The 57,126-nt window shown below is 58.0% G+C and carries 55 protein-coding genes (2 of these 55 only partly in view); 40 read left to right on the plus strand and 15 right to left on the minus strand.

The features are described 5' to 3' along the window. The 6 genes from AC2FJZ_RS04865 to AC2FJZ_RS04890 form a co-directional block, all read right to left on the minus strand. Positions 1-886, minus strand: partial view of a cytochrome-c peroxidase gene (locus AC2FJZ_RS04865; RefSeq protein WP_496668252.1) — the 5' portion only. Its footprint begins 302 nt before the window's first position; 886 of the gene's 1,188 nt are visible here — the first part of the coding sequence; the start codon lies at positions 884-886; its stop codon lies off the left edge, out of view. Positions 887-897: 11 nt separating this feature from the next. Further along, entirely contained in the window at positions 898-2,004 is a 1,107-nt protein-coding gene (locus tag AC2FJZ_RS04870) for a cytochrome-c peroxidase (RefSeq protein WP_496668254.1), read from the minus strand. A gap of 135 nt (positions 2,005-2,139) precedes the next feature. After that, positions 2,140-4,377 carry a hybrid sensor histidine kinase/response regulator gene (locus AC2FJZ_RS04875; protein WP_496776262.1) on the minus strand — a complete coding sequence of 746 codons (2,238 nt, stop codon included), beginning with the start codon at positions 4,375-4,377 and terminating at the stop codon, positions 2,140-2,142. 115 nt (positions 4,378-4,492) lie between these two features. Further along, positions 4,493-5,923, minus strand: coding sequence for an NAD-dependent succinate-semialdehyde dehydrogenase (locus AC2FJZ_RS04880; protein ID WP_496776263.1), 1,431 nt, complete (start codon positions 5,921-5,923; stop codon positions 4,493-4,495). An 81-nt stretch (positions 5,924-6,004) separates the two neighbouring features. After that, a complete protein-coding gene (locus AC2FJZ_RS04885; RefSeq protein WP_496776264.1) occupies positions 6,005-6,934 on the minus strand; it encodes a LysR substrate-binding domain-containing protein in 930 nt (309 codons plus the stop codon). A gap of 38 nt (positions 6,935-6,972) precedes the next feature. Then, positions 6,973-7,746 carry an aspartate dehydrogenase gene (locus tag AC2FJZ_RS04890; RefSeq protein ID WP_496776265.1) on the minus strand — a complete coding sequence of 258 codons (774 nt, stop codon included), beginning with the start codon at positions 7,744-7,746 and terminating at the stop codon, positions 6,973-6,975. 147 nt (positions 7,747-7,893) lie between these two features. Here AC2FJZ_RS04890 and AC2FJZ_RS04895 point away from each other — a divergent pair, with 147 nt between their 5' ends. From AC2FJZ_RS04895 to AC2FJZ_RS04925, 7 genes are all read left to right on the plus strand, one after another. Next, the gene (locus AC2FJZ_RS04895) at positions 7,894-8,847 is read left to right on the plus strand and encodes a dihydrodipicolinate synthase family protein (RefSeq protein ID WP_496668264.1); all 954 of its coding nucleotides are present in this window, start codon (positions 7,894-7,896) and stop codon (positions 8,845-8,847) included. A gap of 106 nt (positions 8,848-8,953) precedes the next feature. Next, the gene (locus tag AC2FJZ_RS04900; protein WP_050603752.1) at positions 8,954-9,496 is read left to right on the plus strand and encodes a 3-hydroxyanthranilate 3,4-dioxygenase; all 543 of its coding nucleotides are present in this window, start codon (positions 8,954-8,956) and stop codon (positions 9,494-9,496) included. A 23-nt stretch (positions 9,497-9,519) separates the two neighbouring features. Continuing rightward, positions 9,520-10,494 carry a TRAP transporter substrate-binding protein gene (locus AC2FJZ_RS04905; RefSeq protein ID WP_496776266.1) on the plus strand — a complete coding sequence of 325 codons (975 nt, stop codon included), beginning with the start codon at positions 9,520-9,522 and terminating at the stop codon, positions 10,492-10,494. Positions 10,495-10,557: 63 nt separating this feature from the next. Beyond that, entirely contained in the window at positions 10,558-11,091 is a 534-nt protein-coding gene (locus tag AC2FJZ_RS04910) for a TRAP transporter small permease (RefSeq protein WP_496668268.1), read from the plus strand. Further along, positions 11,088-12,347: a TRAP transporter large permease gene (locus AC2FJZ_RS04915; protein WP_050603749.1), complete on the plus strand. Its 1,260-nt coding sequence runs from the start codon at positions 11,088-11,090 to the stop codon at positions 12,345-12,347. The genes AC2FJZ_RS04910 and AC2FJZ_RS04915 overlap by 4 nt, the downstream gene beginning before the upstream one ends. A gap of 119 nt (positions 12,348-12,466) precedes the next feature. Continuing rightward, a complete protein-coding gene (locus AC2FJZ_RS04920) occupies positions 12,467-13,021 on the plus strand; it encodes a thioredoxin family protein (RefSeq protein WP_496776267.1) in 555 nt (184 codons plus the stop codon). 172 nt (positions 13,022-13,193) lie between these two features. After that, the gene (locus AC2FJZ_RS04925) at positions 13,194-16,499 is read left to right on the plus strand and encodes an ATP-binding protein (protein WP_496776268.1); all 3,306 of its coding nucleotides are present in this window, start codon (positions 13,194-13,196) and stop codon (positions 16,497-16,499) included. Positions 16,500-16,576: 77 nt separating this feature from the next. Here the strand turns inward: AC2FJZ_RS04925 and AC2FJZ_RS04930 are convergent, their stop codons facing one another. Then, positions 16,577-17,587, minus strand: a complete 1,011-nt coding sequence (locus AC2FJZ_RS04930; protein WP_496776269.1) for a D-cysteine desulfhydrase family protein — start codon at positions 17,585-17,587, stop codon at positions 16,577-16,579. Between the two features lie 225 nt (positions 17,588-17,812). On the opposite strand from AC2FJZ_RS04930, the gene queC reads away from it, so the two are divergent. From queC to queF, 4 genes are read left to right on the plus strand one after another with little or no spacing between them, the layout of a single operon-like run. Beyond that, a complete protein-coding gene (queC, locus tag AC2FJZ_RS04935; RefSeq protein ID WP_496776270.1) occupies positions 17,813-18,511 on the plus strand; it encodes a 7-cyano-7-deazaguanine synthase QueC in 699 nt (232 codons plus the stop codon). Next, positions 18,511-18,864, plus strand: a complete 354-nt coding sequence (gene queD / locus AC2FJZ_RS04940; RefSeq protein ID WP_496776271.1) for a 6-carboxytetrahydropterin synthase QueD — start codon at positions 18,511-18,513, stop codon at positions 18,862-18,864. The genes queC and queD overlap by 1 nt, the downstream gene beginning before the upstream one ends. Continuing rightward, entirely contained in the window at positions 18,861-19,562 is a 702-nt protein-coding gene (gene queE / locus AC2FJZ_RS04945; protein WP_496668278.1) for a 7-carboxy-7-deazaguanine synthase QueE, read from the plus strand. Before queD ends, queE begins: the two co-directional genes overlap by 4 nt. A gap of 16 nt (positions 19,563-19,578) precedes the next feature. Next, the gene (gene queF, locus AC2FJZ_RS04950; protein WP_496668280.1) at positions 19,579-20,040 is read left to right on the plus strand and encodes a preQ(1) synthase; all 462 of its coding nucleotides are present in this window, start codon (positions 19,579-19,581) and stop codon (positions 20,038-20,040) included. Positions 20,041-20,064: 24 nt separating this feature from the next. Here queF and AC2FJZ_RS04955 read toward each other — a convergent pair whose 3' ends face one another. Further along, entirely contained in the window at positions 20,065-20,757 is a 693-nt protein-coding gene (locus AC2FJZ_RS04955; RefSeq protein ID WP_496668282.1) for a Crp/Fnr family transcriptional regulator, read from the minus strand. 185 nt (positions 20,758-20,942) lie between these two features. On the opposite strand from AC2FJZ_RS04955, the gene hemA reads away from it, so the two are divergent. Next, on the plus strand, positions 20,943-22,166 hold the full coding sequence (gene hemA, locus AC2FJZ_RS04960; RefSeq protein WP_496776272.1) for a 5-aminolevulinate synthase: 1,224 nt from the start codon (positions 20,943-20,945) through the stop codon (positions 22,164-22,166). 53 nt (positions 22,167-22,219) lie between these two features. Here the strand turns inward: hemA and AC2FJZ_RS04965 are convergent, their stop codons facing one another. The 6 genes from AC2FJZ_RS04965 to AC2FJZ_RS04990 all read right to left on the minus strand — a co-directional run bounded on the left by AC2FJZ_RS04965 (position 22,220) and on the right by AC2FJZ_RS04990 (position 27,640). Continuing rightward, positions 22,220-22,417 (minus strand): nitric oxide reductase F protein, encoded by a 198-nt coding sequence (locus tag AC2FJZ_RS04965; protein ID WP_496776273.1) that lies wholly within the window; start codon positions 22,415-22,417, stop codon positions 22,220-22,222. Positions 22,418-22,511: 94 nt separating this feature from the next. Then, on the minus strand, positions 22,512-23,060 hold the full coding sequence (locus tag AC2FJZ_RS04970) for a cytochrome c oxidase subunit 3 (RefSeq protein ID WP_496668288.1): 549 nt from the start codon (positions 23,058-23,060) through the stop codon (positions 22,512-22,514). Continuing rightward, positions 23,057-24,982, minus strand: coding sequence for a nitric oxide reductase activation protein NorD (locus tag AC2FJZ_RS04975; RefSeq protein WP_496776274.1), 1,926 nt, complete (start codon positions 24,980-24,982; stop codon positions 23,057-23,059). The genes AC2FJZ_RS04970 and AC2FJZ_RS04975 overlap by 4 nt, the downstream gene beginning before the upstream one ends. A gap of 9 nt (positions 24,983-24,991) precedes the next feature. Continuing rightward, the gene (locus AC2FJZ_RS04980; RefSeq protein ID WP_050603739.1) at positions 24,992-25,807 is read right to left on the minus strand and encodes a CbbQ/NirQ/NorQ/GpvN family protein; all 816 of its coding nucleotides are present in this window, start codon (positions 25,805-25,807) and stop codon (positions 24,992-24,994) included. Next, positions 25,807-27,174: a cbb3-type cytochrome c oxidase subunit I gene (locus AC2FJZ_RS04985; protein ID WP_050603738.1), complete on the minus strand. Its 1,368-nt coding sequence runs from the start codon at positions 27,172-27,174 to the stop codon at positions 25,807-25,809. The genes AC2FJZ_RS04980 and AC2FJZ_RS04985 overlap by 1 nt, the downstream gene beginning before the upstream one ends. Positions 27,175-27,190: 16 nt before the next feature. Beyond that, positions 27,191-27,640, minus strand: coding sequence for a c-type cytochrome (locus AC2FJZ_RS04990; protein ID WP_050603737.1), 450 nt, complete (start codon positions 27,638-27,640; stop codon positions 27,191-27,193). Between the two features lie 242 nt (positions 27,641-27,882). Here AC2FJZ_RS04990 and AC2FJZ_RS04995 point away from each other — a divergent pair, with 242 nt between their 5' ends. Continuing rightward, positions 27,883-28,986: a Hint domain-containing protein gene (locus tag AC2FJZ_RS04995; protein WP_496776275.1), complete on the plus strand. Its 1,104-nt coding sequence runs from the start codon at positions 27,883-27,885 to the stop codon at positions 28,984-28,986. A 24-nt stretch (positions 28,987-29,010) separates the two neighbouring features. Here AC2FJZ_RS04995 and AC2FJZ_RS05000 read toward each other — a convergent pair whose 3' ends face one another. Further along, positions 29,011-30,207 (minus strand): NnrS family protein, encoded by a 1,197-nt coding sequence (locus AC2FJZ_RS05000; protein ID WP_496776276.1) that lies wholly within the window; start codon positions 30,205-30,207, stop codon positions 29,011-29,013. A gap of 245 nt (positions 30,208-30,452) precedes the next feature. Here AC2FJZ_RS05000 and AC2FJZ_RS05005 point away from each other — a divergent pair, with 245 nt between their 5' ends. The 27 genes from AC2FJZ_RS05005 to AC2FJZ_RS05135 all read left to right on the plus strand — a co-directional run. Beyond that, on the plus strand, positions 30,453-32,129 hold the full coding sequence (locus tag AC2FJZ_RS05005; protein WP_496776277.1) for a cytochrome D1 domain-containing protein: 1,677 nt from the start codon (positions 30,453-30,455) through the stop codon (positions 32,127-32,129). 124 nt (positions 32,130-32,253) lie between these two features. Continuing rightward, positions 32,254-34,038 (plus strand): NapC/NirT family cytochrome c, encoded by a 1,785-nt coding sequence (locus AC2FJZ_RS05010; RefSeq protein WP_496776278.1) that lies wholly within the window; start codon positions 32,254-32,256, stop codon positions 34,036-34,038. A gap of 54 nt (positions 34,039-34,092) precedes the next feature. Further along, complete coding sequence (locus tag AC2FJZ_RS05015; protein ID WP_496776279.1) at positions 34,093-34,494, plus strand: cupredoxin domain-containing protein; 402 nt, start codon at positions 34,093-34,095, stop codon at positions 34,492-34,494. Positions 34,495-34,683: 189 nt separating this feature from the next. Beyond that, positions 34,684-35,445: a uroporphyrinogen-III C-methyltransferase gene (gene cobA, locus AC2FJZ_RS05020; protein ID WP_496776280.1), complete on the plus strand. Its 762-nt coding sequence runs from the start codon at positions 34,684-34,686 to the stop codon at positions 35,443-35,445. Continuing rightward, the gene (locus tag AC2FJZ_RS05025) at positions 35,438-35,821 is read left to right on the plus strand and encodes a c-type cytochrome (RefSeq protein WP_496776281.1); all 384 of its coding nucleotides are present in this window, start codon (positions 35,438-35,440) and stop codon (positions 35,819-35,821) included. Before cobA ends, AC2FJZ_RS05025 begins: the two co-directional genes overlap by 8 nt. Continuing rightward, entirely contained in the window at positions 35,818-36,963 is a 1,146-nt protein-coding gene (locus AC2FJZ_RS05030; protein ID WP_496776282.1) for a cytochrome D1 domain-containing protein, read from the plus strand. Before AC2FJZ_RS05025 ends, AC2FJZ_RS05030 begins: the two co-directional genes overlap by 4 nt. A gap of 3 nt (positions 36,964-36,966) precedes the next feature. Beyond that, positions 36,967-37,956 carry a siroheme decarboxylase subunit beta gene (ahbB, locus tag AC2FJZ_RS05035; protein WP_496776283.1) on the plus strand — a complete coding sequence of 330 codons (990 nt, stop codon included), beginning with the start codon at positions 36,967-36,969 and terminating at the stop codon, positions 37,954-37,956. Beyond that, complete coding sequence (locus AC2FJZ_RS05040) at positions 37,953-38,402, plus strand: Lrp/AsnC family transcriptional regulator (protein WP_496776284.1); 450 nt, start codon at positions 37,953-37,955, stop codon at positions 38,400-38,402. The genes ahbB (AC2FJZ_RS05035) and AC2FJZ_RS05040 overlap by 4 nt, the downstream gene beginning before the upstream one ends. Beyond that, a complete protein-coding gene (ahbB, locus tag AC2FJZ_RS05045) occupies positions 38,399-38,881 on the plus strand; it encodes a siroheme decarboxylase subunit beta (RefSeq protein WP_496776285.1) in 483 nt (160 codons plus the stop codon). Before AC2FJZ_RS05040 ends, ahbB (AC2FJZ_RS05045) begins: the two co-directional genes overlap by 4 nt. A 3-nt stretch (positions 38,882-38,884) precedes the next feature. Beyond that, a complete protein-coding gene (gene nirJ, locus AC2FJZ_RS05050) occupies positions 38,885-40,099 on the plus strand; it encodes a heme d1 biosynthesis radical SAM protein NirJ (RefSeq protein WP_050603727.1) in 1,215 nt (404 codons plus the stop codon). Further along, positions 40,074-41,699, plus strand: coding sequence for a cytochrome D1 domain-containing protein (locus AC2FJZ_RS05055; RefSeq protein ID WP_496776286.1), 1,626 nt, complete (start codon positions 40,074-40,076; stop codon positions 41,697-41,699). The genes nirJ and AC2FJZ_RS05055 overlap by 26 nt, the downstream gene beginning before the upstream one ends. After that, positions 41,656-41,919, plus strand: coding sequence for a hypothetical protein (locus tag AC2FJZ_RS05060; protein WP_496776287.1), 264 nt, complete (start codon positions 41,656-41,658; stop codon positions 41,917-41,919). Before AC2FJZ_RS05055 ends, AC2FJZ_RS05060 begins: the two co-directional genes overlap by 44 nt. A 130-nt stretch (positions 41,920-42,049) precedes the next feature. Continuing rightward, positions 42,050-42,472: a DUF2946 family protein gene (locus AC2FJZ_RS05065; RefSeq protein ID WP_496776303.1), complete on the plus strand. Its 423-nt coding sequence runs from the start codon at positions 42,050-42,052 to the stop codon at positions 42,470-42,472. Next, positions 42,463-44,640, plus strand: a complete 2,178-nt coding sequence (locus tag AC2FJZ_RS05070) for a 4Fe-4S binding protein (RefSeq protein WP_496776288.1) — start codon at positions 42,463-42,465, stop codon at positions 44,638-44,640. Before AC2FJZ_RS05065 ends, AC2FJZ_RS05070 begins: the two co-directional genes overlap by 10 nt. A 13-nt stretch (positions 44,641-44,653) precedes the next feature. Next, entirely contained in the window at positions 44,654-46,561 is a 1,908-nt protein-coding gene (nosZ, locus tag AC2FJZ_RS05075; RefSeq protein ID WP_496776289.1) for a TAT-dependent nitrous-oxide reductase, read from the plus strand. 3 nt (positions 46,562-46,564) lie between these two features. Then, on the plus strand, positions 46,565-47,821 hold the full coding sequence (locus AC2FJZ_RS05080) for a nitrous oxide reductase family maturation protein NosD (RefSeq protein WP_496776290.1): 1,257 nt from the start codon (positions 46,565-46,567) through the stop codon (positions 47,819-47,821). Continuing rightward, positions 47,811-48,704, plus strand: a complete 894-nt coding sequence (locus AC2FJZ_RS05085; RefSeq protein ID WP_496776291.1) for an ABC transporter ATP-binding protein — start codon at positions 47,811-47,813, stop codon at positions 48,702-48,704. The genes AC2FJZ_RS05080 and AC2FJZ_RS05085 overlap by 11 nt, the downstream gene beginning before the upstream one ends. Continuing rightward, positions 48,701-49,522, plus strand: a complete 822-nt coding sequence (locus AC2FJZ_RS05090) for an ABC transporter permease (RefSeq protein ID WP_050603721.1) — start codon at positions 48,701-48,703, stop codon at positions 49,520-49,522. Before AC2FJZ_RS05085 ends, AC2FJZ_RS05090 begins: the two co-directional genes overlap by 4 nt. Next, entirely contained in the window at positions 49,519-50,034 is a 516-nt protein-coding gene (locus AC2FJZ_RS05095; RefSeq protein ID WP_496776292.1) for a nitrous oxide reductase accessory protein NosL, read from the plus strand. The genes AC2FJZ_RS05090 and AC2FJZ_RS05095 overlap by 4 nt, the downstream gene beginning before the upstream one ends. Next, on the plus strand, positions 50,031-50,927 hold the full coding sequence (locus AC2FJZ_RS05100) for an FAD:protein FMN transferase (RefSeq protein WP_496776293.1): 897 nt from the start codon (positions 50,031-50,033) through the stop codon (positions 50,925-50,927). The genes AC2FJZ_RS05095 and AC2FJZ_RS05100 overlap by 4 nt, the downstream gene beginning before the upstream one ends. A gap of 130 nt (positions 50,928-51,057) precedes the next feature. Beyond that, the gene (napF, locus tag AC2FJZ_RS05105) at positions 51,058-51,573 is read left to right on the plus strand and encodes a ferredoxin-type protein NapF (RefSeq protein WP_496776294.1); all 516 of its coding nucleotides are present in this window, start codon (positions 51,058-51,060) and stop codon (positions 51,571-51,573) included. Continuing rightward, a complete protein-coding gene (locus AC2FJZ_RS05110) occupies positions 51,570-51,863 on the plus strand; it encodes a chaperone NapD (protein ID WP_050603717.1) in 294 nt (97 codons plus the stop codon). The genes napF and AC2FJZ_RS05110 overlap by 4 nt, the downstream gene beginning before the upstream one ends. Further along, positions 51,860-54,352: a nitrate reductase catalytic subunit NapA gene (gene napA / locus AC2FJZ_RS05115; protein ID WP_496776295.1), complete on the plus strand. Its 2,493-nt coding sequence runs from the start codon at positions 51,860-51,862 to the stop codon at positions 54,350-54,352. The genes AC2FJZ_RS05110 and napA overlap by 4 nt, the downstream gene beginning before the upstream one ends. A 27-nt stretch (positions 54,353-54,379) precedes the next feature. Continuing rightward, complete coding sequence (napG, locus tag AC2FJZ_RS05120) at positions 54,380-55,198, plus strand: ferredoxin-type protein NapG (RefSeq protein ID WP_496776296.1); 819 nt, start codon at positions 54,380-54,382, stop codon at positions 55,196-55,198. After that, complete coding sequence (gene napH, locus AC2FJZ_RS05125; protein ID WP_496776297.1) at positions 55,195-56,112, plus strand: quinol dehydrogenase ferredoxin subunit NapH; 918 nt, start codon at positions 55,195-55,197, stop codon at positions 56,110-56,112. The genes napG and napH overlap by 4 nt, the downstream gene beginning before the upstream one ends. A 12-nt stretch (positions 56,113-56,124) precedes the next feature. Next, positions 56,125-56,562 (plus strand): nitrate reductase cytochrome c-type subunit, encoded by a 438-nt coding sequence (locus tag AC2FJZ_RS05130; protein ID WP_050603713.1) that lies wholly within the window; start codon positions 56,125-56,127, stop codon positions 56,560-56,562. A 29-nt stretch (positions 56,563-56,591) separates the two neighbouring features. Further along, positions 56,592-57,126 carry the 5' portion of a NapC/NirT family cytochrome c gene (locus AC2FJZ_RS05135; RefSeq protein WP_496776298.1) on the plus strand. It continues 158 nt past the right edge of the window, so 535 of the gene's 693 nt are visible here — the first part of the coding sequence; its start codon is at positions 56,592-56,594; its stop codon lies off the right edge, out of view.

The raw sequence follows: 57,126 nt of genomic DNA on the forward strand, positions 1-57,126 counted from the left end.
CCTTGGTGCGGAAATAGAAACCGGGGTCGTCCTTGGTGTGGCGATACATCTCTTCGGTCGAGCCTTTGGCATAAAGTTCGTACCGGAAGGTAACTTGCGCCAGACCATCATCCTGCCAACCGTCATAGGCGGGCACGCCGGTGTTGTAGTATTTCTCATCCGACAGCAACGCACCGTTGTGGCATTCGGAACACTGCGCCTTGCCGGTGAACAACTCCAGCCCGCGTTTCTGTTCCTCGGTCAGTGCCGCATCGTCCCCGCGCAGATAGTTGTCGAAGGGCGTGTCGGTCTGAACGATGGTCCGTTCAAACGCTGCAATAGCCCGCCATGCGTTGCCGATGCGCGGCCAATGATCCCCAAAGACGTCGTTGAACCGTTCGACATATTCGGGAACGAAGGCCAGACGGGCTTCCATCATGTCGGCCTCGCCGTTCCCGGCAACTGCACCGCCCGCAGCGGATTTGGCCTGGCTTTCAAGGCTCTTGGATGAGCCCGCCCAGAACAGTTTGCCGTAATAGGCTGAATTCACGATGGTCTGGCTGTTGCGCCAGTGGGTCGTACCGGGATAGCCGAACGAGATCGGGGCCTCGACGTCCCAGCCGACATCCGGCAGGTGGCAGGCGGAACAAGGCGTCGATGGGTTGCCACCCAGACGCGGATCGAAGAACAGCATCTTGCCAAGCTCAATCTTGGCTTCGGTTTGCGGGTTGTCCAGCGGAATTGGAGGCTCGCCCAGAGCCACCAGTGGCGCATCAGGATCGGGATCTGACCCGCCGATACCGGCCTCAATCTCCATACTGGTTTCCGCAGCGGCCTGCGAGCCAAGAACGGCAAACAGGGCAGCGGTGGCGATTGTGCCTTTGAGATAAGACGAAAGGTCTTTCATGGGTCCACTCCTCAGTTTGTCGCGTCTTGCCAGTTTTCGATCGGCTCGTAGAAGGTATCGACCTCCTCGGCGACGAATTCGGGGCCGTTCAGCGGATCGCCGGACAGCGCCTTAAGGAAAGCCACCAATTGCGCTTGCTCGGTCTCGTTCAGGTTCAGCGGCTTGATGCGCGGATCCTTGTTTTCATCGTCACCACCACCGGCATTGTAGAAGGCCACCACATCTTCAAGCGCTTCCAGCGTACCGTTGTGCATATACGGCGCAGTAAAGGTCAGCTCGCGCAACGTAGGGGTCATGAACGTTCCGAACGTATCGGCGGTGTGGTTGCGGATATACGCCCCGGGATCGGCGCGTAGGTTCATGTAGTTTTCGACACCGAGAAATTTCATCATGGTCACGAAGGTGATGTGACGTTCCGGGGTCGCCCAGATTTCGGGGTTGTCGCCGACACCGATATTATGCGGCAAGTCATCCGTGAACCGCTCACCCGAGTGGCAGGAATTACACCCGCTGGCATTGAATAGCTCATAGCCCGCTTTGGCCTCATCCGACATCTCGCCAGTGTCGAAGGGTGCTCCGCGCGAGATCAGCGTTTTCAGATATTCCGGGATCGCGTTTCGCACGCCGCCGTTCGAGGGCTCGCCGAATCCGGCGGCTTCGAACATCTCGACATAGACCGGGTCCTGCTTGATACGTTCCTGCATCAGGCGCATGTCCATGTTCATGGAATACGTCTCGGTGATGCTTTCGCGTGTAACATCGTTGAGGTTGGTGCCAATGCGCCCGTCATGAAACCACGCCGCACGCTTGGCGCTGTTGATCAGCGTGGGCACGTTGCGGAAATGCAAGCTACCGGCATAGGCGTCCGACAAGGCCTGTCCATCAGTAAAGCCGTTTTCCGGCTGGTGGCAACTGGCGCAGGACAACTCGGTGTCGCCGGACAGTCGCGGATCAAAAAACAAACGTTTGCCAAGGGCCGCCTTGGCGGGATCGAACTCTATCGCTTCTACCGGTCCCGGCTCTTCCGCCTGGGCCTGGTGAACCGGGAACGCAGCGCCCATCGTCAGCAGCGAAACTGTCGATAGCGCCGAGAACCATGTTCTGGCTTTGGTCATCATCTAAAAGCCCCTTTTCGCTAATCCGATCTCTCCGGGTGACCGTGGATCGGTATGGCGAATCCTATAGGGCAGTTGTTTCGTGAGGATTTGACCAGTGTTAAGTTTTAAGAAGAGATGTTAAATTATGTTACAAGCTCAGGTCATCTGAGACCGTATGATCCGGGCAAGTGACTGAACCTCCAACGGTTTTTGAACCATGATGGGAGAAGGTCCGGTCACTGGCACCTCGGCGTCGTCGAAATAGCTGCTGATCAGAATTACGGGCAAATCCGACCGGATCGAACGCACAGACTCGATCAGGTCCGTGCCCCGCAAACCGGGCATCATCAGGTCGCTGATCAGGATGTCAAAGCTTTCGGGGCTTTCACAAAACGCCTCGCGCGCTTTCAGCGGATTGGAATACGCCTCGACCCTGTAACCGTATCGCGTCAGCAGCCGCCGGGTCACGTAAAGGATGTTCTCGTCATCATCCACCAAAAGGACATGTTCGTCCCCGGCCACAGCCTCGACCTCGGCCTGATCTTCCGGGCTGAGTGCGGGCATCAGCGGATAGAACAGGCTGAAACAGGTGCCCTGACCCGGTTCCGATTGCAGCGCGACACGGCCATGACATTCCTCGACGCTGTTATGCACGATGGTCAGACCCAAACCGGTGCCTTTGCCAACAGGTTTGGTTGAAAAGAAGGGTTGGAACACCTGCTGACGCAGGTCCTGGGCAATACCGGGGCCAGTATCACTGACGTCCAGACGGATCACGCCGATGGCCCCGTCCGGCAAATCGTCAAGTGCGTCCTTGTCGGCCAAGCCGATACGCAACACAACCTCACCCGGCTGATCGCCCATGGCTTCAAACGCGTTGTGACACAGATTCAAGAGGGTCTGAAAGAACAGCGTGCCGTCAAAGTCGGAAAAGGCTGTTTCGACCTCTCTATCAAAACGCGTCTGGACGCTGGGCGGGGCAGATACCCGGATCAGATCCAACGCTTCCTGCGTGGCTTTGACCATGTCGCCACGACGCGGGTTGCGTGGCCTTTGACGCGCGAAGGTCAGCATCTTGCGCACCAAAGCTTGCGCGCGGCGGGCCGCGATACGGATATGATTGACCGAGGTCTGGATGTCATCGTTCCCGTCCGCATCCAGCTCGATCAAGTCGGCATTGCCGATGATGCTCATCAATACGTTATTAAAGTCGTGCGCGACCGAGCCTGCCAGAATCCCCACAGCTTCCATTTTTTGCACTTGGGCAAATTGCTCATGTGTGCGCCGGGTTTCGGTGATATCTTCGCCGATCCCAATGTAATGCGTGACCTCGCCGTACTGATCCACCAGCGGGAAAATCGCAGTTGAAACCCAATAATGGCTGCCGTCTTTGCTGAGATTCCGAAACACGCCGTACCAGTTCTGCCCAAGTTGCAATTTCTGCCTTATATCAGCGTAAACCCCCTGCCCCGAATGCCCCGATTGCAGCATTCTGGGGGTGTGCCCATAGACCTCTTCCGCCTCATATCCGCTGAGATCAAAGAACTTGCGATTGGCGTATTCTATTTTCAGTTCGGTGTCCGTGATGATGATCGAGGCTGGGCTTTGTTCGACGGCCCGCGCAAGTTTGCGCTCGGCCAGTTCCACCTGCTCGCGCAGTTCCAACTCAGCCTTCAAGCGACGATTGGAACCCAAAATGTTTGAAATCAGCAACGTGGTCAGGATCGCAATCACGCCAACCACGAAAATCAAGCCAACCAGCAAAACCGAGAAGCGGCGCACCAGCTGTTCCCCTTCCGAAAACGCCTGAACCATGTCCGACAAGCTTTGATCCCGCTCGGTAATCCAAAGCGTCTCGAGCGTGGAAAGCGCCGCAAGTGCGTCGCTGTCATCCACCCGCACCAGCGCATCAATCTCTTCCGCGCGCAGACCTGCTGCTATGCCCGCTTCGATCCTGGGGATATTGCCGATGTATTCCCGCGCCACCCGCTCGATCCGCTGCAATGCATCCAGTTCCGTCAGCGACGGCGCGGCGTTCCGGTAGGTTTCGATCGTTGTCAGAAGGTTCTGCGACTGGGTTTTTAAGGTCGGCGAGTATTCTGCGTCATGCCTCAGGACGTAGTTCTTGAAGTTGTGGATCAAACCGCCATAGCCGAAATATCCCCGGATTTCAGATATCCAGTAGCCGCGCGGGGTGGTCTCGACCGAATAGCCCTGCCAGACCTTTCGCATTTCTCCGATCCGGTCCGTGGTTTCCCGCGACATGTACAGGAATACCGACAGGATGAAGACCAGCGCGATACCCATAGCGAATGCTACACCAAGCGGCGCAGCCATTGATTTCTCGGAAGGGGTGCCCTCTGCCGTCGCGGGATGGCTTTGCCTGAAGACCATGATACCTCCGACCTGATCCTTGCCGTGTGGCTTTACCTTTGGTACCCGCTCATGGCGTATATTGCGAAGAGACTATGGCGCGGCAAATCGCGCCGAAGTCGGATTGCGGATCTCCTCAGACGATCCGGGTCGAATGCCAGACGTTTTTGACGGTCATGTAATTCTCAAGCCCTTCGGTGCCGCCCTCACGACCCGACCCGCTGGATTTCACGCCCCCGAAAGGCGTTTCCGGCATCGATGCTTCAAGCGTGTTGACAGACAGATTGCCTACTTCAACCTCATCGACCAAACGGTCGATGTAATCCGCCCTATTGGTAAATGCATATCCTGCCAATCCGTAAGGGACGGAATTTGCCTGATCGATTGCCTCGTCCAACGAGGCAACGGGGTTGATGACGGCAACGGGGCCAAATGGTTCTTCCTGCATGATCCGCGCGGTCTGAGGAACGTTCAACAAGACTGTCGGCTGATAGAAATAGCCCCGGTTGCCCAGGGGCGCGCCTCCCGTAGCGACAATCGCCCCTTTGGCCCGTGCATCCTCGACCAGTTCGGTCAGGGCAGGCACCCGGCGATCATTGGCCAGCGGGCCCATCTCGACCTCAGAATCCAAGCCGTTGCCGACAACTGTGGCCGCTGCCCGTTGCACAAAGTCTTTGGCGTAGGACTCAAAGATGCTCTGGTGCACAAAGAAGCGGGTTGGCGATGTGCACACCTGCCCGGCATTGCGCATCTTGCGCATGGCGCCAGAAATTGCCGCCGCCTGAACATCCGTATCTTCACAGACAATGACCGGAGCGTGCCCACCCAGTTCCATCAACACACGCGTGTCATGCTGGGCCGCAAGTTTGGTTAGATGCCGCCCAACATTTGTCGACCCGGTAAAGGCCACCAGACGCACGGGGTCTTGCGGGATCAGATACCCGGAAATTTCGGCTGGCTCCCCAAATACCAAATTCAGGACACCCGGCGGCAATCCCGCATCTTCGAACGCTTTTGCAATGTGCATTGCCCCAGCTGGAGTTTCCTCTGCGGCCTTAAGGATCACCGAACAACCCGAAGCCAATGCACCGGCGATTTTCCGTGCCGGTTGGCTCATGGGGAAGTTCCACGGCGAAAATGCGGCGACAACTCCGATAGGCTGGTGATGTACCGCGAATTTGTGACCCTGAGCAGCCGGGATGATCCGTCCATAGGTCCGCATGGCCTCACCCGCATCCCATTCAAAAAACTCAGCCCCGCGGATCACTTCAAGGCGGGCTTGCTTCAAGGGTTTGCCATGTTCAAGGGTCATCGAATGCGCAATCTGGTCTATGCGTTCCCGCATCAAGGCTGCAGCGCGCAGGATCGTATCCGCGCGTTCACGCGGAGAGGTACGGCTCCAGACGCGGAAACCTTTGACAGCGGCTTCCAGCGCATCGTCCAGGTCTTTGATCGATGCACAGGGCAACCGCCCAAGCTCTTCTTCAGTTGCCGGGTTGATCACCGGGATATCGCGGTCGGTCTTTCGCCACGTGCCATCTATGAACAATTTGAGCTCTGGATACATGAAGCTGACACCTCTTCTTGCCTTGTTTTCAAATCGCGCGACGCCTCGTATTACATCAAGTGAATTGAACAAATACGGGTATCACTTTGGCGAATAGCTGGCCTGTTTATCCTGCGCCGCCTTGTGCAATGCCGTCTTGAAAGCCCGCCCGGCAGGCGACAGATCATCGTCAGCGCGGAAAGACACCCCGATCGGTCCCTGACCAAAGGGAACGCTCCAATTGACTTGGACAAGGTGCCCGTGCTGGATGTCCTGCGAAACGACCTCGGCAGGCATAAGGCCAATCAGGTCACGCGATTGCAGCAACGCGCGGTTCGTCAGATAAGACACAGACTCGATCATGACCGGCGGCACATATTGCTGCTGGCCAACAAAGAAATGATCGACCTGACGCCGCAACGTGGTCTCTTGCGGAGGAAGAATCCAGCCAAAGGGTTTGGTTTGGGCAAACGTCACGTCCTGGCGACTGGCCAGCGGGTGTTGAGGGCCAACAACGGCTAATATCTGATCCTCGAACAGTTTTTCCTGACGGATCTTGTCGCGGTGCCGATGCGAGGGCAGACGGCCCACAACCATGTCGATCTCTCCTGACAGCAGCCGAGGCATCAGCACTTCATTGGTGCCTTCGCTGATCTTGACCGCCACATTTGGGCGGTCTTCCAACAGCAGTTCAATGGCTGCAGGCAGAAGGCTGGTCGACGCCGCAAGCAATGTACCCACCACGACGCGACCCGAGTTACCCTCGTTCAGGTCGTCCAGTTCCTGAGCCGCGTTCGACACCTGCGCAAAGATCAGTTTGCCATGACGGATGAGGGTCTCGCCAAAAATGGTTGGTACGACTCCGCGATTGGTGCGCGTGAACAGTTTAACTTCGAAGTCCAGCTCAAGATCCTGAATCATCTTGGTGGCAGCGGGTTGAGAGACACCCAACTCGCGCGCGGCATTCTGGATGTTTCCATGCACGCCCACGGCAACCAGCAGACGCAGTTGGCGCAGTTTCAGGCGCGTCAAGGCACGATCAACGATGCGAGAGTGACGCCCAACCATGGCTAAAGCACAATCGGTTTGCAAAGCTGGTCCAGTTTGGACAGAACGCTCATGGCGGCCAATGCCGAGCTGCGCGGATTGTCGGGCAGGGCTGTGCCGCTGATCCGAAACTGAAAAGTTCCAAAATCGCCTTCGGCCTCGACCTCGTGAATGTTCTTGTGAATCGTCGGGTCGGCGATCAGACGAACCTGAGTGTCGTCAAACCCCACACCCGCCAAAGCGACAGCGGCCGCAACGTTGGCGTTCTTTGGGTAAGCCAGCGCCGCCTCTCGGGCAGAACCCTGGAAATGGGTTTCAGCGTCACTAATCTTGTCGAGATCCAGACTGTGTTCGGCAAGCGATCCCTTCCACCCCGCAGGTGGTTTGCGCCCCACGTAGGTAACGGACTTGAGCGGGCCGACTGCAGCAGCGCTCAAGCAATCCAACCCGCCGATGGCACCGCTTGCCAGATGCAAACGTCCCCCACCCTGTCGCGCTGCGCTTTCCAACCGATCCGCTATTTTCTGGTCCGCCAGCGCGCCGACTGAAACGCTGATGATGTCCATACCATTTGCCAGTATGTCCGGCCCCAGACCGGCCAAAGCCTCGTGCCCTGCGCAATCAAGAACCATGTCGATCCCGTTCGGCAGGTCGTCAATTGAACCGACTGACAGGGGCACTTTGGAAGCGACGCGGTGCGGCCTGACCACAATGGCCGCCAATTCATGCCCATGTTCTGGCAGTGCGCGCTGCACATATTGCGCAATTGCGCCGGTTCCAATGACTGCGATTTTCATGCCTGAACCCTAGACCAGCGTTGAAAAAACCTGAATTGATAAGTTGATGGTATAATTTTTTCAGATAGCCATTTCCCTGAAATCGCGCTGGATCGACCGTCTCAATGTGCTTTTCATTGGATCAGAGCCACAGGGACCGCGCAAAAAATGAAATACACAAAAGACGACGCAAAAAATTATGCCCGCGAAAACATGACGGGGATCTGGGCCGCAGCGTTGAATCCGTTCAACGAAGATCTGTCGCTGGATAAGACCGGGCTGCGCGCCAACATCCGCCATTGGATCGACGATCTGGGCATTCAGGGCCTGTTCGTCGCCGGCAAACAGGGCGAGTTCTTTTCGATGAGCATTGAGGAGCGCAAGCGGAATTTCGAAATTGCCGTCGACGAATGCGCGGGCAAGGCCGGGGTGATTGTCTCGGTCTCGGATCAGAACATGAATACGGCGTTGGAGCTGGCGCATCATGCCCAGAATTGCGGTGCGGATTACATCGTGGTCCATGCACCGGTTCTTAGCTTCGTGCAGGATCGAGGCGAGGTTCTATACCAATACTACAAGCGGTTCTGCGATGAGCTAGACATTGGCATCGCCATGTGGAGCCATCCTGACAGCGGCTATCTGATGCAGCCCGAAGAATGCGCGCGCATTGCGGAATTGCCGAATATCGTTGCAATCAAATATTCGGTCCCACGCGAGATGTATGTGAAGCTGACCCACATGGTAGGCGACAAGATTCATGTCTCAACCTCGGCCGAGTTTGAATGGCTGGATAATATCCTGGAACTCGACTGGAAGCTCTATCTTTGCTCCTCTCCACCATATCAATTGCAAAGCAAGGTCGATCAGCGGATGAACGAATACACGCGCCTAGCGTTTGCCGGAAAGGCGGATGAGGCGCGACGTGTGTTTGACAGCCTCAATCCTGTCCGGGATGCCATGAAACGCGCGCGTCCAGCGGGTAAGCCTACGGCCTTTGGAAAGTACTGGCAGGAATTGCTGGGTCAGGTTGGTGGCCATGTGCGCCCGCCGATGCTGGAACTGTCTGAAGCCGAAAAAACGATCATTCACAAAGCGTTCGACGAATGCGGCCTGCGCGTCTGAAATGGCTGCGCGTAGAGCTTTATAAAGAAATCTGATAGCTAGATGCTGATAATTTCTTTGCTGTTATGGAAAAACGCGCCAAACTTTCGGCGGTAGGGAGTGGGACATGTCAAAACTGAAAGCATTCAACTTCAAGGCCTGGATCGACGAACACCGCCATCTGCTCAAGCCGCCAGTAGGCAATCGTCAGGTCTGGGAAGATGCCGATCTGATGGTCACGGTTGTTGGCGGGCCGAACAAGCGAACCGATTATCATGACGACCCTGTGGAAGAATTTTTCTATCAGCTAGAAGGCGACATGGTGCTGAAAATCTTTGACGGAGAGGAGTTCTACGACGTTCCAATCCGCGAAGGTGAGGTGTTCCTGCTGCCACCGCATGTCCGCCATTCGCCGCAACGCCCACAGGAAGGCTCGATTGGGCTTGTGATCGAACCCAAACGCCAGACGGGCGAGTTGGACGCCATCGAATGGTACTGTTTCGAATGCGGATCACTGGTGCATCGTGCGGAAATGCAGCTAAAGTCCATCGTTGATGACCTGCCTCCGGTTTATCAGAAGTTCTATGCCTCGGAAAAAGACCGCACCTGCCCAAACTGTCAGGCGATGCATCCAGGCAAAGAACCGCCCGAGGGCTGGGTTAAACTGTAAAACAAGATCAAACAGGGGAAGTCATGAAACACTTTGTAAAATTCGCCGCCTCTGCGGCTGTTCTGGCAATGTCATCCGTGGCAGTTCAGGCTGAAGAGTTCCGGTTAGGCCTGATCACGCCACCGCCGCATATCTGGACCAAAGCCGCCGAGTCGTTTGGGGCTGAGCTGAACGAGGCCAGTGGTGGCGCGCATTTAGTTTCGGTTTTCCCGGCGCGTCAGCTGGGGAACGAAGCAGAGATGCTGCAGCAATTGCAGACGGGTGCTTTGGACATGGCCTTCATGACGGTGGCCGAAGTGTCGAACCGTGCGCCTGAGCTGGGGGCGTTTTATGCACCCTATCTGGCGGATGACATTGGGCACGCGGGGCGCATCCTGCGGTCTGACACCGCCAAATCCATGCTGGAGCCATTACCAGGGCAAGTTGGCATTGTGGGTCTGGGCTATGGGATGGCCGGGTTGCGCCAGATCGTCAGTCGGGGAGATGTTTCATCCGCAGAAGATCTGTCTGGCCTGAAGCTTCGGATCACGCCCTTCACGCCGATCCTCGATTTCTACAATGCGGTTGGGGCAGCACCTACACCGATGCCCTTGCCTGCGGTCTATGATGCGCTGGCTAATGGTCAGGTTGATGCAATCGATATGGATGCCGAGCTGATCTGGGTGCTTAAATATTACGAGCACGCCGACACAATCGTGCAGTCGGATCACATGATGTTCCCGATGGTCGGGCTGGTTTCGGCAAAAGTCTGGGCTGGCTTGTCGGAAGAAGACCGGGCGATGATTGCTGAACTGATGGCCAAGCATGTCGACAGCACCATCGACGCGTATGTTGAAAACGATGCCAAATGGTTGGAACTGATCGAGGGCACGGGAAAAGCTTACAAGAAGGTCGATGCCTCGTTCTTTGGCGACGCGATTGAAGAGTGGAACGGGATCTGGTCCGAGAAGACCTCTTCCCTTGACGCTTTGCGGCAGACTGCGGCAGAAACAAAATAACGAAAACGGCATGACGAAAAGGGCGCAGGTCGATCCTGCGCCCTTTCTCACGGGAGAACAGCGATGTTGTATCGGCTGTCGGCTGGCTTGGCGCGGGTCGAATTGTGGTGCGCCGCCTTTCTGGCGGTCTGCATAACGGCTTTAATTTTGCTGAATGTCGTGACGCGTACGGCGGGAAATGCTCTGTTCTGGGTCGATGAGCTGGCGATTTATGCCATGGTCTGGATGACTTTCCTCGGGGCGTCCGCTGCTTTGCATCATCGCAGTTCGGTTTCGATCTCTATTCTCTCCGACAATGTGCCGGATCGCGCGAAACGACTAATCCGCAAGATTGTGGACACCCTCGTGTTTGCCTTTTCCCTGGCGATGCTGTGGTTCTGCTGGCGTTGGTTCCTGCCGCTGGAAATCGCCCGTAGCGGTTTTGACACTTTGGCCTTTCAGGGTAAGACATTTAACTTCATCTATGCTGAGCCGACACTAACCCTAGGCCTGCAAAAATACCTGTTCTGGCTTGTCATGTGGTTGTTTGCACTTGGTGCAACTTTGCATTCCACGATGCACCTGCTGAGCGCCCCGGCGAAGGGGTCGCAGCCATGAGTCCTATCGTCTTTCTGGCTACTCTGTTTCTGTCTGTACCGGTGGCAATCGTGCTGGCCATCACAGCCATCTGGTACATCTGGGAAAGCGGCAACACGGTTCTTTATGACAGCTACGCACAGAAAATGTTCGGTGGGTTGGAAAACTACGGGCTTCTGGCAATCCCCTTGTTCATGCTGACCGGAGAGTTGATGAATGAAGGCGGTATGACCCGACGCCTTGTCGCGCTGGCGCGCGTGTTCGTTGGCGGGTTTCGCGGTGGGCTGGCCTATATCAACCTGCTGGCCAACATGTTCATGGCGGCGATCATCGGCTCTGCGACTGCGCAAATCGCGGTGATGTCGCGCGCCATGGTCCCGGCGATGGATGAAGAAGGCTATGACAAAGGCTTCGCCGCCGCGACCACCGCCGCTGGTGGCTTATTGGCCCCGGTTATTCCGCCCTCAATGATGTTTGTGATCTTTGGGGTTCTGGCCCAGATTCCCATCGGCGACATGTTCATTGCCGGTATTTTGCCGGGCCTGCTTCTGGCTGGCGCTTTTGCTTTGGTCATTACCCTGATCGGGTGGCAGCGGCAGTTCCCCAAAGGCCGCTGGATGACGCGGGCCGAGGCTATTCGGTCCCTGATCAGCGCAGTTCCTGCCCTGTTGATCCCCCTTTCGATCATTGGTGGCATCCTGTTCGGGATCGCCACTCCAACCGAGTCCGCCGCGATTGCGTCCTTAATCGCCTTTCTTGTGGGCTGGCTGGTCTATGGCGATCTGAAACCGCAAAACCTGGCCGAGATGTTCAAACGCACCGCTGCAAATGCCTCGATGATCCTGTTCATGATCGCGGCAGCCAGTGTATTTGGCTGGGTTATCATCTACGAAGAGATACCGCAGCATCTGGCCGGGCTGATCACATCTGTTACCTCGAACCCCTTTGTGTTTCTGCTGATCGTGAACCTGGCGCTCTTGCTCGTGGGAATGGTAATTGATGGCATTGCAGCGATTATCCTGATCACACCCATCCTGCTGCCCATTGCAACCGGGTCCTACGACATCAGCCCGTATCAATTCGGAATCGTAGCCTGCCTGAACCTTGTGCTTGGCCTGCTGACACCTCCTGTCGGGATCGGTCTGTACATCGCCTCATCCATGAGCGGCACCACGCCAGGCGCAATCCTCAAATCGCTCTGGCCTTTCCTGGTCGCGGTGGCTTTGGTTCTGCTTCTGCTCAGTTATTTCCCCAGCCTGTCGACGCTGCTGATCTGAGGGTGATCCCATAGGGCTTACCACCCACCCTCATGGCGGAGGAAAACTTGCGCTAAACTTCCAAGCGATTGACCTCTAGACTGATCCAATCACCACCCTTATCGGACGCAAGGTAGAACATGCTGCTGGACACACCAATCTGCGAATTTGGCTGGAAGGCCCCGGACTTCACACTGAAGGATCCCAACGGTCAACCTTTCACCATGTCCGATCATCTGCAAAACGGGCTGCTGATCGCCTTTATTTGCAACCATTGCCCGTATGTCAAAACCCTTGCAGATCGGCTGGCGCGGGACACGGATCTGTTGAGGTCAAAGGGCATTGGCGTCTTGGCGGTGATGTCGAACGATTATCGAGACTACGCAGAAGATGCACCGCCCAGAATCTTGGAGTTCGCGCGAATGAACGGGTTCAACTTTCCCTATCTTGTCGACGAGGATCAATCCGTTGGGCAGGCATATAACGCGGTCTGTACACCCGACTTCTTTGGTCTGAATGCAGACGGGTTGCTGCAATACCGTGGACGCCTGGACAATCTGCGCCGTGGCGAATCCGGCGAGCGTGAGCCGGAACTTGTCAACGCGATGCTTCGGATCGCTGAAACCGGGCAAGGCCCCCAAGATCAAACACCCTCGATGGGATGCTCTATCAAGTGGACCAGAGGGAGTTTGTAGGACCCGAGCGATAGACGTGGAACGTTGTTTTGTCCCAATGCACTCTTGACCCACCCTGCCCTGTCGTTCTTGATAAGATCAAACGTCCTTGGCGGCGCAAAGGCCGAACTTGAGGATCAAACAAAAAGCGGAGAGCATGGCATCACAACACCGATGTCACGTGCGGGGTCAAATGGCAGATATTGCAGACTGGCTGAGCAAGCATGGCTTATCCAAATATGCTGACGCCTTTTCCCAGCATGAAGTCGAGTTGGGTGATCTTGCCGAACTGAACGATGATGACCTTGTCACCATTGGGTTGCCTTTGGGACCCAGACGGCGTTTCCTGAAGGCCATCCGCGAAGGTGCAAAGGGGCGTTCAGGTCCAGAACCCAATATTGTTGCCGAACGCAGGCAACTGACGGTGATGTTCATTGATCTTGTGGGGTCTACTCCGCTGTCGCAACAACTTGACCCCGAAGATCTTGCCGAGGTTCTGAGGCTGTTCAAGGAAACTTGCGCCGCAGCCGTCGCCGCATATGACGGACACATCGCCAGTTATTATGGCGACGGCATCATGGTGTTCTTTGGGTTTCCGCACGCGCATGAGGATGATCCTCAACGCGCGATACACGCGGGTCTTCGGATTATTCGCGATATCCCCAACTTGCGCACGCATGCCCAGCTTCAGGTGCGTATCGGCATTGCAACCGGCCTGGTCGTCGTTGGCGACCTGCGGGGTGAAAAGATGTTCGAGGATGGCACAGCGATGGGCGAAACCCCAAACCTCGCCGCGCGGCTGCAATCCATGGCCGATCCGGGCACGCTGATCGTTGCGCCGACGACCCACGAACTTGCGGGCGATACGTTTGAATACATTCGCCGCGGGACATTTCAGCTGAAAGGTTTCGCCAAGGAAGTTGAAGCCTGGCAAGTCACTGGCACGCGCCAAACCCTCAGCCGGTTCATAGCCTCGGATGACACCGCGATGAGCTCGCTTGTCGGCCGAACACTGGAATACAAAACGCTGCACAGCAAATGGGATCTGGCCCAACAAGGACATGGTCAGGTGGCGCTGGTGTCAGGCGAAGCAGGGATCGGAAAATCCCGCCTGATCGAAGAGCTGCACCGAACGATCCCAGACGCATCCTATCAACACGTCCGATTTCAATGCTCACCCTACCACGATGCAAGTGCACTATACCCCGTCATTCGCCAGCTTGAAACCGCAGCAGGGTTAAGAGCTGACGACAGCGCGGCACAGAAATTGGACAAAATAAAGCACGCTTTGGGCACGCCGTCTGACATCACGCTAAAACTGGCTGCATCGCTTCTGTCTGTTCCTTTCGAGGATCAGTTGGGTCCGCTGGATCTGACGCCTGAACAGGTGATGAAACAGACGCTGGACATGTTGGCAGATAATCTGATTGCAACAGCCGGGAAGAGTCCGGTGCTGGTGCTGTTTGAAGATGCACATTGGATCGACCCGACAACAAAAACGCTGCTCGATCTCTTTGTAAAACGCATCGGGGATGCGCCGGTGCTGATGGTGATGAGCTATCGCACGGGCTTTGATCCGGGCTGGACATTCACCTCAAATCTCACCCATGTCGATTTGAAGCAGTTGGGCATTGAACAGATCAAGGAAATCGTGGACGACGTCGCCAATGGCAGACCCGTTCCGAAGGCGGCTTATGATCTGATCACAGCCCGTTCAAACGGGGTTCCTCTTTTCGTCGAAGAAGTCACCAAGGACCTTCTGGAGACCGACTTTCTGATTGATGGCGCGGAAACCTTCTCGGCTGACAGTGCGTCGGTATCATCTTCCGTTCCCAAATCCCTTCATGACGCCTTGATGGCCCGTTTGGACCGACTGAGTTCGGCCAAGGAAGTGGCACAGATCGGGGCAGTTATCGGTCCACACTTCTCGTACCCTCTGATCGCGCGGGTCTCGGGTTTGAACGAAGGGGCCTTGCGGGCGGGGCTGGAATTGCTGGTGGATGCAGGTATCGTGAACAGCTCGGACGCAGATCCGGAGGAGACCTTCACTTATCGTCACGCCCTCATTCGCGAAACTGCGTATAACAGCCTTCTGAAACGCGAACGGCGGGGGCTGCATGCCCGTGTGGCCGAGGCATTGGAAGAGACTGAGCATCACGATGCGGCGGTCGGCCCTGAGATTTTCGCCCACCACTACACGATGGCGGACATGCCGGAACAGGCGATCGATTACTGGTATCTGGCTGGCCAACGCTCGGCTGAACGTTCGGCGGCGGTCGAAGCGGTGACACAATTGGGCCGGGCCATTACCTTGCTCGAAAAGGTGGACAAATCCGTTGACCGGGATCGAAACGAAACCCGGATTCAAGTTCTTCGGGCGGGTGTTCTTCGCTCGACCGCAGGCATTGCAGCGGATGAAACAGGAGCGGCTTACGCGCGAATTCGCGACCTGTGCAACCGGCTGGGCGAAACCGAACAACTGTTCCCGGTTCTGAATGGGCTGTACGCGTATCATCTGGTGCGGGGTGAATACAATCTGGCCAAAGCCACGGCGGCACAATTGCTGGACCTGGCAAAACTTGATGAGGAAACGCATCACACCATGATCGCCCACCGGGCCATGGGCGCAGTTTTACTGCATATCGGGCATCTGGAACCAGCTTGTGATCACCTGAAACAGGCGCTGAGCTTGTATGACCCGGAACAGCACAGCCGCCTGGCTTACGTTTATGGTACTGATCATGCCGCCATTACATCTTGTTTTCTGAGCGTCGCGACCTGGCTGCGCGGCGAGCCAGACCGCGCCCTTGATATCCAGCTTCAGGCCGTGTCAGCAGCTCAGGATTTGAAACATGCACACAGTCTGGCGCAGTCATTGACTTATCTATGTATGCTTCACCTTCTGCGGCGCGATCCTGAACAAGTTTGTGACGCGGTCTCGCGCCTTGAATCTCTGGCCATCAAACATGCATTCCCGTTCATGTCATTGACGGCCAATGTCTGGCGCAGCTGGGCGGATGCTCAGATTACACCCAACCTTCGGACGATGCACGCGATGCACAATGCGGCACAAGCTTGGTGGTCCAGTGGGGCAGGTAACTACAAGCCTTTGTTCCTGACAGTTCTGGCCGAAGTCGCACTTAAGGCAAACGAAACGCGCACAGCGCAACAGTTTCTGGACGAGGCGCGAACTCAGCAGCATCTGACCAATGAAGGCTGGGCGCAAGCCGAAACAGACCGGATCGAGGCCACTTTGCAGGCCACAGATCGCCCCGCCGACCTCTTGTTCGAACGCGCTATTCGAACCGCGCGCAGACAGCAGGCTCGAATGTTCGAACTGCGTACCGCCATCGCGTATCAGCGGACCTGCGAACGCCTCAATTGTGTGCCAAAGACGTCACCGGACATAAGGGGCATTCTGGGCGCAATATCCGGCAGCCCGCAAAACTGCGATATCGCGGAGGCTTTGGCGGCAGTTGATCAAGCGAAGACGCAGTAGGACTTCACGGCCGGCCCGGAGCATACCATAGGTGCTACTGTCGATAGGTTGAACCCGACTGTCGTTTCTTTAATACGTCAGGGCGAAAGCAACTCGTCCTGGTACCCAAATAGCGCCGGTTGACCCCCAGTGTGCAGCAGAATCACTTTCTGCCCCTGCTGCAGAACACCTTGTTCCAGCAAACCCAAAAGCCCCGCGAAGGTTTTGGCTGAATAGACCGGGTCCAAAAAGATACCCTCGGAACGAGCCATCAGGGTCAGAGCATTGCGCGTGGCAGGACCGATCTGTCCGTATCCCGGAGCCAACGCCCCGTCCCATGTCTGAATGTCATCCATGACCAAAAAGGGATCGAAGCCCAGCATATCCGCCAGACGCCCCAGAACCTTTTGCATCCGTACATGTTGCTGGTGCTGATCGCGGCGAACGCAGATACCATAGACAGGGGCCGATTGCCCGGCAAGCCGCAGCCCTGCCAAGAATCCGCCATGGGTGGAACCGCTGCCGGATGGCACCACAGCCGCTTCAAAATCACTGATCTGGGTCATTAGTTCCGCTGCAGCAGCAACATATCCCAATGCGCCAAGCGGAGGATGATCGATGCCAAGATGAATAACGTAGGGCTTTCGGCCTTCGGCCTTCAGCTGATCGGCCCTTTCATGCAGGGCATTGTCTGCGCCGGTCTCATCTTCGCCGGTGGGGTAGTGTAAATGTTCGGCCCCCAGAAGACCGGCCAGCAAGACATTTCCCGATCGGTAATAATCTGCACCCATGCCCGGTACGCGCTCTTCCAGCTGAAGGACGGCGTCCATGCCAAGTTTTGCAGCCGCCGCGGCAGCCGAGCGTACGAAATTCGACTGCACCGCCCCGGTGATCAGGATTGTATCTGCTTTCTGTTGCTGGGCCTCACCCAAATAGAACTCCAGCTGGCGGGTTTTATTGCCACCAAAGCTCAGCCCGGTCAGGTCGTCCCGTTTGATCCACAGATCCAGCCCTAACTGATCCGACAACCGATCAAGCCGCTCGGTCGGCGTCGCGGACGTCATCAATGTGGCGCGGGCAAAGCCCGAGAGCATACCTTCAATCGTCATTATTGTGATCCGTTTTGTCGTCTGTGCACAACCAGCGAAAGATGTCCTTTGGCGCACGATAGACAGGAAGCGAACCAAGCGAAAGAACGCAGAACAGGGTCAGCGCACAGTCGCAGTTAATTTACCGCGCTCGGGTTCGAAAAGCATTGCACTTGAAAAAAACGCACCTATCGATGCGCCCCGCCGGTCGCAGCCTACCCGGCTAACAAAACAAGGACTGACAACATGAAAACTGCTTTGGTCTGCTCCGGCGGGCTGGATTCGGTGTCTTTGGCCTATGTACTGGCGGCTGAAGGCAACCTGTCTCGACTGATCTCATTCGACTATGGCCAACGCCACACCAAGGAACTGGGTTTTGCCGCCCAATGTGCCGAAAGGCTGGGCGTACCACATCATGTGATTGATTTGCGTTCGGTTGGTGCGTCGCTGACCGGATCTGCCCTGACCGACGATTTGGACGTGCCGGACGGGCATTATGAAGAAGAGACCATGAAGGTCACAGTCGTCCCAAATCGCAACGCCATCATGCTGACCATTGCCTATGGCATCGCGGCGGCAAATGGCGACGCGGCGGTGGCCACCGCCGTGCATGGGGGCGATCACTTTATCTACCCCGATTGTCGCCCCGGCTTCACTGACGCCTTTGACGCCATGCAGCGTGCGGCTCTGGACGGATATGCGGATATCGCGCTGCATGTTCCCTTCGTCCATCGATCCAAATCCGAAATCGTTGCCGAAGGGGCACGGGTGAACACGCCCTTTGCTGAAACATGGTCCTGCTACAAGGGCGGTGATCGGCATTGCGGGCGCTGCGGCACCTGTGTCGAACGGCGCGAGGCATTTGAACTGGCCGGTGTCGAAGACCCCAGTGTGTACGAGGACCCCGAATTTTGGCGTCAGGCAATGGAAAGGGAGCGGGCCTGATGTACCGGATCACCAAGGAATTCCACTTTTCGGCCTCGCACCAGTTGACCCACCTGCCAAACGATCACCAATGCGCAAGGATGCACGGGCACAATTATATCGTCGTGGTCGAGCTCGCCTCGGCCCACCTGAACAGCGATGGATTTGTGCGGGATTATCACGAATTGAAACCGCTCAAAACCTATATCGACGACAGGTTCGACCATCAGCATCTGAACGATGTGCTGGACTGCGCGACCACCGCCGAGAACATGGCGCGCCATTTATATGACTGGTGCGCCGCACTCTGGCCCGAAACAGCCGCGGTCAAAGTGTCCGAGACGCCCAAGACGTGGGCCGAGTACCGGCCATGACCCTGCGCATCGCTGAAATTTTCGGCCCAACCATTCAGGGCGAGGGCGCACTGATCGGCCAGCCCACCGTTTTCGTACGTACAGGCGGATGCGATTTTCGCTGCGCGTGGTGTGACAGCCTGCACGCCGTCGACACCGCCTATCGCCACGATTGGAAGGCGATGGAGACCGAGGCCGTTTGGTCCGAGGTACAGCGACTTTCTGGCGGGCAACCCCTGACCGTGTCGCTGTCCGGCGGCAACCCAGCCATTCAGGACTTCGCCCCGTTGATCCAGCTCGGAACGCGGGCAGGCTATCGCTTTGCCTGCGAGACCCAAGGGTCCGTTGCCAAACCCTGGTTTGCCGACCTGTCGATGCTGGTACTCAGCCCCAAACCTCCCAGCAGCGGTGAGGTTATGGATTGGGACGCCTTCGACGCGTGCCTTGCAGTACGGCCCGCGCAGACAGCACTAAAAATCGTCATCTTCAATGACACCGATTTCCAATGGGCAAAGGACGTGGTGGCCCGCTATCCGGACCTGCCGCTTTATCTGCAACCAGGCAACCCGGAAACCGACCCCGATCTGCCCGTCGATCTCACCCAAGCCACCGAGCGGCTGGAATGGCTGATCGACAAAACTCTTGGCTTAGGGTGGTTCGCCCCCCGTATCCTGCCTCAGCTCCACGTGCTGGTCTGGGGCAACAAACGCGGCGTCTGACCAAAAGGAGACAGACATGAGCGACATTTACAGCGATCTCACTCAATTGGGCGGCGACACTGTCCTGCCCAACTCGCCGGAACAGGCGGTTCTTGAACGCGTGCGGAACCCGCAGGCGGACGTGGACTATAACGTGCGCTTCACAGCGCCCGAGTTCACCTCGCTCTGCCCGATGACCGGGCAGCCGGATTTCGCGCATCTGGTCATCGACTATGTGCCCGGCGATTGGCTGGTGGAAAGCAAATCACTAAAGCTGTTTCTGGGATCGTTTCGAAACCACGGTGCGTTTCACGAAGATTGCACCGTCTCGATCGCGCGCCGTCTGCAGGATTTTCTCGAACCCCGCTGGCTGCGCATCGGTGGCTATTGGTACCCGCGCGGCGGCATCCCCATTGACGTATTCTGGCAAACGGGCCCCCTGCCGGAAAGCGTGTGGATTCCGGATCAGGGCGTTCCCCCCTATCGCGGGCGCGGTTGACCAAGATGCAGGATCCGAGCGGTATTACCTCTCGCTCGGGTCGCTATCCGCATAGTCGCGCAGAGTGTCAATATCGTCGATATCTGCGTGGTTTCTGTTGATCTTGACGCCAACAGTTTTCAACCGTGAAAACGCGCGGCTCAGGCTTTCGGGTTTCATCCCCAGGCGTCCTGCGATCAGCATCTTGTCGTAGGGAAGTTCCACCTCGCACGCGCCACTTTCCTGGTCACACAATTCCAGCAGAAATTCCGCAACACGCTGAGCACCGGTCTGCGCCTTCAGCTGCTCAAGCTGCGCCACCAGAGAGTGCAGATGCGTGAAAGTAGCCGCCAGAATCGAAATGCCGATTTCCGGATCTTCCCGCATCAGCGACAACAATACCGGGCTGGGGATATGCATCACTTCACAAGGAGACACAGCTTCGGCTGACACAGGGTATGGCACGTCCCGAAGTGCCACGGCTTCGCCAAAGCTGTCACCGCGCGTAAAAACGCTCACCACCGCTTCAGCTCCGGTCGGCGTAACACGGAACAGTTTGACCCAACCCGCCAGCATAACATGCACTGCCTTGGCCTCTTCCTCTTGCAGGAAGATCGTCTCACCCCGATCATATTTCCGCCAAACGGCCTGACGCAGCAATGAATCGACATGCCTCTCGGGCAAGCTGCGCAATAGAAGTGACTGGCGTGCGATAGCCTTTTGTGCCTCATGTGGCATCAAGGCATCCCCCTGTTTGTCCGTTTCGGGCAGCGCCCGAGTGATCATCCCTAGAAAAAGCTATGCCAAAGCACACTCCGACGCACCACCCCTATTCTTGCATCCAAACTTGACAATTGTCATGTCACGACCAGGTGCGCTGCCTTAAGTTCAGCTCAAAGCCAGTTATCCGGGGAGCATGTCAGATGGACTTCGAGCGATATTTCAGCCAGAGCCTCGACACTTTGAAAGATGAAGGAAACTACCGGGTTTTCATCGATTTGCAACGACGTTGCGGGGCGTTTCCAAACGCCCGGCAGACCGATGGGCCAGTTCAGCGGGATGTGCGGATCTGGTGCTCGAATGACTATCTGGGCATGGGCCAGCATCCGTCGGTGATCAGCGCCATGCACGATGCACTGGACCGCTGCGGCGCCGGGGCGGGTGGAACGCGCAATATCTCGGGGACCACCCATGACCACGTGCTTCTCGAAGCTGAATTGGCTGACTTGCACGGCAAGGAAGCCGCGCTGCTGTTTACCTCGGGCTATGTTTCCAATTGGGCCGCGTTGGGGACGCTGGCTGCGAAGATTCCGGGGCTGATAGTTTTCTCCGATGCGTTGAACCATGCGTCGATGATCGAAGGCATCCGCCACTCACGGGCTCAGAAGGTGATATGGAACCATAATGACCTTGAGGATCTGGACGCAAAGCTGGCCACCGCTGACCCCAACGCGCCCAAGATGATCGCCTTTGAGTCGGTCTACTCGATGGATGGCGACATCGCCCCTATCAAAGGGATTTGTGACCTGGCCGACAAATATGGTGCAATGACCTATCTGGACGAAGTGCACGCCGTCGGTCTCTATGGCCCGCGCGGAGGTGGTATTGCCGAACGCGAAGGACTGATGGATCGCCTGACCGTTATTGAAGGGACGCTGGGCAAGACCTTTGGTGTAGTGGGCGGATATATCGCCGCCTCTGCCACCCTGTGCGATTTCGTGCGCAGCTTTGCCAGCGGGTTCATATTCACCACCGCCCTGCCCCCGTCGATCGCGGCTGGGGCTGCGGCTTCGATCCAGCATCTGAAACAATCGAGCACGGAACGTGACTTACAAAAACAGCGGGTGGCGCAGGTGCGGGCACGGCTGGATGCCGAAGGCATTCCGCATTTGCCCAACCCCAGCCACATCATCCCGGTGATGGTGGGCGATCCGGTGAAATGTAAGTTCATCTCGGACACACTGCTGGAAGAATTCGGCATCTACATCCAGCCCATCAACTATCCCACCGTCCCCAAAGGTACCGAACGTCTGCGGATCACGCCGTCTCCGGTTCATACGGATGAGGATATCGACCATCTGGTCGGTGCGCTGTCAGCCCTGTGGCAACGCTGCCAGATTGCGCGGATGCCTATGGCCGCACAATAATTCCAAGCACCCCTTTGCATGGAGAACTGCCGCCCTTCGGGGCGGCGTTTTTTTCAGACCAGATAGAGGGCAAGTATGATCAGTGCAAAGCCCGTCAGCACAATGGAAAACCCACGCAGCCAGGCCAGGCTAGCCGTAAGGTCAAGATACTGCGCCAGGATGATGCGGCACTTGAGAAGCGCAAGACCCAGGATACCCGCACCGACGATTGTGGGCGCAAATGGTAACAGGGTCAGCACCGCCGAAGTCACGCTGAGCGCCAACAGGGTGAACCATGCGCGTGTGAGTGCGTTCGGGAGCCTCAGGCGGGAGTTTTTGTGAAAAGATGAAGACGCGGGCATCATATTACCCCAACAGGTAGATCACGGGGAACAGCATGATCCAGACCAGATCGACCATGTGCCAGAACTGCGCGCCTGCTTCGATGTTATGCGGGTCGTCGCGCCAGGCCACCAAGAGAAGGATTCCGACCCCGGCCAGGACATGGGCGGCGTGGAAACCGGTCAGCAGGTAATAGAACAGAAAGAAGGGATGAGTTTCAAACGTGATACCCTGCCCGGCTTTTCCCACGTATTCCGCACCCTTGATCATCAGGAAAACGATCCCCAACGCGGCCGCAACCATGAGGGCAAACCGTGCTTTGAACCGTTCTGCGGCGCGGCGCCAGCGCAGAGCCTGCGCGGCTAGGTAACCCGATGTGACCAACACCGCAGTGTTGAAGGCGGCGCCAGTACGATAAAGATGCGATTGGGCCTCGGCAAACCCCACCGGATCAGTCAATCGCACGCCCATGAACGCGATCAGGCCCGCGCCAAAGACCAGCAGTTCCGAGATGATCAGAACCCACATCAGTAACTCGCCCGGAAGCTCGTCGATCAGAGACGAAGCGCTCATGCTCCGACCAGTTGGCGGTAGATTTGCGGAAGGGCCATAGTCAGGCGGTGCGGGTCGGGGATGACGGCGAAACCACCCTGCCCAAACATGCGTGGGAACCAACTTTTGCCGGTCTTATCAATGGTGACGCCAAAAACCGATTGCCCGCCGCGGCGCGCCTCGCGAACAGCCATACAGGTGTCTTCGATACCATGGCGGCCTTCGTAATGGTCGAGGTCGTTGGGCTTGCCATCTGTGATGACCAGCAACAACCGGCGTTGGCGGGATTGGCTGGCCAGATCGGAGGAGCAATGTCGGATCGCCGCACCTAGCCGGGTGTAATGACCGGGTCGCAGAGAGGCGATGCGTTGTTCGACCTTTGCCCCCATTGGCTCATCAAACCGTTTGCAGCGTTGCACATAGACACGTTCCCGTTTCAGCGAACTGAACGCATGGATGGCGAAATCGTCACCACAGGCGTTCAGACCCCAGGCGAGCGCAGCCAACGCTTCGCGCTCAATGTCAATCACGGCGCGACCTGTGACCGCGCTTTCGGTTGAGCGGCTGACGTCCAACAGAATCGACACCGCCAGATCGCGGGCTTCGGGGCGCGACTGCATCCAGATGCGTTCGTTTCCTTCACCGCTCGCCATTCGCTCGGTCTCGGCCCGCACCGCAGCTTCGATGTCCAGCTGGTCTCCGTCCAGATGGCCTCGTGTCATCACTCTACCGGGGCGTAGAGCCTCGAACTGGCGTTTTACAGCGCGGATACGGCGAGCAGTGGCAGGGTCCTTTCCGAACTCGGCCGCGTCTTCGCGGATTTCGGCGTCCGAAAGCAGAACATTGACGTGATCCGGCAGATATTGCCCTGTCCGCACGTCCCATTCGGGATAGAGGATGCGACCCGACAAGCGCTCGCGGTTCACATCCTCGGGCGCAAGGTCCAGATGCAGTTTCAGCTTGGTCGGTGGTGCCTTGGAGATCTGACCCAAGCCGATCTCTTCCTGATCGTCAGCAGCTTTCTTGGCATTGTCAGGATCATCGTCGTCGATGCGGCGATTGATGTTCAGGAACTCGGCCCAGCTGAGGATCGCTTCGAACTTGTGCAAAATGAAGCTGTCGCTGCGCTCGGCCTGATCGGATTTGCGGCGGCGGGCGCGGTGCGTTTTTTCACCAGATTCTTCAGGTTCGCCTTCGGTTTCAGGGTTTTCCACCTCGTTATGCTCGGAAAACCCAACCGCCCGCAATTCGGGCCATAAAGGAACCGGGCGGAAATTTTGATACCCGCGCGCAGCAGTCAGATCGTCATCGTCCAGCGAAAGTAGTTGCTCGGCTTTTGAAGACAGGGGGGCAGGATCACCCAGCATATGACGGACAAGCTCTTCAACTGCCGCCTCGTCGGGCGGCAGGTCTGGGACGTCACGGTGATGCAGAACACCCTTGCAGAGTTCGGTGTAAAGTGGATGCAACCCGGGGGCGTTATCCAGTGTTGCCTCGACCATGTGTCGGGCAGCGATCAGGGCACGCAGGTCAGCGCGCAAAGGGTCGTCTTCGTCGATGCGAGTTCCAGCATGGGCCGCTGCGGCGGCGAGCCAGACGTAAAGCGCACCATTTGCCTCACGCGCAGGAAAGACAGCCAGGCGGTCTGGCAGGCGCAGCACTTCTCCGTCGAATGACGCGCGCGGCATCAGTTCGACTTCAGTCGCCAGGCGGCGGCGCCAGCTTAAACGGTGGCGCGATACCTCGGGTGAGACCGGGCGCAATTCCACGCCCGGAGTACCCCCTAATCCCCGAAAGAGGACAGCCAGCCGCCCCGCGACCTGAGACAGGTCGACCGCGGCTCCATCATGCACCTGGGGTGCATCGAGGCGACTGGCTAGGGAGTGCCACAGTTTCCCGATCGTTTCTTCGGGTTCCCATGGCTCAAAATCGATCTTGACCATTGGCCGGCCTCACCCAAAGACAGCCGTGACAAGATCGAGGAGCCCGCGTTTGATATCCTCGTCATCAGTCAGAGGTTCGATCATAGCGGCAAGGATAGCGCGGTCTGTCGACATGCCCTGTGCAATCAGCGTCGCAGCATAAACGACCAGACGGGTAGAGACGCCTTCCTCGAGGTCCTGACCCTTGAGCCCTCGCAGTTTGCCCGCCAGTCGCACCAGCGGTTTGCACCGCTCCAGCGGCAGACCACTTTCTTGCGCGACAACTTGCGCTTCCATCTCAGGCGACGGGAAGTCGAACTCGAGCGAGATAAAACGCTGACGGGTCGAGGGTTTAAGGGTTTTCAGGATATTCTGGTATCCAGGATTATATGAAGCGACCAACATGAAGCCAGGCGCGGCCTCAAGCTCTTCACCTGTGCGGTCAATCGGTAGGATACGGCGGTCGTCAGTCAGCGGGTGCAGTACGACGGTGACGTCCTTGCGCGCCTCGACCACCTCATCAAGGTAACAGATCGCACCTTCACGGACCGCCCGGGTCAGGGGGCCATCGACCCAGATGGTTTCTCCGCCTTTCAGCAAGTAGCGACCGATCAAGTCAGCAGCCGCCAGATCGTCATGACAGGCCACGGTATAAAGCGGGCGGCCCAGGCGGGCGGCCATATGTGCAACAAACCGGGTTTTGCCGCAACCTGTCGGGCCTTTCAGCAGAACCGGCAGGTCATTGTTGTAGGCGGCGCAGAACACGTCGCATTCATCGCCCTGGGGCAGGTAGAAGGGGGCGTTTGCCGCCCCCTCATTCAGTTTCATGGAGCCGTCCATATTCATCACTCCGCAGGGGTTTCAGCTGCACCGGATTCAATAACCTCTTTCCGGGGCACCCAGATCGAGTAAATAAACAACAGCGCACCAAGGACCACGACGACACCAGAGCCAAGACGCATCCAGTAGAAGATCGCGATTTGATCCTGCACGTCCATGAAGTACTCACCGACAACGCGTTGCATGTGTGTTTGCACAGTCCCACCGAAGGTCAGCACGAAGGTCATGAAGACCATGCCGCTGGTCATCAGCCAGAACGAGCCCATATTCAGTACCTGATTGTACGGATCACGGTTTTTCAGGATCGGCATCGCGTAGCTGAAGATCGCCAGGTTGAGGCAGACATAGGCACCGTAGAAGGCCAAGTGGCCGTGCGCGGCGGTAATCTGCGTGCCGTGGGTATAGTAGTTCACCCCATGCAGCGTGTGCAGGAAGCCCCAGACACCGGCACCGAAGAAGGCAAGCGTTGCACAGCCCAGCGACCACAGCAGCGCGGCCTTGTTCGGGTGATCGCGACGGCCTTTCCAGACCATGACGAAGGCAAAGGCCATCATCGCGAAGAACGGGATCACCTCGAGGCTCGAGAAGATCGACCCGATCCACTGCCAGTACGCAGGCGTACCGATCCAGTAGTAGTGGTGCCCGGTACCAAGGATACCCGAGAACAGTGCAGCCGCGACGATGACGTAGAGCCATTTCTCGACCACCTCACGGTCCACACCTGTCAGCTTCAGCATCAGGTAGGCCAGAATCGAGGCCATGATCAGCTCCCACACGCCTTCGACCCACAGGTGGACCACATACCACCAGTACTGCTTGTCGAGCGCCAGGTTGCCCGGGTTGTAGAAGGCAAACAGGAACAGCAATGCCAGACCCCACAGGCCCAACAGCAGGATGTTGGAGATGGCGGTCTTCTTGCCCTTCAGAACGGTCATCGACACGTTGTACAGGAACATGAGCGCGGCCACGACGATGCCCACCTTGACCCACTTGGGTTGTTCAAGGAACTCGCGCCCCTCTTTGCCCAGCAGCCAGTTGCCTTCAAACAGGTTGAAGACATAGGTCACGACAACGCCCAATGTGCCGACCACAAGAATGATCAACTGCAGATACGCGAGCTTGGGTGAGTGGATCTCGCGCTCGGTTTCTTCCGGGATCAGAAAGTAAGCCGCACCGAAAAAGCCCAGCAACAGCCAGACGATGAGAGAGTTGGTGTGCAGCATCCGCACGATGTTGAATGGCAGAAGCTCACTCAGGAAGTTCGGGAACACATAAATCAGACCAGCCAAAAGGCCGCCGATTACCTGTATCGCGAACAGGGCCATCGCTACTGCGAAGTAAGCGTAGGCGATTTTTTGGGATTCGTATTTCATTGCTCCGTTCCCTTTCTCAGCCTGCCTCGTTGGGCGGCCAGCCCTGAGCGTCGATATTGTCCGTCCAGATCAGGAAGTTCGTCAGATCACGGATTTCTTCGTCGCTGAGGTTGAAATTGGGCATTTGCCGACGACCGGGAATGCCGGTCGGTTGTGCTTCCATCCAGCCCTTGAGAGATTCAAAGGCCGATTCCGGGTCGTCCAGCACGCCCCAACGCGTCATTACGTTGCCGACTTCGGGGGCGAAATACGCGCCCTCACCAAGGATAGTATGACAATTGATACAGGCGTGTTTCTCCCAGACATGTTTACCTCGCACCACACTGTCATCAAGTTTTTTAGAGTTTTCAGAATTGACGATATACAGGTGCGAATGGGCCGATAAGGCCAGAAAGATGAGGATGAAGAACAGTGACCCGCCATAAAATATGTTACGAGCCATGCTCTTTGTCATGACTTCTCGCATCGCGCTCTCCTTTGCGCAGATTAGCTAGTGCGGTCAACATGGCGGGTGCGGCGCTGATCCGCCTTAACGAAAGTCAAGACATCAGGTTTGCGAGGGAAGAGATCGCTAAACTTCCCGCCAAGTGGCCTCAAATAGCCCCGAAATTGACTTAAAGCTTTGCTAAAAATAGGGGGGTATAGTGCGAATTGGCTCGCGTCGGATCCGACGCTTTGAACCAGTAACAACAAGTGGCAGGTTAAACTATGGCGAACTATTCATTCATCGGATACGACCCCGGGGTCATTTCGCTCAGCTTTACCGGGTTTAACACTGGTACGATAACTCTGTCCGGAACGTATGACGCCAGCTCTGACCGGCGTGTGTTCGATGTCGTTGACGCGGCCGGCGGCACACTTGTCAACGGCGACCCGGACAATGGAACAGACTTTAACGGCGACCGCTTCAACAACGAATTCGGCGACGATCTGACCCAATCCGGCGTTGTAACCAATCTTGATGGGTCAGTCACAATAGATTCGGGCGCTATCTATCTTGAGGAATCTTACAGTCTCAGCAAACCGGGGGGTGGCACCATCGATGTCTTCCGCGTCGAAGTCGAAGGCAATCTGGTCGGATACATCACCTCTGAACCGCTGGTGCCCGGAACGAACTATTCCTTTGTCCGGTCAAATGTCACCCCAACCAACGCACCGGACACTTCAGATCCAGGCGCAATTGTCGATGTGCCCTGCTTTGCGGCCGGGACACAGATTGCCACACCGGACGGCCCGGTTTCCATCGAACACCTGAACGTTGGCGATCAGGTCCTGACAGCCGACAACGGGCCACAAGAGATACGCTGGATCGGAGCGCGTGCATTGAATGCGTCTGACCTGACCGCAAAACCGAATCTGCGCCCCATTCGGATTGCAGCAGGCAGTCTGGGCAGTGACTTGCCAAAACGCGATCTGCGCGTTTCGCCGCAACATCGCATGATGGTTCGTTCACCAATTGCCGTGCGCATGTTTGACAGCAAGGAAGTCCTGGTTCCGGCCTGCAAACTTGTCGGCGTTCCTGGCATCACGGTCGAAGAGGGCGCGCAAGATGTCGTCTATTATCACATGCTGTTCGACCGGCATGAGATTGTCTATGCAGAAAGCGCCCCGTCAGAGAGTTTGTTCACAGGGGCGCAGGCATTGGCCAGCGTGCACCCGGGTGCCCGCGCCGAGATTCTGGATCTGTTCCCAGAACTCTTGCGACCCGAATACGAGCCGAAGCCGGCACGACAGATTCCGGATCAGGGCCGGCGTGCACGTGCGCTCATTCACCGCCATATCAAGAATGACCGCCCGCTTTTATCTGAATAACAGCCCATACCGGCCCCGGAAGAGTCAGTTTGCCCTGGCAACCCGGGGGCCAGTCAATGCCGGCCACATCGCAAACAGATACAATGCTGTGGCTGCGATCCAGAAGCCATCAGCCGTCAGCATGGCCGCCAAATACCCACCTGTCAGGCCCGAGCCCAGCCAGCGCACCAGAGCCGCCGCCGCCATCAACACATAGGCCACCACCATCGGCGACGACGCAACAAGCGGGCGTCCGCTGTGTCCCAGAGCGGCTCGACTCATGACAGCCAAAGTCATGCCGCCGACGCAGCCGATTCCCAAGATGTGTATTGCTCCAACTTCATTGCCCAGCCCAAGGGCTGACAGCCCCCACAGAACCAGCCCAAGGGCCAGCATTCCAAGACCCAAATGCAACGCGATCAGGATCGGCTGGCGCAGGGCCCAACCGGCCCTCCAATGCGCCATGCGCAACAGTTGAACGCCACCCAGTACCAGGGCACAAAAGCCTGCAACCGGACCAATATCCAACACCAGCACCAATAGGGGCAACAGAAGAGCCAGGACCATCGCGGCTTTCTCCAACCTTGGTACAGACACCGGCCATGACGCCTCGGGCTCTCCGGCTCGTTTCATCGCATTGCGGGTAAACGCGGGTGTGATGCGGCCGCCCAAAATCGCGATCATCGAACACAATGCCAGCAAACCTGCCCGAACCCCGATGTTGAGCGTATCGCTGGTGACGCCGACCCATTCCAGATGAACCATTAGATTTGAGACCCAGATCAAGCTCAGAAGATACAGAAAAACCATGTTCTGCGGTTTGGGTCGGCGGATCAACTGGCTTGCAACCTTTAGCGCCAGAATGGGAACAAAACTCAGATCAATGAGAGCAACAGCCAAGGAAGGCAACGCGGCTGAAAACCAGACCGCCAACCGTCCGGCCATCCAGATCAACGCCACGAAGGTAATAAAACGTGCCCGCGCCTCGGGCGCACCGGTCCAATTCGGCACCGCGGTCAGAAAGAACCCGCCCAGGGCCGCCGTTGCATATCCAAAGATCATCTCATGCGCGTGCCACATGACCGGCGGCATCTCATAGCTTTGCTCTACATATGGAAGCAGACCATCCAGCGAGGCGAGCCACACGCCCCAAGCAATCCCTGCGAACACTCCGTAAATCCCTGCAGAGAGGAAAAAGACGCGAAATCCTTCGCTGAAAATGCGCGTTAATGCTGATGACATGCCCGCTCTCCATAGCCTCGCTTGTCGTTAATCAAGCCCTATCGCGCCGGGGATTCTGCGGCCTTAACCGAAATCAAGCCCGTTTTAAAACATGCGCATAAATCTCAAGTTTTATTAGCACTTTTGTCCGTTGATTTTTGGCCGCTGCCATCACTTTGCGCCCCTTCCGTTGACTTTGGTCAAGGATGACATCTCCGTGATGGCTCAGTCTCTGCCTTGCCTCACCACGCATATGGAGAGTGATCATGTCACTTGGAATCAGCTACAACAAAACCGGCCGCGCCTTTGGGGTCGGTTTGGCAATGCTGCTGGGCAGCGTCGCTGCACCAACCTTTGCCGAAGAGCCAACATTAAGCGACGAAGCTTTTGAGTCGTCAAAGCAGCTCTATTTTGAACAATGCGCAGGCTGCCACGGCGTTCTGCGCAAAGGCGCCACAGGCAAAAGCCTTGAGCCCCACTGGAAGAAAACCGCAGCCGACGGCACTGTGACCGAAGGCGGCACACTTCAGTTGGGCCAGGAACGCCTTGAAAAAATTATCGCCTGGGGAACCGAAGGCGGTATGAACAACTTCTCGGACATCATGACCGAGCAGGAAATCAAGGATATGGCGACCTATATCCAGATGGAAGCCCCCAAGCCACCTGAGATGTCGCTGGAACAGATGATGGCGACGCGCAAGGTCTATGTCGAAGAAGCCGACTATCCGACCGAGCCGCTACACGGCCGCAACTGGGAAAACTTCTTCGTCGTCATCGAGCGTGACGTAGGTAAAGTGGCCGTTATCGACGGCGACACCAAAGAAGTGCTGACACACATCCCGACCGGTTATGCCGTCCACGTTCTGAAAGCATCGGAACACCACAGCATTACCGAACCGGAAAACCCTGGCCGCTTCTGGTACACGATGGGCCGCGACGGCAAGATGACCAAGATCGACCTCTGGCAGAAGCCTGAGAACATGTTGGTTTCCGAAGTCAAGATTGCCTATGACGCGCGTGACGTGGCCGTTTCCGGCGACGGTAAGTACGTAATCGGTGGTGGTTACTGGCCGCCGCACTTCGCTATCGTAGACGCCCAAACGATGGAACCGGTGAAGGTTGTATCGACTCGCGGTGTGAACGTGGACGGCGACTATGTAGAAGAAGCCCGCGTGGCTGCAATCTACACAACGCCGAACGAGCCAACCTGGATCGTTGCAATCAAGGAACTGGGCCAGCTGTGGCAGGTAGACTATACCGACCTGGACAACTTGCGGATCGACAAGATCGACTCGGCCAAGTTCCTGCATGACGGGTTCTTTGACCCGACAGGCCGCTATTTCCAGATCGCCGCAAACGCGTCGAACAAAATGGTGGTTGTCGACACCGAAACCCACAAGCTGGAAGCAATGATCGACACAGCCGCGTTACCGCACCCTGGTCCGGGTGCCAACTGGGTTGACCCGAATTGTGGCCCGGTTGCTGGTACGACCCACCTTGGCGTTGGCACCGTGACAGTCTGGGGTAACGACCCCGAAAACCGTCCGGACGATGCCTGGAAGGTCTGCTACGAAGTGGAAACCGACGGCCCGGGCCTGTTTGTCCGTACCCACCCGAATTCGGATTACATCTGGGCTGACCAGACCAAGCATCCGGAACCGGAAGTGCAGCAATCGGTGCAGGTCATCTCGAAAGAGACCGGTGAGATCGTGAAAACCATCCAGATCACCGAAGACGAAGGCAGTGCTGCCGTTCACTTCGAATTCAACGCGGATGGTACCGAGGTCTGGGTTTCCAAGTGGAACCTGTCAGACTCGCTGGAGCCCAACGGACAGATCGTGATTTTCGACGCCAAGACGCTGGAAGAAATCGGTCGCATCGACGGGCTGTTTGCTCCGACAGGCAAGTTCAACGTCTACAACCGTTCGAACCACGTCACCTGACGGTTTCACAACCAAAACCGGAAAGGGCGGGCCCCTCGCCCGCCCTTTCCTCGTTTGAGACATCAGCCAAACTCACCGGCCTGCCACCTAAGGCCAGACAATACAGCCAAAACGGAGCCCGGATATGACCTCCGAACCGGATAAGAAAAAACCGATCTGGCGCCGGTATTTCCTTTGGGGAATGCCAGTGGCCGGCATCGCCGCGGCCTTTGTCGGCGGCATCATCTTCTGGGGTGGGTTCAACACCGCCATGGAAGCAACAAACACCAAGGATTTCTGTATCTCGTGCCATGAAATGCGCGATTTCGTCTATGAGGAATATACCGGCACGATCCATGACGTGAACCGGTCGGGCGTGGGGGCTGTCTGTTCCGATTGCCACGTGCCCAAAGACTGGACCCATAAGATGATCCGCAAGATCAAGGCGTCCAAAGAGCTGTATGGCAAGATGGTCGGTACCATCAACACACGTGAAAAGTTCGAAGCCAAGCGCGTGCATCTGGCCATGAACGAATGGGAGCGGATGAAGGCCACCGACTCGCGCGAATGTCGCAACTGTCATGACTTCGAGTCGATGATGCCTGAGTTTCAGAAACCCCGCGCACGTCAGCAGCACCTGAACGCGATGACGGCCGGTCAAACCTGTATCGATTGTCACAAGGGCATCGCGCATTCGGACGCTCGCGACCGGGCCGACGAGGAGTATCTGGAAAAACTTGAAGCCCCGAACCCGGCATTCATTCGTGAGATCCCTGCCGAGTATCTGGCAAGCCTCGAGAAAATTGAAGCCCAGGAAGCTGCTGAAGCTGAAGCTGAAAAAGCCGCTAAAAAAGCTCAGCAAGAATCCGTTCAGGCGCAGATTTCTGCAGCCGTCGACGCCGCTGTGGCGGAAGAACGCGCCAACGCAGCCGGTGAAGAAGCCGCGGCCCCGGCAACAGGCAGCAGCGATGTTGCAACCAACATCGACTGGAAAGCAGTGTCCAGCGCAGATCTGAAACTGTTCTATCCCGGTCAGGCTTCGTTTGAGTGGGTGCAGAACGGCAAGTTCCACGGTGGAGCGCGGCCTCTGACCAAGGGCGGGGATCAATGCACAACATGCCACGCCAAGGAACTGGACGCGATCGGCAACAAGATCGTTGCTGGCGGCGATCTTGAACCAACTCCGATCCCCGGCAAACGCGGTGTGATCGATGCAACCGTTCAGGCGGCGCATGATGACGAAAACCTGTATATCCGCCTGCAATGGCCGGATGCGGGCCACAACCCTGCCCCGTTTGTCGACGGCGGCAAGATGGATCCCGACAACCAGATCAAGGTGGCCATGATGATCGCTGGCACAGGTATCGAGCTGGGCGAGCAAGTGGGCTGCTGGGCCTCGTGCCATGCGGACAACTCGTATATGCCGTTTGATCCGGGGGCCGAGGCGATTGCCGCCAATGGTGACGTTTCCGGTCGTCTGAGCACACAGGACACAGTGACCAAATACATCAGCGAAAGCCGCACTGAGGTCGAAGTCAAAGGTCGTCGTGGCAAGGCACTGGGCGGTTGGGACAAGCTGCAAGCTGCGGAACAGATCGAGCAGTACCTGGCCGATGGCACCTATCTTGACCTGATGCGCGTCTATGCCGACGGCAGCGCCACCAACGGGTATCTGCTGGAGCAGCGTGTGGTCAATGATGGTGAAATCGCCGCGTCGGCTGAATTGTCCGGCGGTATGTGGACGGTGGTCTTCACCCGCCCGCTGAACTCGGGCGCGCCCGGTGATGTGCCACTGGAAGCAGGCCAGACCTACACCGTTGGCTTTGCGATCCACGACGACTTCAGCGCTGCCCGGTTCCACCATGTGACGCTGAACACCAGCCTCGCGCTGGATGATGACAGCGTATTCATCAACGTGGTCAAACAATAACGGATCGGGGCCGGGTCATCCGGCCCCCGCCAATTTGGAAAGGAGACATGGATTATGAAACCCCAACGCCTTCTTCCCGCGCTGCTACTGCTGGCCGCGCCCGCCTGGGCGGATGAAACCGCCGAGCTGTGTGCCGAGGCGGAAGAACGTTATGTAGAGCTTTTTGGTCAACCCTCATCCGCGGTCAAGGACGCCGAAGTGGTGTTGATGTACAAGTACAATTTCTGCCCATTCGAGCTGACCGTGAAGGCAGGCACAACCGCCCGATGGGTGAATGTCGACAAACGAACCAGCCACTCGGTTTTACTGAAAGACGGTAGCGAGCCTGAAAGCGACCGTTTGTTCCCTGAGGAATCGGTTGATCTGACGTTTCTTGCACCCGGACCGCAAGACTATCTGTGCGGCCCACATTGGGAGACACAGAACATGATCGGAATGATCACCGTCGAACCCTGAAACACATAAAATACAAGCAAGAAGACAGGAGCACGGGCGCAAATCCCGCGCTCCTTAACTTATGTCAAGGAGGTTGGTTTGTGATTACGCCACCTTGATCTCATGACACGCCCGGCAGGCCCAGCGACGTCCTTTTTTGCGCAAGCCAGTGCCGGGTTCCGAAGACATTCAGACTAGGCGAGTTTGTACATGAGCGGTAAGGTTTTTCTGATTGGCGCAGGCCCTGGCGATCCCGAACTGATGACCCTGCGCGCATTGCGGATGCTGCAAGAAGCAGATGTGGTGGTTTATGACCGGCTGGTGTCTGCCGACATCCTGAATCTACACACGGAAGGCGCACGGCTGATCCCAGTTGGCAAGGCCCCCAAATGCCATACGGTTCCACAAGACCGCATCAACGAAATTCTGCTCGAAGAGGCCAGCGCGGGACATACGGTTGCCCGTCTCAAGGGCGGCGATCCAATGATCTTTGGCCGCGGCTCGGAGGAGGCCGCCTATCTGATGGCCCACGGTGTCGCTGTCGAATATGCGCCGGGCATTACTGCGGCACAGGGCGCGTCCTCCTCGACCGGTGTTCCGCTGACCCATCGCGGGCTGGCGACATCGGTGCAGTATGTCACCGGGCACCGTCAAGCCGACAAGGTCCTGGATCTCGACTGGAAACGTCTGGCCGATCCGGACTCGACGCTTGTGGTCTATATGGGGGTTGCCAATATCGGCCAGATCGCCGTGGGCCTGATGACTGAAAACCTGCCGGGTTCCACCCCGGTTCTTGCGGTGGGCAAAGCTACCACAACGGATGAACGCCGCATGGTGTCCCGGCTGGACCAACTGGCCACCGACGTGCGCGAAGCCGGGTTGAAAGCACCCACGCTCTTCATCATTGGCAAGGTTGTATCGCTTTATGCGGAACGGCCCGTGGCCGAGCTTTTGGAGCAAGCCAATGGCTAAGCTGGGGCGCAGAACAGTCGCGGCAAGAAGCGGCGGCGCACAGCGTCCGGTAGTGCGTCGGCACTCGATGCCTTCCGTGTTGCTGACAACGGCTGTGCTCGTTGCGACATCCGCCTTCGCCGCTGACACCCTCGACCCCAACGCCCTGAAACGCCTTGTCCATCAGGACTGCGGCTCTTGCCACGGTCTGTCCCTGAAAGGTGGCCTCGGCCCCGATCTGCGTAGCGAGACACTGGAACACTATGATGCGGACGTCCTGACCGGCGTCATCCTCGACGGCATCCCCGACACCGCGATGCCCCCATGGCGGCCCCTGATCAGCGAGGAAGAGGCCGAATGGATTGCCCGCTACCTGCTGGAACAGGAGGCACAATGAAACACCTCGTACTTGGCCTTGCAGCCTCATTGATGTTGACCACCGCACAAGCCGAACCCACAGCGACCGGAGATCTTGGCCTTGTGATCGAACGCGCCAAGGGATCGGTCCTGTTGGTCGATCAATCCGACCGTGCGGCTCTGGCTCGTATCGAAGGGCTGGGCGATTTGTCCCATGCCTCGTTGGTCTATTCGCCCGATGAACGCTTTGCCTATGTCTTTGGGCGTGACGGCGGGCTAACCAAAGTTGATATCGTCACCCGCCAGATCGTGAACCGCGTCGTGCAGGCGGGCAACGCCATCGGCGGGGCGATCTCGGATGATGGTACACTTGTTGCCGTGTCGAATTACGAACCCGGTGGAGTGCGCGTGTTTGATGCGGACACGTTGGAAATGGTCGCGGACATCCCCACCGACAGCAAAACCATCGGTCTTGTCGATGCGCCGGGGCGCAGGTTCGTCTTCACCATGTGGGACACGGGCGAGACATGGATTGCCGATTTCGCCAAGGGCGATCCCGTGATCACCAAAATTCCCGACATGGGTAAAAACCCTTATGATGCGCTGATCACCGCCAATGGCCGCACCTATATAACCGGCCTGTTTGGCGAAGACGGCCTGACCGCGCTTGATCTGTGGGCTGACATCCCGGAACCCATCCGTGTGCTGCCCGATTACGGGCGCGGGCAAGAAGAAATGCCGGTCTACAAGATGCCCCATCTGGAAGGCTGGGCGCTGACGGGGCGTGAATTCGTGCTACCTGCGGTAGGTCATCACGAGGTTCTGTGGATCGACGCGGATACTCTGACCGAAACAGGACGGACCCAAACCCATGGCCAGCCGGTCTTTGCAATGGCACGTCCGGATGGGCGACAGGTATGGGTCAATTTCGCCCACCCGCTGAACGATACGATTCAGGTGATCGACAGCGTCAGCAAAGAAATCATCCACGAATTCAAGCCCGGCCCCGCCGTGCTGCATATGGAATTCACACCACGCGGACATGAGGTCTGGATCAGCGTGCGCGATGCCAACAAGGTCATGGTCTACGACACGCAGAATTTTGAAAAACTGCGCGAAATCGATGCCGACAGCCCTTCGGGCATCTTCTTCACGGCCCGCGCGCACAAAACGGGGCTTTAACGGATGCAGCATATCACCGACCCAATCGATTGCCGTCTGCTGGACGAATTTCAGCGCGATTTCCCGCTTACAGAGCGCCCGTTTCAGGTTCTTGGAAAAGCGTTGGGACTGGACGAAACCGAAGTACTTGACCGCCTGACCCGGATGCGTGCCACTGGCCGCATCACGCGGGTTGGCGCAACCATCACACCCGGCGCGGTGACGGCCAGCACTCTGGCTGCGGTATCCGCCCCGGAAAATCGGCTGGAAGAGGTTGCCGCCCTGATCGATGCCGAACCTGGCGTGAACCACAATTACCAGCGTGAAGATGCCTGGAACCTCTGGTTTGTCGCAACCGGCCCGGACCGGGATCATGTCAACGAGACCCTGGCCAGGATCAGCCGGGCCTCGGGGTTGCGAGTGCTGGATTTGCGTCTGGTCCGCCCGTTCAACGTGGATCTTGGGTTTCGCATGACCGCCGGTGCCAAAAACGTTCCCAGCGCGCGCAGGGTTGACGCAACGGCCATGCGAGACGGAGATCGGTGTTTGCTGCAGTCACTCAGTTCGGGTCTTTCACTTGTCGTGGAACCCTATGAGGCTCTGGCCCGTTCATTGAACCGGAATGTCGATGACGTGATGGCCCGGATCGCCGCCTTGCACGCCGCCGGTATCATTTCACGGCTCGGCGTTATCGTGCGACACCGCGCACTGGGTTGGTCCGCCAACGCGATGGTCGTTTGGGATTTGCCCGCGGAACAAATCGACACTGCCGGTCCGGCGCTGGCAGCCTATCCCGGTATCACTTTGTGCTATGAGCGCAATCCGGTCGAAGATGTCTGGCCCTATCGCCTCTACTCCATGATCCACGCCCGGACCCGGAACGAGGCTCTGGATGTGCTGGCTGGCGCAAAGGACCTGCCCGAACTGGCCCGCGCGCGGAACAAGGTGCTGTTTTCGACCCGCTGTTTCAAGCAGACCGGAGCGTTGATTCAAGCGAGAGAGGTTGCCGCATGACTCTGGACGATAAAGACCGCGCGATTCTGAACCGGATGCAGGACGATCTGCCGCTCACCTCACACCCCTATGTGGCTGTCGCCGAAGAGCTTGGCCTGTCTGAAACCGAGCTGTTGGACCGTCTGACTCGCCTGAAGGAAGACCGCGTCATCACGCGCTTTGGCCCGTTTTTCGACGCTGCTGCCATGGGCGGGGCCTTCTGCCTGTGCGCTATGGCTGTTCCGGTCGAGAATTTCGAAACCGTCCTGACCAAAGTCAATGCACACCCGGAGGTTGCCCATAATTATGAACGTACGCACCGGCTGAACATGTGGTTCGTGCTGGCCACCGAAACGCCCGAGGGAATCGAGGCCACCGCCGATGCCATTGAACGGGAAACGGGGATTCAAGTTCTCTGTTTCCCCAAACTCCAGGAATTTTTCATCGGCTTCCGGGTGGCAGCATGATCGACGCAATTGACAGGCAGATTATCGAGACGTTGCAAGGGGGATTGCCCCTGACCCCGACCCCGTATGCTCAGGTTGCCAATGATCTTGGGCTGCAGGAAACCGATCTGATTGAACGACTGTCGGCCCTGAAAGCACGCGGTGTGATCCGCCGCATTGCCGCGGCACCCAATCACTACAAACTTGGCATGACCTCGAACGGCATGACCGTTTGGGATGTGGACGATGCCAGCATCACCAAGTTGGGTGCACGGATCGGCGCCCTGCCCTTCGTGACCCATTGTTATGAACGGCCCCGCGCCTTGCCCGACTGGCCCTATAACCTGTTTGCCATGGTACATGGCGCCAACGCGACCGAAGTGGAAGCAAAACGCGCCGAGATCGCAGCAATTCTGGGCGACGCCTGCCGGGCCAAAGACCTCCTCTATTCCACGCGCATCCTGAAAAAGACCGGGCTGCGCCTGAAAAAGAAAGGCTGAGATATGTTCCGCCTGACAGAATACATGCACCAACTCGTCAACCCGACCCCGGTGCGCAAACGCCGCCCCGGCCCAGTGAAACCTGTGGTGATCTGGAACCTGACGCGGCGTTGCAACCTGAAGTGCCGCCATTGCTATACCGTCTCGGCGGATGTTGCGTTCCCAGGTGAGCTCAGTCATGAGCAAGCCATGGTAACCCTTGAGGATCTTGGCCAGTTTCGCGTCCCGGCCTTGATCCTCTCGGGTGGGGAGCCGCTGGACCGGTTCGATTTCTTCGACATTGCAAAGCGCGCCCGCGACCTGGTGCCGATGTTGGCCTTGTCGACCAACGGCACGCGGATTTACGATGAAACCGCCGACATGATAGCCGATGTGGGTTTCAACTATGTGGGCATTTCCTTGGATGGGATCGGAGCCACCAATGACTGGTTCCGCGGTGTCGAAGGTGCCTTTGCCGACGCCCTGCGCGGCGTACGCGAATGCAAGAAACGTGGTATCAAGGTTGGTCTGCGATTTTGCCTGACCGAAGGCACACAGCATCACCTGCCGGACCTGCTGCAACTGTGTGATGATGAAGGCGTCGACAAATTTTACCTGTCCCACCTCGTCTATGCCGGACGTGGTGACAAGAACCGAGGCGAAGACGCCGAACATCAGCGCACCCGCAAGGGATTGGACCTGCTGTTGGAGCGCGCGTGGGAGGCCGCGTCGGGTGGGCGACCATTGGACGTTGTGACTGGCAACAATGACGCCGACGCAGGGTATTTCCTGAATTGGATTCGCACGCATTTTGATGCCGAGAAGGCCGCCCATGTGCGTGCGCACCTGTCCGCCTGGGGTGGGAATTCCAGCGGTTTGGGCGTCGCCAATATCGACAACCTGGGCCGGGTTCATCCCGACACATATTGGTCCGATTACACGGTCGGCAATGTGAAAACCAAACCGTTTTCCGAGCTTTGGACCAGCGATGACCCGATGCTGGCCATGCTACGCACCCGCCCACGCCCACTTAAAGGCCGCTGCGGTGCATGTGAGCTGAAGGACGTCTGTGGTGGCAACACGCGTATTCGCGCCTTGCAACTGACTGGCGATCCATGGGCCGAAGATCCGGCCTGTTACCTGTCAAACGAAGAAATCGGCGTGGATGACGCAGGAGAGCGCCTGCAGGTCACACCGTTCCGGGGGAAAAGCAATGATCCGGCGCATCAGTTCTTTTGATAACTCGTCCCTGTTCCGTCAAATCGTGACACCTGTGGCGCGTGCAGGAGCCTCCGGCGTTAGTATTTGGAAAAAGATGAAGATCGGGCTGATGTGTTCAGTTCTGAGCTTTGGCGCGGCCTGGGCTGATGCGCCCTCGGATTACGCTGAACACTGCGCTTCGTGCCACGGAGAGAACCGCTTGGGCGGCGTTGGGCCGGCTTTGATCCCCGAGACTTTGAAGCGGATGCGGGGGCCGCGGGTTGCGGCGGTGATCGCCGAGGGGCGCACTGCGACGCAGATGCCTGCGTTTTCACATGAACTCGACGCCTTGCAGATCGAGGAACTGGCGGGATGGCTGAAATCTCCGCTCGAGAGTAACCCGGAATGGGGCGAAGCTGACATCATGGCCAGCCGCACTCTGGACGAGGATTACGCCCCAGTTGAAGCACCCGCGTGGGACAGCGACCCGATGAACATCACACTGGTGGTTGAGACTGGCGACCATCATGTCAGCGTTCTGGACGGCGACACGTTTGAAGTTCTGGACCGGTTCGAGACCCCCTTTGCCGTTCATGGCGGGCCGAAATTCAGCCCCGATGGCCGGTACGTCTTTATCATGTCCCGCGATGGCTGGGTCCAGAAATACGACATCTGGGCGTTAAAACAGGTTGGACGTGTGCGCGCGGGCCTCAACAGCCGCAACATTGCCATGTCAGGTGACGGAAAATGGGTCGCCGTTGCGAATTACCTGCCCAACAGCCTGACCCTGCTGTCGACCGAGGACCTGTCGGTAGCCACCGTCATTGAAGTGAAAAGCAAGAAAGGCGTGCCCAGCCGTGTGTCTGCCGTGTATCAGGCACCGCCACGGGAAAGCTTTGTGTTGGCGTTGAAAGATGTGCCAGAGATCTGGGAAGTATTCTATGGGGCCAACCCACCTCAATTTGGTATCGGGCACGATTTCCGCATTGAAGGGCAGTTCAAGAACCCAAACCCTTTCCCTGTGCGCAAGATCACCACGCTCGACTATCTGGACGACTTCTTTTTCGACCAGAGTTATGAATACGTCATGGGTGCATCCCGCGATGGAAAGGGCGGTCAGGTGATTGATCTGGTCATCGGGCACAAAGTGGCCGATCTGGACCTGCCGGGGATGCCGCATCTTGGCTCGGGCATCACATGGAAGCATGGCGATACAACCGTCATGGCCACACCGCATCTGACCGATGGCACCGTGTCGGTGATCGATATGGAAAGCTGGGAAACTGTCAAACGGATCAAGACCGAAGGGCCTGGGTTCTTCATGCGCAGCCATGAAAGCTCGCCTTATGTCTGGGCTGATGTATTTTTTGGTCCGAACAAGGACGCTATGCATGTGATCGACAAGCAAAGCCTTGAAATCGTGAAGACTCTGCGCCCCGCGCCGGGTAAAACCGTCGCCCATGTAGAGTTTACCAGGGATGGCAGCCACGCGCTGGTTTCGATCTGGGAAGATGACGGCGCAGTGATCGTCTATGACGCGCAAACACTGGAAGAAGTCCGGCGTTTGCCGATGCGCAAACCTTCGGGGAAATACAATGTCTGGAACAAGATCACCTTCTCGGAAGGCACCAGCCACTGAGGAAAAATGGCCGGTTTGGAAGCTGGCCATTCTGCTTTACCCCGCCACGGCACTGACCGTGGCCATCAACTTGTTTTTACTGGGCTTAATTTTGCACAGTGTCGGATTTGGGGCGATTGAACCCGTTCCGGCCCTTCTGTGGTCCATCCCTTTGGGCATTCCTGCGACATGGCTGGCAGGGCGCTGGGTACGCGGATTGATGGACGAAGCAGACGGCTGAGCAAAAAGTCTGTCTGCCTGACCAAAGTCAAGTATCGGAAAGAGAGATTCCCATACGGTTTTGAAAAGATTTCCGAGTTGGATTCTCCATGTCCGCCTATCAATTTCTCCACATTCTCCCTGACCGTGCCATGCGTGCGGCATGTGGATTGGCGGGCGTCCTCCTTCTGTTGTTGCAAATGCTTGGTCCGGTGCTGGCGAGTCCCGGACAAAGCATGTGGGTGGAGATCTGCTCGGAGGCAGGGGCGGTTTGGGTTGAGGTGGACCTTGAGGAGGAAAACACCGATCCAACCGTTCCCTGCCCGAAATGTGCCGACTGCGCGCTTTGCGCGGTGACAACGGCAGGACCCGTGCCAGACTCTCCGCTGCTGGTCACGGCCTGCAACGTGGAAATTGTGCGCCCTGCTTTCGGGCATCTGTGCAATTTGTACAACTCGAAACGACTGTGGCCCGAAACCCGAGGCCCCCCGTTTGCGACCCAAGAAGAATCTGAACGCGCCCCGCGCGCGTCCATGGCGTCCACCCAAGTATTCGGAGGTGCGCCGTGGTCGTAAGTCGCGCAATCCTTTTCCTGCTGGCTTTCACCCTGTCCTGCCTGACGGCGATCAGCGCCCATGCTGACAGTCTGGCCAGTTTTCTGCCCGAGATTAAACCTGCCGATCTGGCCCCCGGTGCTGATGCCTTTGGTCCGGTGCGCGATGACGTTCCGGTTGCGCCTGTCCTGAAGGGTGGCGAGACCATAGCCTGGGCGTTCCTGACGTCTGACTTTGTGGGAACAACGGGCTATTCCGGCAAACCGATCCATGTGGTCGCCGGCATCGATGAGGATGCTGTGCTGACTGGCGTGCAACTGGTCAAGCACTCTGAACCCATCGTGCTGATCGGTATCCCCAATTCCCGCATGGTAGAGCTGACCGAAGGCTATACAGGCCTGGACCTGAAGGTAGAGGCCGAAACCGGTGGTGAGGGGCATGACCTCGACATCATCTCGGGCGCGACGGTCACGATCATGGTGATTGATGACAGCCTCGTGCGCGGCGGTATCAAAGTGGCGCGCGCGCTGGGATTGGGCGGGCTGTCTGCGCTGCTGGCTGACGGGCCGAAACGCGAAGTCGATATGGCGAAGGATGAGGTCTATGACTGGACCACCCTGTCCGGGGATGGCTCGGTGCGGCGGCTGACGCTGGATATCGGACAGGTCAATGCGGCGTTTGAAGCAACCGGCGATCAGCGCGCGATCAAGCGCCCCGAACCGGGCGAGCCTGATGACACCTTCATCGACATGCATATGGCGCTGGTCTCGGTCCCTTCAATCGGTAAATCGCTGCTGGGCGAGGCCGAGTATCAGAACCTGACCGAATGGCTGGACGAGGGCGAACAGGCCATTCTGGTGCTGGGCCGTGGGGCTTACAGCTTCAAGGGATCAGGCTATGTGCGCGGAGGAATTTTCGACCGTATTCAGCTGATCCAGGGCGACAATTCGGTGCGGTTCTTCGACAAGCAGCAGCGTCGTTTGGGCAAGGTTGCCGCGTCCGATGCGCCCAGCTTTACCGAGTTGGATATTTTCAAGATCCCCGCCGACGCCGAGTTCGACCCGGCTGAGCCCTTCCGTCTGCAACTTCTGGTTCAACGGGCTGTCGGAGCGGTTGAGAAGGCCTTTCTGACCTTCGATCTGGGCTATAAATTGCCCGAGCAGTACCTGCTGCCCGTTGCAGCTCCGGCAGTGGTGGACGACGCAACCGGCGAAGCAGCGGCCAAAGCTGCCTTGTGGCAACGCATCTGGAAGGACCGCACGGTTGAGATCGGCGTTCTTGGCGTCATGCTTCTGGTGCTGAGTGCGACGTTCTTCTTCCAGTTTCACGCCACGATGAATGCGCGGTTCTTCTACTGGTTCCGCATCGGTTACCTGAGCATGACCCTGTTATTCATCGGCTGGTACGCCAATGCACAGCTGAGTGTGGTGAACCTGATGGCGTTGGCAGGCAGCCTGCGCACCGGATTTAGCTGGGACGCATTCTTGCTGGACCCGCTGGTGTTCATCCAGTGGTTCGCTGTAGCAGCTGCCCTGCTGTTCTGGGGTCGTGGGGCCTATTGCGGCTGGCTGTGCCCGTTTGGCGCCTTGCAGGAACTGACCAACAAGATCGCGCGTGCGCTGAAAGTGCCGCAATGGACCCTGCCCTGGGGCCTGAACGAACGCCTCTGGCCCGCAAAATACATGATCTTCCTTGGGCTTTTCGGTCTCAGCTTTGTCTCGATCCCACTGGCCGAGAAATATGCCGAGATCGAGCCGTTCAAGACCGCGATCATTCTGAAATTCATGCGCGACTGGCCTTTCGTGGTCTTTGCGCTGCTCCTGTTGGTGATCGGGCTGTTCATCGAACGGTTCTATTGCCGCTATCTCTGCCCGCTGGGCGGGGCGCTGGCGATCCCAGCCCGGATGCGCATGTTCGACTGGCTGCGCCGCTACAAGGATTGCGGCACGCCCTGTCAAACCTGCGCCAATGAATGCCCCGTTCAGGCGATCCACCCCACCGGTGAGATCAATCCGAACGAGTGCGTCACCTGCCTGCATTGTCAGGTGCTCTACCAGTCCGAGGACAAATGTCCCGTCGTTATCCGCCAGTTGAAACGGCGGGCCAAGACAGGGTCGGTCGATCTTAAGACCCCACTCGGACAACCACCGGCGAACCATCCAAACGCCAAACCGCAAACCGTTTCCTAAAGGAGGAACGATCATGTCGGAACATGACAAGAAACTAACCGTCACACGCCGTGGGATGCTGGGTGCAACCGCAACCGGCGCCGTATTGGCCGGGACCGGTCTGGGCTCGACCCTGATGACCGCGAAAGAGGCCAGCGCTGCCGCCAATGCCAATCTGCAGCCCGGTGAACTGGACGAATATTATGGCTTCTGGTCTTCAGGTCAGACCGGCGAATTGCGCATCCTGGGTTTCCCGTCCATGCGCGAGCTGATGCGCGTGCCTGTGTTTAACCGCTGCTCGGCCACTGGCTGGGGTCAGACCAACGAGTCGCTGAAGATCATGACCGACGGTCTTCTGCCTGAAACCAAAGAGTTTCTCGCCAAGCGCGGCATGAAAACCTATGATAACGGCGACCTTCACCACCCGCATATGTCGTTCACCGACGGCACCTATGATGGCCGTTACCTGTTCATGAATGACAAGGCCAACACCCGCGTCGCTCGGGTGCGTTGCGACGTGATGAAATGCGACAAGATCACCGAGATTCCGAACGCCAAGGCGATCCACGGTCTGCGTCCGCAAAAATTCCCGCGTACCGGTTATGTCTTTGCCAATGGTGAAGATGAAACGCCTCTGGTCAATGACGGCAGCGTGCTGGATGATCCGTCGCAATACGTGAACATCTTCACCGCGCTGGACGGCGACACCATGGAAGTCGCGTGGCAGGTGATCGTGTCGGGGAACCTCGACAACACCGACTGTGACTATCAGGGTAAATACGCCTATTCGACCTCGTACAACTCGGAAATGGGTATGAACCTGGCCGAGATGACTGAGAACGAGCTGGACCACGTCGTTGTCTTCAACCTCGCGGAAATCGAAGCGGGTATCGAAGCCGGCGACTATCAGGAACTGAAAGGCGTCAAGGTTCTGGACGGCCGCAAGGGTCAGAACAAGAAGTACACCCGCTACATCCCGATCCCGAACTCGCCGCACGGCATCAACACCGCGCCCGACGGCAAGCACGTCTGCATCAACGGTAAGCTGTCGCCGACCGTGTCGATCATGGATGTGACCAAGCTGGACGCGCTGTTCGAAAGCGATGCCGACCCGCGGTCGTGCATCGTGGGTGAACCGCAGCTGGGTCTTGGCCCGCTTCACACTGCTTATGACGGTCAGGGCAATGCGTTCACCACACTGTTCCTCGACAGTCAGATCGTGAAGTGGAATCTCGACAAGGCAATCGAGGCTTACGGCGGCGCTGACGTGGACCCGATTATCTCGAAGGTCGATGTGCATTATCAACCGGGCCACAACTCGACCACCATGGGTGAAACCAAAGAGGCCGATGGCAAGTGGCTGATTTCGATGAACAAGTTCTCGAAAGACCGGTTCCTGAACACGGGTCCGCTCAAGCCTGAGAACGAGCAGTTGATCGATATCTCATCGAACGAGATGAAAGTGGTGCACGACGGCCCAACCTTTGCCGAGCCGCATGACTCGATCATGGTTCGTGCTGACATCGTTAATCCGGTCAACGTATGGGATCGGAACGATGTCACATGGGAAGACGCCCGGAAACAGGCCGAGGCAGATGGCATCGATCTGGAAGAAGGCGCCGAGGCACCGATCCGGGATGGCAACAAGGTGCGGGTCTACATGACTTCACAGGCACCGACCTTCAGCCTTGAGAAGTTCACTGTCAAACAGGGTGACGAGGTGACTGTTTACATCACCAACCTGGATGACGTGGACGATGTGACCCACGGTTTCTGCCTGGGTAACTACGGTATCGCAATGGAAGTTGCACCGTTGGCAACCGCCTCGGTCACCTTCACCGCTGACCGTCCGGGCGTACACTGGTTCTATTGCCAGTGGTTCTGCCACGCGCTGCACATGGAAATGCGCGGCCGGATGCTGGTCGAACCGCAGGGAGCATAACCCATGCGTTGGTCCCTGCTCATACCGCTCCTGCTCGGCTCGCCCCTTTGGGCGGCGGACTGGGATGTGCCCAACCGGGCGGGGGCCATCAACGAAATACTGGCGCAGGCGGCGGATGGAGACACCCTTCGCCTGAGCCCCGGCATTTACTCTGAGACGCTGGTTCTGGACCGGTCCGTCACACTTGACGGGCTGGGACAGGCTACCATCGACGGTCAGGGCGACGGCAGCGTCATCACCGTGACCGGGCCGGGCGTGACGGTGCGCGGGCTGACCGTGATCGGATCAGGTTCCAGCCATGACGGGATCGACAGCGGCATTCAACTGACCAAGACGGCCCTTGCGCCGGTGGTCGAGGATAACGTGCTGCTGGGCAACCTCTATGGCGTCGACATTCATGGTGCCAAGGACAGCATCGTTCGTGGTAACCGGATTGAAGGACGTTTGGACCAGCGGATGAACGACCGCGGCAATGGCGTCTATGTCTGGAACGCGCCAGGTGCGGTGGTTGAAGGTAACGACATCCGCTACGGGCGCGACGGGATCTTTGTGAACTCGTCCAAGAAGAATACCTTCACTGGAAATCTGTTCCGCGATTTGCGATTTGCCGTGCATTACATGTATGCCGACGACTCGGTCGTCAGCGACAACGTCTCGATCGGCAACGATCTGGGCTATGCGGTAATGTTCACGACCAATGTGACGGTGGCCAACAATGTCTCGATCGGCGACCGTGAACATGGCGTTATGCTGAACTACGCCAACAAGAGCACCATCACCGGGAATGTGGTGAAAGGCGCGAAAGAGAAATGCACCTTCCTCTATAATTCCAATAAGAACGAATTCACCGATAACTGGTTCCAGGGATGCGGCATCGGCATCCACTTTACCGCTGGCAGCGAACGCAACCGCATTGTCGGCAATGCCTTCATCGGCAACCGGACGCAGGTGAAATATGTCTCGACCAAATGGGTCGAGTGGTCTGAAGACGGGCGCGGCAATTACTGGTCCGACTTCGCCGCTTATGATGTGGATGGCAACGGCATCGCCGATGCACCCTATCGCCCCAATGACTCTATGGACCATGTGCTGTGGACCCAACCCGCAGCCAAATTGTTGCTCGGCTCCCCTGCCGTGCAGCTGGTGCGCTGGTCGCAATCGGCCTTCCCGGCGCTGTTGCCGGGCGGTGTTATGGACAGCAACCCACTGATGCAAGCCCCTGAACCCCCAGCTATGAAAAAGGTGCCTCATGACGGATAAGGCCCTGTCAATCGACCATGTTCTCAAGGACCGAGGGAAAACCCGCGTTCTCGACGATATCACCCTGTCCCTTGCCCCTGGCCAGCGCGTGGCGCTGCTGGGCCATAACGGCGCGGGCAAGTCGACCCTGATCAAAACCATCCTCGGCCTGACGCCGATCCACGGCGGAGCCATTCGGATCGGAGACGCAACCCCCGGCAGCGCACAGGCGCGGCGCGAAACGGCCTATCTGCCCGAGGCGGTGTCGTTTCATCCGGCGTTAACAGGGCGAGAACAGTTGACCCTGTTCGCCAAGTTGTCCGGCGCAAAGGCCGATGTGCCAGGCCTGCTGGAACGCGTTGGCCTCAGCGATGCTTTGGACCGCCGGATCGGCGCTTATTCCAAAGGGATGCGGCAACGTCTGGGTCTGGCGCAGGTTTTGCTGGGCCAGCCGAAAGTGGCGCTACTGGACGAGCCAACCTCGGGCCTGGACCCGATTTCCCGGCAGGATCTCTATGCCATCATCGACGAGTTGGCCGCGCAGGGCACTGCCGTGTTGATCGCGTCCCACGCGCTGACCGAGGTCGAGGCCCGCACCGACCGCATCGCCATCATGCGCAAGGGCCGGATGGTGGCGGACGACACGCTGAACAACCTGTCGGCGCTGGCAGGTCTACCAATCCGCTTGAAGGTGCGCGCCAGTGCCAACGCTGATGCCCTGGCCGCCGAACTGGGTGGCAGCCGTATCAATGGCGCATCGGTGGAGCTGCTCTGTACCCCGTCCGACAAGATGGAAGCCCTGCGCCGCATCGCTGGCATGGGCGATGCGGTGGCTGACGTCGAGATGACGCCACCGAAACTGGAAGATCTCTATCGTTATTACGCACAGGAGGAGAGGCTATGACCCGCTTCCTCGCCATCACCCGCACCGAGATGCTGATCCTTCGCCGCAATCGCTGGCTGCTGGTCGCCACACTGATCATGGTTCTGTTCGCTTTGGCCCTCACCTTCGCAGGCAGCGCACCAACTGGCACACTGGGCGTCGACATGCTGACCGTTTCGGTCGCATCGATGACTACTTTGTCGGTTTACCTCGCACCGCTGCTGGCCTTGATGATCGCTTTCGACGCCATCGCAGGCGACGTGGACCGGGGCAGCCTGTCGCTGCTCCTGTCCTACCCTGCGGGGCGCGGAGAAATACTGTTGGGCAAATTCACCGCCCATCTGGCGGCGCTGGCTTTTGCCATGACCGTGGGTTTCGGCACCGCAGGCGCAGTGGCCGCTTACTTTGGTGGTGCAGGGCAAGAGAGCCTGATGGCTCTGGTCCGCCTCATCCTCACCTCGATTCTGTTGGGCGCCGTGTTTCTGGCGCTGGGATACCTGCTGTCAGCTCTGGCGAGGGGCGCTACGGCGGCAGCAGGTCTGTCGGCCGGGCTTTGGCTGGTTTTTGTCGTCCTCTATGATCTGGGCCTGTTGGGGGCTGTCGTCATGGATAAGGGCGGCGCCTTCACCCAATCCGTCTTTCCATGGGTGATGGTGGCCAACCCGGCCGACGCATTCCGTTTGTGGAACATTGCTGCGACTGAGGGCGTAGCAATGGCATCAGGCATGACCGGGGCCGCTCAGGCATTGCCCGTATGGGCCGCGCCCGCCTCTTTGTTGATCTGGCCGGTCATAGGCTTTGCTCTTGCGCGGCTGGCATTCCGGAGGGTCGAGCCATGAAACACCTCGCCCTGATCGCGTTGATCGCGTTGGTTGCTTGCAAGGAAGATGTCGCCGAGGCTCCCGATCCGGTCGATCTGACCGCCGATGCGCTGAGCTTTTTCTGCCAGATGAACATAGCCGAGCACGGCGGCCCCAAGGGCCAGATCCATCTGGAGGGGTATCCCGCACCGCTGTTCTTTGCACAGGTGCGCGACATGGTGGCATATCTCAAAAGCCCTGAGCGTGATGCCGACATAACTGCCGTCTATGTCAGCGATATGGGCATCGCGCCAAGTTGGCGACAGCCGGGCATCTCGAACTGGATCGCGGCTGATGGTGCGACGTTCGTTGTTGGGGCCGATGTGGCAGGCGGCATGGGTGCGCGCGAAGTGGTGCCTTTTGCCAATCCTGCTGATGCTCACGCATTCATCGAGATCTACGGCGGAACCGCACTGGATCTGCCTGACATTCCGGATGCCGAAGTGCTCGGCCCTGTCGATCTTGATCTGATGTTGGAGACCCCTGTATGACCGCCCTGTCCCGCCGCCGATTTCTGATCATCTCAGCCGCTTGTGCTGCGGCCACTCCGGCTGCGGCCTCTGACGCGCGCTGGCAGGGCACTGCGTTGGGTGCCGCTGCGAGTTTGCGGTTGGTCGGGCTAACGGACGCTGAAGCCGCACCTGTCATTGCCGCCGTCGAGACCGAGGTTGCCCGGCTGGAGGACATCTTCAGCTTGTATCGCCCCCAGTCGCAGCTCAGCCGCTTGAATCGCGACGGTGTTCTGACAGCGCCGGCTCCTGAATTGTTGAACGTGCTGAGCCTGTGCGCAGCGCTGCATCAGGCCTCGGACGGAGCATTTGATCCAAGCATTCAACCCCTGTGGTACGCATTGGCAACGGGGGCACGTCCTGAAGACTTGGATGAAATTCAGCAAGTGGTAGGCTGGGAACAGGTGTCTTTCGATGCTTCGGCCGTGCGTCTTCCCGTGCCCGGCCAGTCGGCCCTGACGTTGAACGGCATTGCACAGGGTGCGATCACGGATCGGATCGCGGCACTGCTGCGCAGCTTCGGTCTACGCGACATTCTGGTTGATATGGGCGAGGTTGCCGCTTTGGGCGCGCGGGGCGATGGTACACCCTGGAAAGTTGGGCTGGCAGCGCCGGATCAGACGGTTCTGAAGCGGATTGAATTGCGCGACCGGGCAGTGGCGACATCGTCTTCGCTGGCGACTCAGCTTAGCCAGGGATTCGGGCACATCATTACCCCCGATGGGCCCGCAAGCCGCGACAGAACTGTTTCGGTTTCCGCCCCGGAAGCAGCAATTGCAGATGGGCTGTCCACGGCGATTTGCGCAGCGCCTGCCGGCAAAGCACAAGGGATCGCAGGGCGCTTCTCCGAAGCCCGTGTCGAATTGAATGTATGACAATGGATCACAAATCTCAGATCGTTCAAAAAAATTCTCGAAAAATATGATATAGGTCAAATCGTGCGCGGTTTCAGACCGCTAGGAAGTAGAGACGCGAACCTATCTTTCCAAATTCGAGTCGCCAGCTATGAGCCAGATGACGAGCAGACGCGCTTTTCTGAGCGCGCGCATCCTTCGGGAGGACCGCGATGCTATTCGTCCACCCGGGGCAGTCGCATCTGGCTTCAGCGATCTGTGCACACGTTGCGAAGACTGCGCCGGGGCCTGTCCGGAAGACATCATCACATTCGACGACAGCGGTTTTCCTGTTCTGGACCTTTCCGCCGGCGGCTGCACAATGTGTGGTGGCTGCGCTGAAGCCTGTCCAACCCCAGCATTGTTGCCTGAACGCGTGGCCGAATGGCCGTGGCGTGCGCAGATTGAGGCCGCAAGCTGCCTGTCAATGAACGGGGTGAGTTGCCGCGTGTGCCAGGACAATTGCGAGCAGGACGCCATCCGCTTTCGCCTGCAACTGGGCGGACGGGCGGAGCCTGCGCTTGATTTCGAAGCCTGCATCGGATGCGGCAGCTGTTCCGCCGCGTGCCCAGCCGGGGCCATAGCGATGCACCGCCCCACCCCACAACACCCGGAGGTGACTTTATGAATATCTGTGGCTGTCTCGTCCACATCGCCCCCGATCACACCGACGCGGCACGTGCGGTGATGACCGGCACCCAAGGCGTCGAGCTTCATGCCGAAGCCGAGGATGGTCGGTTTGTGGTGGTTGTAGAGGATACAGCCGATCGGCTGGCCTCGGACACCATCATGGATCTGCACCAGATCCCCGGCGTGATCTCACTGTCGCTGACCTATCACCATTTCGAAGATCTCGCGGAGGCATCTCCGCAATCCAATGCCCAAAGCCAACCGACCAGCAGGAGGCCCATGCAATGACCATCTCTGAATCCCGTCGTACTTTCCTCAAGGCATCCGCCGCTGCCGCAACCGCCTCGGCTGCCGGCATTCCCATGGCGACCGGTCAGGCCAACGCTCAAACCGGCGCGCCCGATATCCGCTGGGATAAGGCCGCCTGCCGGTTCTGTGGCACAGGCTGCTCGGTTCTGGTCGGCACCAAAGACGGTCGTGTGGTTGCTACGCAAGGCGACCCGGACGCGCCGGTGAACCGGGGCCTGAACTGTATCAAAGGCTATTTTCTGTCCAAGATTATGTACGGCAAGGACCGCCTGACCACGCCTCTGCTGCGAAAGACCAACGGCGTTTACGACAAAAACGGTGAATTCGAGCCGGTCAGCTGGGATGAAGCTTTTGACGTGATGGCCGCCAAGTGGAAAGAAGCCCTGGTCAAGAAAGGCCCGACCAGCGTCGGCATGTTCGGTTCAGGCCAGTGGACCGTTTGGGAAGGCTATGCAGCTGCCAAGATGATGAAGGCGGGCTTCCGGTCGAACAACATCGACCCGAACGCGCGTCATTGCATGGCCTCAGCCGTGGTTGGCTTTATGCGCACTTTCGGCATTGATGAGCCAATGGGGTGTTATGACGACTTTGAGCACGCAGATACCTTCGTGCTGTGGGGGTCGAACATGGCCGAGATGCACCCGATCCTGTGGTCGCGCCTGACCGACACGCGCCTGACCAAGCCCGGCTCGGAAGTTCATGTTCTGTCGACTTATGAGCACCGCTCGTTCGAGCTGGCCGACAATGGCATGGTCTTTGCACCGCAAACCGATCTGGCGATCCTGAACTATATCGCCAATTACATCATCCAGAACGGTGCGGTGAACGAAGAGTTCGTCAAGAACCACGTCAACATCACCAAAACGGCGACCGATATCGGCTATGGTCTGCGGGACAACCACCCGCTGCAAGAAGCGGCCGAAAACCCCAATGTCGGCAAGATGGAACCGATCAGCTTCGAAGAATATGCCGAGGCCGTTTCGGAATACACGCTGGAATACACTGCGGAACTGTCCGGTGTTCCCGCTGACAAGCTGGAGCGTCTGGCCAAGCAATATGCTGACCCCAACCGCAAGGTCATGAGCCTGTGGACCATGGGCTTCAACCAGCACACCCGCGGGTCCTGGGTGAACTCATTGATGTACAACGTTCATCTGCTGGTGGGCAAGATTTCGGAACCCGGCAATTCGCCCTTCTCGTTGACCGGTCAACCGTCGGCCTGTGGTACCGCGCGCGAAGTCGGCACGTTTGCTCACCGTCTGCCCGCTGACATGGTGGTGATGAACGACAAGCATCGCGAGATCTGCGAGACTGCCTGGAATGTGCCTGCCGGCACCATTCCGGCCAAGCCCGGCTTCCACGCCGTGCTGCAGCACCGCAAGCTGAAGGATGGCGATCTGAACGCCTATTGGGTTCAGTGCACCAACAACATGCAGGCCGCGCCGAACATCAACGAAGAAGGGTATCCCGGTTATCGCAACCCGGAAAACTTTATCACTGTTTCAGACCCCTATCCAACAGTTACCGCCGTTTCCGCTGACCTGATCCTGCCCACCGCCATGTGGGTCGAGAAGGAAGGCGCCTATGGCAACGCCGAACGCCGCACGCAATTCTGGCGCCAGCAGGTCAAGGCACCGGGCGAGGCCAAGTCGGACGTCTGGCAGGTGATGGAATTCTCGAAACGCTTCACTGTCGAAGAGGTCTGGGGCGAAGAGTTGCTGGCCACCATGCCGGAACACCGTGGCAAGACCATGTATGACGTTCTGTTCACCAATGGCAGCATCGATAAATTCCCGCTGTCGGAAACTGCTGAAGGTTTCGACAACGACGAATCCGAGCATTTCGGATACTACGTGCAGAAGGGCCTGTTCGAGGAATATGCCGAGTTCGGACGCGGGCACGCGCACGATCTGGCACCGTTCGAAGTTTACCACCAGGCTCGTGGTCTGCGCTGGCCAGTCGTGGACGGTAAAGAAACGCTTTACCGTTTCCGCGAAGGCTATGACCCATATGTATCAGCGGGCGCCGGTGTTGAGTTCTATGGTCACAAAGATGGTAAGGCCAAGATTATCTTTGCGCCATATGAACCTGCCGCAGAAGAGCCCGATGCGGAATTCGATCTGTGGCTGTGCACCGGTCGCGTGCTCGAGCACTGGCATTCAGGTTCGATGACCCGCCGGGTGCCGGAACTGCACCGCGCCTATCCTGCCGCCGTAGTTTACATGCACCCGCAGGACGCCAAGGATCGCGGTTTGCGCCGGGGTCAGGAGATCGTTCTGTCCACCCGCCGTGGCGAGGTCACCAGCCGGGTCGAAACCCGGGGTCGGAACAAGGTGCCGCGCGGCCTGGTCTTCATGCCGTGGTTTGACGAAAGCCAGCTGACCAACAAGCTGACGCTGGACGCGACCTGCCCGCTGTCGAAAGAGACCGACTTCAAGAAGTGCGCCTGTAAGATCGAGCGCGCGTAACCAGCAAGGATTGTACGGTTAATTCCCATGTCTCTTGTCGACAAACCCCTTTCGCCGCAGCGGCGTCGGTTCCTGCAGGACTCGGCCCGGGCGGCGGGCGGCTGCGTGGTCGCCGGGTCGGTGCTGGCCTATCTGGCCCGCGACGCCCGCGCTCTGCCAGCCGAGGCTTTGCGCCCGCCCGGCGCATTGCCGGAAAAGGAGTTTCTGTCGGCCTGCATCCGTTGCGGTTTGTGCGTGCGGGATTGTCCCTACGATACCCTAAAACTGGCCGAACTTGGTTCCGACGCGGTGGCGACGGGAACGCCGTATTTCACCGCGCGGGATATTCCCTGTGAAATGTGCGACGACATTCCCTGTGTCGCCGCATGTCCCACCGGGGCGTTAGATCCTGGGCTGGACAATATCGACGATGCTGAGATGGGCGTCGCGGTGCTGGTCGATCAGGAGAACTGCCTGAACTTCCTTGGCCTGCGGTGCGACGTTTGTTACCGCGTCTGCCCCGTTATTGACGACGCGATCACATTGGAAACCGCGCATAATACCCGGTCAGGCCATCACGCGCTGTTCATTCCGACCGTCCATGCCGATCACTGTACCGGTTGTGGCATGTGCGAGAAAAGCTGTGTTCTGCCCGAAGCTGCCATCAAAGTCCTGCCCGCACGGCTGGCGCGCGGCAGCTCGGCAGAGCATTACCGTAAGGGCTGGGAAGAAAAGGCCGCCAAGGGCGCGCCGGTGGTCGAGGGGATCATCGATCTGCCCGACCGTTTGCCTGGACCCGGCACAGACAACTTGGTCGCCCCGGGCGGGTTTGCCCCGGAATATGACTTGCCGGCGGTCGGACAATGAGCATCCGCACACATATGCCTGTCGGTCAGGAAGCTGTCACCAGCAAAGGCTGGCTTGGCGCGCATCGTTATCTGCTATTGCGGCGTACAAGTCAGTTGTTCTTTCTGGTTCTGTTTTTGCTGGGCCCATGGTTCGGCATCTGGATTGTCCAAGGCACGCTGGCAGGATCGCTGACGCTGGGCGTGTTGCCATTGACCGATCCCTTCATCCTGTTGCAGAGCGCCGTCTCTGGCCACTGGCCCGAGGTGACGGCGCTGATTGGCGGGCTCATCGTTCTGATGACCTACGCTCTGATCGGCGGCAGAGTCTATTGTTCTTGGGTTTGTCCGATCAACCCGGTGACGGATGCGGCGAACTGGTTGCACCGCAAGCTGGACCTGCCGAAAGGATGGCAACCCAAACGCGGCACACGCCTGTGGATCCTTGCAACTGTCCTGCTTGTCTCGGGGCTGAGTGGCGTGATCGCGTGGGAATTGATCAATCCGATCACCATGCTACATCGCGGGCTGATCTTCGGCATGGGCTTTGTCTGGGCCATGATCGCTGCCATCTTTGTCTTTGACGTGTTCGTTTCACGCCATGGCTGGTGCGGGCATCTGTGCCCGGTCGGAGCGTTCTATGGCCTGATCGGGTCAAAAAGCCTGCTGCGGATCAGCGCCACCAAACGGACCGCCTGTGACGACTGCATGGATTGTTACGCGGTTTGCCCGGAAAATCAGGTGATCTCACCCGCGCTGAAAGGCAAGCCGGGAAGCACACCACTGATCCTGTCACCCGACTGCACAAACTGCGGACGCTGTATCGATGTCTGCGCGGTCGATGTCTTTAACTTTACTCACCGGTTCGACGACCACGTCGTTCAACCTTCCGATCCAGTTGCCGCGCCTGAGCCGCGCGCTGCCAGACCTATCTAGGGGAGTGCCAAGATGAAAAAAACAATCGTTACAGGCGGAATTGCCCTTCTACCCGTATTATTGCTGAGCGGATGGGCCCTTGCGCAATCTGCACAGGTCGAAACCCTGCGAGGCGCGGAAGTGGACGAGCCGATCCCGCTGGATCAAATCCACAAGAACGTTGAAGGACGGATGCAGCGCAATTATCGCCAGCAGCCGCCGCTGATCCCACACTCGGTCGAGCAATATCAGATCGATGTACGCACCAATCAATGCCTGTCCTGCCATGACTGGTCCAAGGCGGGTGAGCGCAATGCACCGACTTTGTCGATGACCCACTATCTGGATCGCGAAGGCCGCGAGTTGGATCAGGTTGCCGGAACCCGGTACTTCTGCAACCAGTGCCACGTTCCGCAGGCAGACGCGCCGCCGCTGGTTGAAAACGTGTTCGAGCCCTCCGCCGGTAACTGATCCAACGCAAGACTGAAAGGAGCACCGACATGGCAGACTCCCCCGAAAAACGCGGCTTGCTTGGTCGCCTCTGGAACGCGATCTGGACACCTGCGGTGATGTTCAGCTCGGGCTTTTTGATCCTCGCTGGCTTTCTGGCCGGTATCCTGTTCTGGGGTGGATTTCACTGGACCCTGGAATTGACCAACACCGAAGAGTTCTGTGTCTCGTGCCACACGATGGAGACGAACTTGGGCGAATACCGCGAGACGATCCACTACAACAACCACTCCGGCGTGCGTGCGATCTGTTCCGATTGCCACGTTCCGGATGAATGGAATCACAAGATCAAAGCCAAGATCATGGCGGTGAAAGACGTCTATCACGAGCTTGCCGGAACCATCAGCACGTCTGAGAAATACGAGGATCACCGTCTGGCAATGGCCTCTGCCGTGTGGAAGAAGATGAAAGCGTCCGACAGTCGCGAATGCCGCAACTGCCACAATTTCGACTACATGGACTTCACCATTCAGGAAACCCGCGCCGCGTCGGAACACCAGCGCGCCATTGACACCGGTATGACCT

The sequence above is a fragment of the Ruegeria sp. CDSA079 genome (assembly GCF_059612245.1).

Excerpts from the sequence above, each read along its gene's own strand:
- AC2FJZ_RS04870 (WP_496668254.1), bottom strand. The coding sequence starts at position 2,004 with ATGATGACCAAAGCCAGAACATGGTTCTCGGCGCTATCGACAGTTTCG.
- AC2FJZ_RS04875 (WP_496776262.1), bottom strand. The coding sequence starts at position 4,377 with ATGGTCTTCAGGCAAAGCCATCCCGCGACGGCAGAGGGCACCCCTTCC.
- AC2FJZ_RS04880 (WP_496776263.1), bottom strand. The coding sequence starts at position 5,923 with ATGTATCCAGAGCTCAAATTGTTCATAGATGGCACGTGGCGAAAGACC.
- AC2FJZ_RS04890 (WP_496776265.1), bottom strand. The coding sequence starts at position 7,746 with ATGAAAATCGCAGTCATTGGAACCGGCGCAATTGCGCAATATGTGCAG.
- AC2FJZ_RS04895 (WP_496668264.1), top strand. The coding sequence starts at position 7,894 with ATGAAATACACAAAAGACGACGCAAAAAATTATGCCCGCGAAAACATG.
- AC2FJZ_RS04900 (WP_050603752.1), top strand. The coding sequence starts at position 8,954 with ATGTCAAAACTGAAAGCATTCAACTTCAAGGCCTGGATCGACGAACAC.
- AC2FJZ_RS04905 (WP_496776266.1), top strand. The coding sequence starts at position 9,520 with ATGAAACACTTTGTAAAATTCGCCGCCTCTGCGGCTGTTCTGGCAATG.
- AC2FJZ_RS04910 (WP_496668268.1), top strand. The coding sequence starts at position 10,558 with ATGTTGTATCGGCTGTCGGCTGGCTTGGCGCGGGTCGAATTGTGGTGC.
- AC2FJZ_RS04915 (WP_050603749.1), top strand. The coding sequence starts at position 11,088 with ATGAGTCCTATCGTCTTTCTGGCTACTCTGTTTCTGTCTGTACCGGTG.
- AC2FJZ_RS04920 (WP_496776267.1), top strand. The coding sequence starts at position 12,467 with ATGCTGCTGGACACACCAATCTGCGAATTTGGCTGGAAGGCCCCGGAC.
- AC2FJZ_RS04925 (WP_496776268.1), top strand. The coding sequence starts at position 13,194 with ATGGCAGATATTGCAGACTGGCTGAGCAAGCATGGCTTATCCAAATAT.
- AC2FJZ_RS04930 (WP_496776269.1), bottom strand. The coding sequence starts at position 17,587 with ATGACGATTGAAGGTATGCTCTCGGGCTTTGCCCGCGCCACATTGATG.
- queC (WP_496776270.1), top strand. The coding sequence starts at position 17,813 with ATGAAAACTGCTTTGGTCTGCTCCGGCGGGCTGGATTCGGTGTCTTTG.
- queD (WP_496776271.1), top strand. The coding sequence starts at position 18,511 with ATGTACCGGATCACCAAGGAATTCCACTTTTCGGCCTCGCACCAGTTG.
- queE (WP_496668278.1), top strand. The coding sequence starts at position 18,861 with ATGACCCTGCGCATCGCTGAAATTTTCGGCCCAACCATTCAGGGCGAG.
- queF (WP_496668280.1), top strand. The coding sequence starts at position 19,579 with ATGAGCGACATTTACAGCGATCTCACTCAATTGGGCGGCGACACTGTC.
- AC2FJZ_RS04955 (WP_496668282.1), bottom strand. The coding sequence starts at position 20,757 with ATGCCACATGAGGCACAAAAGGCTATCGCACGCCAGTCACTTCTATTG.
- hemA (WP_496776272.1), top strand. The coding sequence starts at position 20,943 with ATGGACTTCGAGCGATATTTCAGCCAGAGCCTCGACACTTTGAAAGAT.
- AC2FJZ_RS04970 (WP_496668288.1), bottom strand. The coding sequence starts at position 23,060 with ATGAGCGCTTCGTCTCTGATCGACGAGCTTCCGGGCGAGTTACTGATG.
- AC2FJZ_RS04975 (WP_496776274.1), bottom strand. The coding sequence starts at position 24,982 with ATGGTCAAGATCGATTTTGAGCCATGGGAACCCGAAGAAACGATCGGG.
- AC2FJZ_RS04980 (WP_050603739.1), bottom strand. The coding sequence starts at position 25,807 with ATGAATATGGACGGCTCCATGAAACTGAATGAGGGGGCGGCAAACGCC.
- AC2FJZ_RS04985 (WP_050603738.1), bottom strand. The coding sequence starts at position 27,174 with ATGAAATACGAATCCCAAAAAATCGCCTACGCTTACTTCGCAGTAGCG.
- AC2FJZ_RS04990 (WP_050603737.1), bottom strand. The coding sequence starts at position 27,640 with ATGCGAGAAGTCATGACAAAGAGCATGGCTCGTAACATATTTTATGGC.
- AC2FJZ_RS04995 (WP_496776275.1), top strand. The coding sequence starts at position 27,883 with ATGGCGAACTATTCATTCATCGGATACGACCCCGGGGTCATTTCGCTC.
- AC2FJZ_RS05000 (WP_496776276.1), bottom strand. The coding sequence starts at position 30,207 with ATGTCATCAGCATTAACGCGCATTTTCAGCGAAGGATTTCGCGTCTTT.
- AC2FJZ_RS05005 (WP_496776277.1), top strand. The coding sequence starts at position 30,453 with ATGTCACTTGGAATCAGCTACAACAAAACCGGCCGCGCCTTTGGGGTC.
- AC2FJZ_RS05010 (WP_496776278.1), top strand. The coding sequence starts at position 32,254 with ATGACCTCCGAACCGGATAAGAAAAAACCGATCTGGCGCCGGTATTTC.
- AC2FJZ_RS05015 (WP_496776279.1), top strand. The coding sequence starts at position 34,093 with ATGAAACCCCAACGCCTTCTTCCCGCGCTGCTACTGCTGGCCGCGCCC.
- cobA (WP_496776280.1), top strand. The coding sequence starts at position 34,684 with ATGAGCGGTAAGGTTTTTCTGATTGGCGCAGGCCCTGGCGATCCCGAA.
- AC2FJZ_RS05025 (WP_496776281.1), top strand. The coding sequence starts at position 35,438 with ATGGCTAAGCTGGGGCGCAGAACAGTCGCGGCAAGAAGCGGCGGCGCA.
- AC2FJZ_RS05030 (WP_496776282.1), top strand. The coding sequence starts at position 35,818 with ATGAAACACCTCGTACTTGGCCTTGCAGCCTCATTGATGTTGACCACC.
- ahbB (WP_496776283.1), top strand. The coding sequence starts at position 36,967 with ATGCAGCATATCACCGACCCAATCGATTGCCGTCTGCTGGACGAATTT.
- AC2FJZ_RS05040 (WP_496776284.1), top strand. The coding sequence starts at position 37,953 with ATGACTCTGGACGATAAAGACCGCGCGATTCTGAACCGGATGCAGGAC.
- ahbB (WP_496776285.1), top strand. The coding sequence starts at position 38,399 with ATGATCGACGCAATTGACAGGCAGATTATCGAGACGTTGCAAGGGGGA.
- nirJ (WP_050603727.1), top strand. The coding sequence starts at position 38,885 with ATGTTCCGCCTGACAGAATACATGCACCAACTCGTCAACCCGACCCCG.
- AC2FJZ_RS05055 (WP_496776286.1), top strand. The coding sequence starts at position 40,074 with ATGATCCGGCGCATCAGTTCTTTTGATAACTCGTCCCTGTTCCGTCAA.
- AC2FJZ_RS05060 (WP_496776287.1), top strand. The coding sequence starts at position 41,656 with ATGTCTGGAACAAGATCACCTTCTCGGAAGGCACCAGCCACTGAGGAA.
- AC2FJZ_RS05065 (WP_496776303.1), top strand. The coding sequence starts at position 42,050 with ATGCGTGCGGCATGTGGATTGGCGGGCGTCCTCCTTCTGTTGTTGCAA.
- nosZ (WP_496776289.1), top strand. The coding sequence starts at position 44,654 with ATGTCGGAACATGACAAGAAACTAACCGTCACACGCCGTGGGATGCTG.
- AC2FJZ_RS05080 (WP_496776290.1), top strand. The coding sequence starts at position 46,565 with ATGCGTTGGTCCCTGCTCATACCGCTCCTGCTCGGCTCGCCCCTTTGG.
- AC2FJZ_RS05085 (WP_496776291.1), top strand. The coding sequence starts at position 47,811 with ATGACGGATAAGGCCCTGTCAATCGACCATGTTCTCAAGGACCGAGGG.
- AC2FJZ_RS05090 (WP_050603721.1), top strand. The coding sequence starts at position 48,701 with ATGACCCGCTTCCTCGCCATCACCCGCACCGAGATGCTGATCCTTCGC.
- AC2FJZ_RS05095 (WP_496776292.1), top strand. The coding sequence starts at position 49,519 with ATGAAACACCTCGCCCTGATCGCGTTGATCGCGTTGGTTGCTTGCAAG.
- AC2FJZ_RS05100 (WP_496776293.1), top strand. The coding sequence starts at position 50,031 with ATGACCGCCCTGTCCCGCCGCCGATTTCTGATCATCTCAGCCGCTTGT.
- napF (WP_496776294.1), top strand. The coding sequence starts at position 51,058 with ATGAGCCAGATGACGAGCAGACGCGCTTTTCTGAGCGCGCGCATCCTT.
- AC2FJZ_RS05110 (WP_050603717.1), top strand. The coding sequence starts at position 51,570 with ATGAATATCTGTGGCTGTCTCGTCCACATCGCCCCCGATCACACCGAC.
- napA (WP_496776295.1), top strand. The coding sequence starts at position 51,860 with ATGACCATCTCTGAATCCCGTCGTACTTTCCTCAAGGCATCCGCCGCT.
- napG (WP_496776296.1), top strand. The coding sequence starts at position 54,380 with ATGTCTCTTGTCGACAAACCCCTTTCGCCGCAGCGGCGTCGGTTCCTG.
- napH (WP_496776297.1), top strand. The coding sequence starts at position 55,195 with ATGAGCATCCGCACACATATGCCTGTCGGTCAGGAAGCTGTCACCAGC.
- AC2FJZ_RS05130 (WP_050603713.1), top strand. The coding sequence starts at position 56,125 with ATGAAAAAAACAATCGTTACAGGCGGAATTGCCCTTCTACCCGTATTA.